General features: G+C 59.2%; 49 protein-coding genes and 2 rRNA genes (2 of these 51 only partly in view). 22 read left to right on the plus strand and 29 right to left on the minus strand.

The features are described 5' to 3' along the window. The 3 genes from JOE56_RS04845 to JOE56_RS04855 form a co-directional block, all read right to left on the minus strand. Positions 1-588 carry the 5' portion of an ATP-grasp fold amidoligase family protein gene (locus tag JOE56_RS04845; RefSeq protein WP_204515077.1) on the minus strand. 246 nt of this gene lie to the left of the window's left edge, so 588 of the gene's 834 nt are visible here — the first part of the coding sequence; the start codon lies at positions 586-588; its stop codon lies beyond the left edge, outside the window. 67 nt (positions 589-655) lie between these two features. Beyond that, on the minus strand, positions 656-1618 hold the full coding sequence (locus JOE56_RS04850) for a glycosyltransferase family 4 protein (protein ID WP_204515078.1): 963 nt from the start codon (positions 1616-1618) through the stop codon (positions 656-658). Continuing rightward, positions 1615-3480, minus strand: a complete 1866-nt coding sequence (locus JOE56_RS04855; protein ID WP_204515079.1) for a glycosyltransferase — start codon at positions 3478-3480, stop codon at positions 1615-1617. The genes JOE56_RS04850 and JOE56_RS04855 overlap by 4 nt, the downstream gene beginning before the upstream one ends. Positions 3481-3795: 315 nt before the next feature. On the opposite strand from JOE56_RS04855, the gene JOE56_RS04860 reads away from it, so the two are divergent. Continuing rightward, positions 3796-4455, plus strand: a complete 660-nt coding sequence (locus tag JOE56_RS04860) for an NUDIX hydrolase (protein ID WP_204515080.1) — start codon at positions 3796-3798, stop codon at positions 4453-4455. 81 nt (positions 4456-4536) lie between these two features. Here the strand turns inward: JOE56_RS04860 and JOE56_RS04865 are convergent, their stop codons facing one another. Further along, positions 4537-5862, minus strand: a complete 1326-nt coding sequence (locus tag JOE56_RS04865) for a molybdopterin molybdotransferase MoeA (RefSeq protein ID WP_204515081.1) — start codon at positions 5860-5862, stop codon at positions 4537-4539. A 33-nt stretch (positions 5863-5895) separates the two neighbouring features. On the opposite strand from JOE56_RS04865, the gene JOE56_RS04870 reads away from it, so the two are divergent. Continuing rightward, the gene (locus JOE56_RS04870) at positions 5896-6819 is read left to right on the plus strand and encodes a formate dehydrogenase accessory sulfurtransferase FdhD (RefSeq protein WP_204515082.1); all 924 of its coding nucleotides are present in this window, start codon (positions 5896-5898) and stop codon (positions 6817-6819) included. A gap of 188 nt (positions 6820-7007) precedes the next feature. Here JOE56_RS04870 and JOE56_RS04875 read toward each other — a convergent pair whose 3' ends face one another. Continuing rightward, positions 7008-7262: a helix-turn-helix domain-containing protein gene (locus JOE56_RS04875; protein WP_239530371.1), complete on the minus strand. Its 255-nt coding sequence runs from the start codon at positions 7260-7262 to the stop codon at positions 7008-7010. A gap of 18 nt (positions 7263-7280) precedes the next feature. Between JOE56_RS04875 and JOE56_RS04880 the strand changes: the two genes are divergently transcribed. Further along, a complete protein-coding gene (locus tag JOE56_RS04880) occupies positions 7281-7526 on the plus strand; it encodes a UDP binding domain-containing protein (protein WP_204515083.1) in 246 nt (81 codons plus the stop codon). A 41-nt stretch (positions 7527-7567) separates the two neighbouring features. Here the strand turns inward: JOE56_RS04880 and JOE56_RS04885 are convergent, their stop codons facing one another. From JOE56_RS04885 to JOE56_RS04915, 7 genes are all read right to left on the minus strand, one after another. Next, the gene (locus JOE56_RS04885) at positions 7568-8473 is read right to left on the minus strand and encodes an ATP-grasp fold amidoligase family protein (protein WP_204515084.1); all 906 of its coding nucleotides are present in this window, start codon (positions 8471-8473) and stop codon (positions 7568-7570) included. A gap of 899 nt (positions 8474-9372) precedes the next feature. After that, positions 9373-10176 (minus strand): enoyl-CoA hydratase-related protein, encoded by an 804-nt coding sequence (locus JOE56_RS04890; protein ID WP_204515085.1) that lies wholly within the window; start codon positions 10174-10176, stop codon positions 9373-9375. Between the two features lie 65 nt (positions 10177-10241). Continuing rightward, positions 10242-11471 carry an alpha-hydroxy acid oxidase gene (locus JOE56_RS04895; RefSeq protein ID WP_204515086.1) on the minus strand — a complete coding sequence of 410 codons (1230 nt, stop codon included), beginning with the start codon at positions 11469-11471 and terminating at the stop codon, positions 10242-10244. After that, positions 11458-12306, minus strand: a complete 849-nt coding sequence (locus tag JOE56_RS04900) for a ribonuclease FAU-1 family protein (protein ID WP_239530372.1) — start codon at positions 12304-12306, stop codon at positions 11458-11460. The genes JOE56_RS04895 and JOE56_RS04900 overlap by 14 nt, the downstream gene beginning before the upstream one ends. Then, positions 12290-13294: a DUF4097 family beta strand repeat-containing protein gene (locus tag JOE56_RS04905; RefSeq protein WP_204515087.1), complete on the minus strand. Its 1005-nt coding sequence runs from the start codon at positions 13292-13294 to the stop codon at positions 12290-12292. Before JOE56_RS04905 ends, JOE56_RS04900 begins: the two co-directional genes overlap by 17 nt. A gap of 1 nt (position 13295) precedes the next feature. Continuing rightward, positions 13296-13940: a response regulator transcription factor gene (locus tag JOE56_RS04910; protein WP_005883494.1), complete on the minus strand. Its 645-nt coding sequence runs from the start codon at positions 13938-13940 to the stop codon at positions 13296-13298. After that, positions 13931-15172, minus strand: a complete 1242-nt coding sequence (locus JOE56_RS04915) for a sensor histidine kinase (protein WP_204515088.1) — start codon at positions 15170-15172, stop codon at positions 13931-13933. The genes JOE56_RS04910 and JOE56_RS04915 overlap by 10 nt, the downstream gene beginning before the upstream one ends. A 147-nt stretch (positions 15173-15319) precedes the next feature. On the opposite strand from JOE56_RS04915, the gene JOE56_RS04920 reads away from it, so the two are divergent. Next, positions 15320-15925: a hypothetical protein gene (locus JOE56_RS04920; RefSeq protein ID WP_239530373.1), complete on the plus strand. Its 606-nt coding sequence runs from the start codon at positions 15320-15322 to the stop codon at positions 15923-15925. Between the two features lie 116 nt (positions 15926-16041). Here the strand turns inward: JOE56_RS04920 and JOE56_RS04925 are convergent, their stop codons facing one another. Continuing rightward, entirely contained in the window at positions 16042-16803 is a 762-nt protein-coding gene (locus tag JOE56_RS04925; RefSeq protein ID WP_204515089.1) for an SDR family NAD(P)-dependent oxidoreductase, read from the minus strand. Positions 16804-16993: 190 nt separating this feature from the next. Here JOE56_RS04925 and JOE56_RS04930 point away from each other — a divergent pair, with 190 nt between their 5' ends. From JOE56_RS04930 to pgm, 4 genes are all read left to right on the plus strand, one after another. Continuing rightward, the gene (locus JOE56_RS04930; RefSeq protein ID WP_204515090.1) at positions 16994-17701 is read left to right on the plus strand and encodes a TetR/AcrR family transcriptional regulator; all 708 of its coding nucleotides are present in this window, start codon (positions 16994-16996) and stop codon (positions 17699-17701) included. A 22-nt stretch (positions 17702-17723) separates the two neighbouring features. After that, a complete protein-coding gene (locus JOE56_RS04935; RefSeq protein ID WP_204515091.1) occupies positions 17724-19232 on the plus strand; it encodes an acetyl-CoA hydrolase/transferase family protein in 1509 nt (502 codons plus the stop codon). A 42-nt stretch (positions 19233-19274) separates the two neighbouring features. Beyond that, positions 19275-19601: a rhodanese-like domain-containing protein gene (locus JOE56_RS04940; RefSeq protein ID WP_102238882.1), complete on the plus strand. Its 327-nt coding sequence runs from the start codon at positions 19275-19277 to the stop codon at positions 19599-19601. An 87-nt stretch (positions 19602-19688) separates the two neighbouring features. Beyond that, the gene (gene pgm, locus JOE56_RS04945) at positions 19689-21329 is read left to right on the plus strand and encodes a phosphoglucomutase (alpha-D-glucose-1,6-bisphosphate-dependent) (protein WP_204515092.1); all 1641 of its coding nucleotides are present in this window, start codon (positions 19689-19691) and stop codon (positions 21327-21329) included. Positions 21330-21342: 13 nt separating this feature from the next. Here the strand turns inward: pgm and JOE56_RS04950 are convergent, their stop codons facing one another. After that, on the minus strand, positions 21343-24078 hold the full coding sequence (locus tag JOE56_RS04950) for a cation-translocating P-type ATPase (RefSeq protein ID WP_204515093.1): 2736 nt from the start codon (positions 24076-24078) through the stop codon (positions 21343-21345). A 136-nt stretch (positions 24079-24214) separates the two neighbouring features. Here JOE56_RS04950 and JOE56_RS04955 point away from each other — a divergent pair, with 136 nt between their 5' ends. Both JOE56_RS04955 and JOE56_RS04960 read left to right on the plus strand, forming a co-directional pair. Beyond that, on the plus strand, positions 24215-25435 hold the full coding sequence (locus JOE56_RS04955) for an MFS transporter (protein WP_204515094.1): 1221 nt from the start codon (positions 24215-24217) through the stop codon (positions 25433-25435). Positions 25436-25699: 264 nt separating this feature from the next. After that, the gene (locus JOE56_RS04960) at positions 25700-26356 is read left to right on the plus strand and encodes a copper resistance CopC family protein (RefSeq protein WP_204515095.1); all 657 of its coding nucleotides are present in this window, start codon (positions 25700-25702) and stop codon (positions 26354-26356) included. On the opposite strand, the gene JOE56_RS04965 is transcribed toward JOE56_RS04960, so the two are convergent. Beyond that, positions 26313-27377: a glycerate kinase gene (locus tag JOE56_RS04965; protein WP_204515096.1), complete on the minus strand. Its 1065-nt coding sequence runs from the start codon at positions 27375-27377 to the stop codon at positions 26313-26315. The two genes, JOE56_RS04960 and JOE56_RS04965, sit on opposite strands and share 44 nt — an antisense overlap. Positions 27378-27420: 43 nt before the next feature. Between JOE56_RS04965 and JOE56_RS04970 the strand changes: the two genes are divergently transcribed. The 3 genes from JOE56_RS04970 to JOE56_RS04980 all read left to right on the plus strand — a co-directional run bounded on the left by JOE56_RS04970 (position 27421) and on the right by JOE56_RS04980 (position 30792). Continuing rightward, positions 27421-29373 carry a M13 family metallopeptidase gene (locus tag JOE56_RS04970; RefSeq protein ID WP_204515097.1) on the plus strand — a complete coding sequence of 651 codons (1953 nt, stop codon included), beginning with the start codon at positions 27421-27423 and terminating at the stop codon, positions 29371-29373. Positions 29374-29380: 7 nt separating this feature from the next. Continuing rightward, positions 29381-30076, plus strand: a complete 696-nt coding sequence (locus JOE56_RS04975; RefSeq protein ID WP_204515098.1) for a methyltransferase domain-containing protein — start codon at positions 29381-29383, stop codon at positions 30074-30076. 95 nt (positions 30077-30171) lie between these two features. Next, on the plus strand, positions 30172-30792 hold the full coding sequence (locus JOE56_RS04980; protein WP_204515099.1) for a PepSY domain-containing protein: 621 nt from the start codon (positions 30172-30174) through the stop codon (positions 30790-30792). 62 nt (positions 30793-30854) lie between these two features. On the opposite strand, the gene JOE56_RS04985 is transcribed toward JOE56_RS04980, so the two are convergent. Further along, complete coding sequence (locus JOE56_RS04985; protein WP_204515100.1) at positions 30855-32405, minus strand: DUF1684 domain-containing protein; 1551 nt, start codon at positions 32403-32405, stop codon at positions 30855-30857. Positions 32406-32469: 64 nt separating this feature from the next. Further along, positions 32470-33717 (minus strand): MFS transporter, encoded by a 1248-nt coding sequence (locus tag JOE56_RS04990; protein WP_204515101.1) that lies wholly within the window; start codon positions 33715-33717, stop codon positions 32470-32472. Positions 33718-33736: 19 nt separating this feature from the next. Here JOE56_RS04990 and JOE56_RS04995 point away from each other — a divergent pair, with 19 nt between their 5' ends. After that, entirely contained in the window at positions 33737-35116 is a 1380-nt protein-coding gene (locus JOE56_RS04995) for a M18 family aminopeptidase (protein ID WP_204515102.1), read from the plus strand. Here the strand turns inward: JOE56_RS04995 and JOE56_RS05000 are convergent. Both JOE56_RS05000 and JOE56_RS05005 read right to left on the minus strand, forming a co-directional pair. Then, positions 35113-37188: a thioredoxin domain-containing protein gene (locus JOE56_RS05000; protein WP_204515103.1), complete on the minus strand. Its 2076-nt coding sequence runs from the start codon at positions 37186-37188 to the stop codon at positions 35113-35115. The genes JOE56_RS04995 and JOE56_RS05000 overlap by 4 nt on opposite strands. Positions 37189-37234: 46 nt before the next feature. Beyond that, positions 37235-38587 carry an MFS transporter gene (locus tag JOE56_RS05005; RefSeq protein ID WP_204515104.1) on the minus strand — a complete coding sequence of 451 codons (1353 nt, stop codon included), beginning with the start codon at positions 38585-38587 and terminating at the stop codon, positions 37235-37237. Between the two features lie 75 nt (positions 38588-38662). On the opposite strand from JOE56_RS05005, the gene JOE56_RS05010 reads away from it, so the two are divergent. The 3 genes from JOE56_RS05010 (at position 38663) to JOE56_RS05020 (ending at position 43218) form a co-directional block, all read left to right on the plus strand. Further along, positions 38663-39250 (plus strand): dienelactone hydrolase family protein, encoded by a 588-nt coding sequence (locus JOE56_RS05010; RefSeq protein WP_204515105.1) that lies wholly within the window; start codon positions 38663-38665, stop codon positions 39248-39250. Positions 39251-39427: 177 nt separating this feature from the next. After that, a complete protein-coding gene (locus JOE56_RS05015; protein WP_204515106.1) occupies positions 39428-40465 on the plus strand; it encodes a 3-oxoacyl-ACP synthase III in 1038 nt (345 codons plus the stop codon). Between the two features lie 23 nt (positions 40466-40488). After that, entirely contained in the window at positions 40489-43218 is a 2730-nt protein-coding gene (locus tag JOE56_RS05020; RefSeq protein WP_204515107.1) for an alpha/beta fold hydrolase, read from the plus strand. Positions 43219-43349: 131 nt separating this feature from the next. Here JOE56_RS05020 and JOE56_RS05025 read toward each other — a convergent pair whose 3' ends face one another. Genes JOE56_RS05025 through JOE56_RS05045 form a run of 5 tightly spaced genes read right to left on the minus strand, consistent with a single transcriptional unit; the run spans position 43350 to position 47145 of the window. Next, positions 43350-44153, minus strand: coding sequence for a 3-oxoacyl-ACP reductase (locus JOE56_RS05025; protein ID WP_204515108.1), 804 nt, complete (start codon positions 44151-44153; stop codon positions 43350-43352). 30 nt (positions 44154-44183) lie between these two features. Continuing rightward, positions 44184-44699: a hypothetical protein gene (locus tag JOE56_RS05030; RefSeq protein WP_204515109.1), complete on the minus strand. Its 516-nt coding sequence runs from the start codon at positions 44697-44699 to the stop codon at positions 44184-44186. Next, positions 44696-45547 (minus strand): multinuclear nonheme iron-dependent oxidase, encoded by an 852-nt coding sequence (locus JOE56_RS05035; RefSeq protein ID WP_204515110.1) that lies wholly within the window; start codon positions 45545-45547, stop codon positions 44696-44698. The genes JOE56_RS05030 and JOE56_RS05035 overlap by 4 nt, the downstream gene beginning before the upstream one ends. Continuing rightward, positions 45544-46209, minus strand: coding sequence for a hypothetical protein (locus JOE56_RS05040; RefSeq protein ID WP_204515111.1), 666 nt, complete (start codon positions 46207-46209; stop codon positions 45544-45546). The genes JOE56_RS05035 and JOE56_RS05040 overlap by 4 nt, the downstream gene beginning before the upstream one ends. Positions 46210-46263: 54 nt before the next feature. Further along, the gene (locus JOE56_RS05045; protein ID WP_204515112.1) at positions 46264-47145 is read right to left on the minus strand and encodes a DUF2207 domain-containing protein; all 882 of its coding nucleotides are present in this window, start codon (positions 47143-47145) and stop codon (positions 46264-46266) included. Positions 47146-47281: 136 nt separating this feature from the next. On the opposite strand from JOE56_RS05045, the gene JOE56_RS05050 reads away from it, so the two are divergent. From JOE56_RS05050 to JOE56_RS05060, 3 genes are all read left to right on the plus strand, one after another. Next, positions 47282-48250 carry an NAD-dependent epimerase/dehydratase family protein gene (locus JOE56_RS05050; RefSeq protein WP_204515113.1) on the plus strand — a complete coding sequence of 323 codons (969 nt, stop codon included), beginning with the start codon at positions 47282-47284 and terminating at the stop codon, positions 48248-48250. Between the two features lie 279 nt (positions 48251-48529). Then, positions 48530-49273, plus strand: coding sequence for a hypothetical protein (locus JOE56_RS05055; protein ID WP_204515114.1), 744 nt, complete (start codon positions 48530-48532; stop codon positions 49271-49273). A gap of 101 nt (positions 49274-49374) precedes the next feature. Further along, positions 49375-49743, plus strand: coding sequence for an ArsR/SmtB family transcription factor (locus JOE56_RS05060; RefSeq protein WP_239530374.1), 369 nt, complete (start codon positions 49375-49377; stop codon positions 49741-49743). Between the two features lie 22 nt (positions 49744-49765). On the opposite strand, the gene JOE56_RS05065 is transcribed toward JOE56_RS05060, so the two are convergent. The 3 genes from JOE56_RS05065 to aceA form a co-directional block, all read right to left on the minus strand. After that, positions 49766-50986, minus strand: a complete 1221-nt coding sequence (locus JOE56_RS05065; RefSeq protein WP_204515116.1) for a pyridoxal phosphate-dependent aminotransferase — start codon at positions 50984-50986, stop codon at positions 49766-49768. A 25-nt stretch (positions 50987-51011) separates the two neighbouring features. Further along, a complete protein-coding gene (locus JOE56_RS05070) occupies positions 51012-52667 on the minus strand; it encodes a malate synthase (protein WP_204515117.1) in 1656 nt (551 codons plus the stop codon). 96 nt (positions 52668-52763) lie between these two features. After that, on the minus strand, positions 52764-54041 hold the full coding sequence (gene aceA / locus JOE56_RS05075) for an isocitrate lyase (RefSeq protein ID WP_204515118.1): 1278 nt from the start codon (positions 54039-54041) through the stop codon (positions 52764-52766). Positions 54042-54221: 180 nt separating this feature from the next. On the opposite strand from aceA, the gene JOE56_RS05080 reads away from it, so the two are divergent. Beyond that, positions 54222-55718 carry a helix-turn-helix transcriptional regulator gene (locus JOE56_RS05080; RefSeq protein WP_204515119.1) on the plus strand — a complete coding sequence of 499 codons (1497 nt, stop codon included), beginning with the start codon at positions 54222-54224 and terminating at the stop codon, positions 55716-55718. A gap of 130 nt (positions 55719-55848) precedes the next feature. Further along, positions 55849-56544, plus strand: coding sequence for a hypothetical protein (locus JOE56_RS05085; protein ID WP_204515120.1), 696 nt, complete (start codon positions 55849-55851; stop codon positions 56542-56544). A 65-nt stretch (positions 56545-56609) separates the two neighbouring features. Here JOE56_RS05085 and rrf read toward each other — a convergent pair. Further along, positions 56610-56726: ribosomal RNA gene (rrf, locus tag JOE56_RS05090) — 5S ribosomal RNA — on the minus strand. A gap of 132 nt (positions 56727-56858) precedes the next feature. Continuing rightward, positions 56859-57671: ribosomal RNA gene (locus JOE56_RS05095) — 23S ribosomal RNA — on the minus strand; it runs 2276 nt beyond the window's last position.

Below are 57671 nucleotides of genomic sequence, written 5' to 3' on the forward strand. Positions count from 1 at the left end.
CTTCAAAGCTTCCCAGTTTTTCGGCACTATCGCCTCAACGACTGTATCTAGATGCTTTGCCACCTCAGCAACCGAATACCGCTCATTTGTATCAACAAATGGGAGAAAGTTTCCGTCGAAATACATGAGTTCGCGCGTAGTTGGCGTAATATGTCGCTCAATCACGATCATTCCAATTACACCGCTGAAACAGTAGCACTTAACATCGGGAATCGGAGCTGAGCCGTCATGGTCTCGCAACAGTTGCTCAGCATGAAAGTTTCCCTGTGATGTATCTTCAAAATATTTGAGCGCAATGCCACGCTCTTCCTCGAGGACGCTTTCCCTGTTGAATTCTTCATTTTTCTGGAGATCGTAGAGCGCATTTCCACGTTTTTCCAAAAGTCGGACGCCTTGGGAGGTACTTGCGAAATCGGGTTTTAACACGAATTCACTTGGTAACTGGTCAAAATCTAGATCAGACAACTGTCCGTAGAAATACTGCTGTGGTACACGAACACCGACAAACCGAGCGAACTTTTTAACCTCGTGCTTCTCGCCAAGGAAAATTGGGACGCCCTTTTCAAGTTTCGAAAGCCGACGTTTCATTAGCAAGTGATAATTCAACTCGGACCCCACGGTTTCTGAGCAAGTGGCCAGGAGTTCAACGAACAGTCTATGCTTCGCGACCCGTGAGCACTTCTGCCATTGCTTCCACATTTCCGGGTTGAACCGTTGTCATGCGTGTGTGAAAGTCACTGTGTTCGTGGATTACCGGCAGGTCAAACGCGACCACATCTAGACCGCAACTAGGCGCTTCAACGAGCGCATACCCAAACGATTCAACCAGGCTTGTGGAAATAAAACTACCTCCACTTCGAGCCGCCCCACGATAGAAACTTGCCAGCTCCGCGGCAGATAGATTCATTCGCAAGTGAACTCGATGTTCGACGCGTAGGCTTGCTGCTTCTGCAAAAAACTCCGACGCAGGACCGGGCTGAGTTTCCAAGCTGATCACCACAAACGCATGGAATCGTTCTGGAAGTTGTGCAAGTAACCGCAATAGGTACTTCGATCCCTTACCGCGATCAAAACGACCTACCCAGATAAGTGGGGTAATCTCATCGCTGAACGTGTTGTAAGGCGCGTCCAACGCATCGTTGAAGAAGTAGGTGTCTACGCGGTTGGGGACCACTTCAAGCCTCCGCCGAAATCGAGGCTTGAGCATTGGCAACACGTGAAACGCGCTGTAATGGGATGGAACCCTGAACACGTCTACGCGAGATTGGTCGAGAACGTCAAGCTCTTTCTTGACGACCGAAAACGCCCCGGAGTGGATCTCATAGACCAGCTCCGTGTTGTCTGGAACCTCTAGCGTGTTAGCAAGTTGCGGGTTTGATAGGACCGAAACACGATCATAGTCGCGGTTTGCCAGAACGTGGTTAGTGTACTCAGCGAGTCGTGAACCAACTACTCTGCAGCTGAGGTTAGCGAACTCCTCAAAGGTCGCAACACCCCCCTTGTTCAATTCGAAAATAGCGTCATAATGGGCTTCCGGATTTGCTCGCGCACGACCACGAATGACCGAAGAAACACCACCACGCGAGCAGTTCTTGTACACAATCAGATTGTTACTCATGAGGAAAATCCCATCATCTCAACGTAGAGTTGCGCACGCGCACTCCACGTGTTTTCGGTTGCAAATTGGTCGATCCTGCTCAGTTCTTCGTCAGTCATAGGTTGGTGCAACGCTTCGTCAACAGCACTCACCAGTTCTTGAGGATTTCGGTAAACCCACGTAGACGGAGATGAGTCTACTGATCCCATTGGCGACGAAACCGTACGGAGACCCCATGCCAGGTATTCAAAAAGCTTGTTGGGATCAACGCCTACAGACAGAGGGCTCTGGATGAATGGAATAAGACCCACTCTCCACGATCGTGCGTACGATTCAATCTCCTCATGAGTTTTCGGACCAAGAATCGACACGTTACTTGGAACTTGCCCCAGTGCCGGAGCACCATGTCCGATGATCTCAAAACGCGCCTCGGGAAGTGCGCGAGCGAGGTGGAGTACAGCTTCCCAATCGAACCACGATGGAGTTAGATGTCCCACATAGCCAACCGCAAGGTCCTTGTGCTTCCATACCTCGCTGGTGCGAAGTGACTTTGCACGTTCGACTACTTCTTCCCGCACTGCATTGGGAATTACACGGACATCGACGTCACGTTTAACGGTCAGACTACGAACTTTCTGTTGGAGGGCAGGACTCACGGTGATTACACGCTCTGCGCGTTCGATCATGCGCCTTTCCAAAGTCGATGTGTACCACTTTGAGTAGCCGACACGGTTGAATTCTTCCATGTCGTCACGCACGATATATAGCGTCTGCCATCCATGTGCAGTTGCTGCATCGACTGCACCGTTAGCTGAAAGCGACGGGAACGACGAGCACACGTACACTGTATTTTTTCCTTGCCTTCTACGCGCCACCATCGCAACAGCGTCATCAAAGTGTTCCCGGTTTGCTTGACAGACATTGGGTAATGGCCGTTCCGACATTTCACCGATCGAGCTAAACGGGAAGAAGAGAACATGGTGTCCAAGCTTGTTCAGTTCACGCACGAGGTTGTTAGGACGAAGAGCTCGAGTATCGTCTCCCACCGGCGGAGCAGTCGTGTCCACAATCCACAACGGATCATCCGCCTTTATCGAATCTAAGAACTCTTCAAGGTGCCACAATGACTCTGCGGACCGCCTCCACTCCACCTTTGGAGCTCCTACTAAAAGTAGACCTTTATCATTCCATTTATTACCACGAATCAAAATTTCATGCGTTTCTTCACCGAAACTAAACTCTCTTTCAGTGACATCCGGAATGTTTTTATCTGAAGCAGACACATAGAGGTACCCGCCGATTGCCGGAGAAATACCTAGATTCGTAGGCGGCAAAAGTACATTTCCTGATTTGTCTCGCAGTTCAACTGAAACCGGAGTGCGACTCTCAACTCCATCTCCAGCTAAACCGTGAACTTCGACGTTAACAGAAGTGGCACCCTCTGGTGGATTAAGTACAATTTTGTACGCTGGTGGATGAAGCGCGACATCATTGCCACTGGGAGTTGCTAAAACAGATTCAGAACTCGATTCGGAATTAAAGACAACTTGCCCAGAGTAGAACGCATTTGCAACGTTTCTGCGCAGGTTACCTTTAAGCCTGAGTGAAACCACATTATCGGGTACCTGAAATTCAAAGTGGTTATTCCTATATTCAGATGAAGAACCTGCTACATATCGAAAATTTTGATACGCACTCGAGTGCCCAGCGTCAGGTAGCTCGACCGGTTCAGACTCTTCAGTCAGAGCGACCACTTCAAGAACGGCGGCTTTCTCAGTTTCTTTGTCGCACTTGATCTCAACGTCGACATAAACCCGCTCCCCAGGGACGACGTCAAAGCTAACATCGAGTTCTTCAAACGGAGTAGCCACTGCGTTATCCATACCAACCTACTCAAACTATTACCCTGAAGTTCGTCATCACCATGAACTTCACGCTTAAATCATTCACCTAGAACTAAAAACCGTTTGCCCCGGATGAAGATTAAAATTGCATACGTAGTTAATACTTTAACCGAAGTATAGGTAGCCAACGCTCAGGGCTTACCGTCATATTGTCTCATTCGATTGGAAAGAGCTCGCGAATGTAGCAGTTCGTGCATACAGTGCTGTGCGTTACCCAGAGAGAATATATGTTTCCGCTCATGTCGAAGTGGCCACACCAGGTACAGTGAGGGCAGTGCGTCAGAGAGGAGCATCATGGTTGATCACGCACCCGCTGCCCCGGCAAGCGACTTTGACCCGCTGCAGGTTCCTATCCGCAAAGCCGTGAGTGTCCTCATGGTCCGCCACAATCCGCATCTCGAACTCTTCGTCCAACACCGCGTGACCACCATCGACTTCGCCGCCGGCATGGTCGTCTACCCAGGGGGCCGCGTAGACGATGCCGACTACCACTCCCCCATCACCGCCTCGGCCTCACACGCCCAAAAATGGGCCCGCACCTGGGCTACAGACGTACCCACCATCAACGCGCTCCTCACCGCCGCCGTACGCGAAACCCGCGAAGAAACCGGCGCCACCCTCGAGCCCACCGCACTGCACCCCTGGGCCAACTGGACCACCCCACCAGGCCCCAAACGCCGCTTCGACACATACTTCTACGTCGCCGACGCCCACAACCTCGCCGCCCAACACCAAACCACAGAAGCCACCAACTCCGAATGGGCACCCGCCCACACACTGCTCGCCGACTACAACGCCCACCGCCTCGACATGATGCGCCCCACCCTGCACCTGCTCAACGAAATCATCGAACTGGATACCGTCGACGCGATCCTCGACGCGGCCGCCCACCGCAACATCGACCCCGTACGACCCACCACCGCCGACGCAAAAGACCTGGGCAAGGCCAGGTAGTCGCTGGGGCGGTGCCTGGTGAGAGCGTCGCTTTCAGGTCAGGTCACGGCGGTCGTAGCGCTGTTACCTGTTCAGGGCACCTCACACGGGCAACGGCAGGCACGCCACCGCGTCCCCGGCTCCCGCACCTTCCGGAGGGATGACCACCAACCCGCGCGCCTGCGCCAGTCCGCGCAACATGTTTGAGCCCCGCTTGTCACACAGCTCCCAGCGCTGCAGGTTTGCTCCCGAGGTGTCCCTCGGTTGTGTGCTTTGCTGCCCACCTTCTCCCGCCGAGGTGTCCCCCGGCTTGGCTGGCATCACCCGCCACGCCGATCCGGCACCAGACCTGCCCTGACCGGGGTCGAAATCGTGGGCCAGGCTCACGGCCCCGGGCTGTTCGATGCCACGGCCCAGGGCACCCCGGAGCACATGGGCGAGCACCAGCCGCAACGCCACCATCGCCGCCAACGGGTTACCCGGCAGGCCCACATGCACCACCCCCGAATGTTCCATGAGAAACGTGGGGTGGCCCGGGCGCATGTTGAGTTCGGGGAACAGGACACGGCCCGTCTCACCCGTGACCCGCCTCAGCGCAGCACGCCTGACCTCATCGACCCGCGAATGCCCAGTTCCACCCGTGGACACCACAACGTCACACTGACCCACCAGCTTCTCCAACGCGGCCTCAGTTTCCGCCTCACCGTCGCCGATCCGCTCACTGGCAACCACCTCGGCACCCAACATGCGCACATACGCGGGCAACTGCGGGCCAAACGCATCACGCACGAACCCGGGCTGAGGCAGGCCGGAGGCGACAACCTCGGTACCAGTCAACAACAACCCCACCCGCGGCCGGGCACACACCGGCAATGTGTCATGCCCCGCCACCGCTGCGAACGCCACCTGAGCGGGCGTAAGCAGCTCCCCAGCACGGGCGACCAGTTCCCCGGAGAGGGCTTCGCGACCGGCGCGACGGATGTTTCGGCCGGGTTCCAGATCTCGTTGCGGCGCCCCTGGCGCCAAGGAAATCCGCCCAGCGCCAGCAGTTCCAGCGCCACTAGCCTCACCAGCATCAACCTGCACCCACTCTTGCCGCACCACCGAGGTGGCTTCCGAAGGTACCAGCGACCCCGTCGCTACCGGCCACGCATTCTCCCCCACGATCCACGGCCCCGGGCCGCGCACCGCAAACCCATCCATGGCCGAGGAGTCATAATGTGGCACATCCCTCACCACCCGCACGTCCTGGGCAAGCACTTCACCAACGCACTCGGCCAACGGGCGCGTGACCTGCGGGGCGGGCAGACGCGTGCCACTTTCGTACGCGATTGCCATGGCGTCCAGTGGGTTCGGCGCCTGGGCGGGGTCTGCTCCCAGCCCCGAGGCTCCCACCTGCCCGCTTTGTGATGTACCGTTTTCGACCATAGGGCCAGCGTATCCTCCACCCGAAAGGTCACCATGCGTCGTTCCGTCCGCACCCGCGTCCACGTGTTTGGGCCCAACGGCCGTATCCGCACCAAAACCGACAAAGTTGCCGGCGAAGAACCCCTCGAAATCCGGTTGGGCGACCAGGAGTTCACGGTCATGATGCGCACCCCCGGCATGGACACCGAGCTGGTGCTGGGCCTGCTTCTGGGCGAAGGGATCATCCGCACTACCAGTGATGTGGTGGAGATCGATTTCTCCACCGGCTTGGACCCTGACGGCACCCGCAACTACAACGTGGCTAGGGTGCGTCTTTCGGCCGAGGTGTCCGCCGCCCTGGCGCAGAACGGCGGGCTTCCGGTGGGGCAGGAAAGGAATGTTTACACCAGTTCGGCGTGCGGGGTCTGTGGCACGGCTGCCCTGGAAGCAGTGACGAAGGTGTCAAGCTACCAGCTGCCCGCGTCCGAGTCATTCTTTGAGCCTGCCACTGTGTGCGAACTGCCGAACATCATGCGCGACCAGCAACCCCTATTTGCCACAACCGGCGGGATTCACGCGGCCGGGCTGTTTAGGTTTGGGACGGGGGCTGGGGCGACCTCGGGCACTTCTTCAACCGCGGGGGCCGGAACCGGGGCTGACTCAGGCTCTCCAGCTACCTCCCCCACCTTGCTCACGGTTGCCGAGGACGTGGGCCGTCACAACGCCGTTGACAAGGTCCTTGGGTGGGCGATGCGCGAGGATCTACTCCCGTTGAGTTCGTGCGTCTTGCAGGTGTCCTCGCGCGCTTCGTTTGAACTGGTGCAGAAAGCAGCGATGGCGGGGGTGCCTGTTCTTTCGGCGGTGAGCGCACCCAGTTCCGCTGCTGTGGAGTTGGGGAACAGCCTGGGTGTGACCGTGATCGGGTTTAACCGTAAGGGGACGTTTAATGTGTATTCGGCCCCGGAGCGGCTACTCTAGAGCTGACCCGCTCCAGGTTTTAGTTCGGACACGTTTTCTCTACACAAGAGGACAGATTTGGAGTGCTCCCCCATTAGTTGGACTGATGTAAATCAGTTGTCTTCTAGTGAGGAGTATTTCTTTGCGTGCAGATAGTACGTTGACTGCGAGTCAGCGGGAAGAGTTGGTGGCCTTGTTTGAGCAGGGTTTTAGCTACGGTGTTGCGGTGTTCGTCTTGGTCCTGCTAAGAACTTGTACCATCGGTTCGAGTTGCGTGGCAGGCTATGTCTGGTGAGGGGACGTGCGGAGCGTGGTTGGAGTTCTTCAAGTCCGCCGGTGCGGAGGCGTTGCAGAAGGGTCCTGACCCATCGGGTTCTGATACCGAATTGTGTTGATGCGTCTTTAATGCTCATGCGACCGTTGACGATGGCTAGAACGACTGCGCGGTTGCGTGAGTACGTCATTGTCCGAGCGTCTTTGGCGTGAACGATGTACTGAAATCAGACAGTCACCGCATCGCGGTTCTGGGTGAGGCGTTCAAACCCGATTCGGATGATCTGCGCGATTTACCGACGTTCGACATCGCTCTGACCCTCTGGTCACACAACGCCGATGTGTCCATCCACGACCCGAGAGACGGGTTGAGTATCACGGCATCGATCGCGCCGTGTCCGAGCAACGAAAGTTTAGACACTGGAAGCATCTCGAATGAGACAGAATGCTCATGAGAGGCAAGCCATTGGAGGGCACGCTGTTGGTGGTGCAGTACTCAAATAAGAGGTGTCCCGTGAAGCTTCAGGTCTCTTCTAATTGAACGATCTTCCTCATAGGTGCATGCAGCCAAATGCTTCCCATAGATGCGTCTTGCAACCGCATCATAAGTAGCTTCCATGTTTGATTGGGCTCGACTCCACATTGCCCCCATAGCTGCTTGGAAGTCGTCAGACAGCCTCAGTCGATTGTTCTTGGGGAAATACCCTCCAGGAACCAAGGTGATCTCACCGACTACGGGGCCGGATGGCGTGGCATACAGGTCAATCCGCGAGAAGGGGGCTGGCACAACCAAGGAAGTCTTACGTGCCAAGCAAGTCAACGCCTCCAAGGTCTCGCTATCAGGAAGCTGAGGGGGTGGGCTAGGTTTTTCTTGGACCAATGACGACTTGTCAAGTAAGCGAAAGCATTCGTCGTAACGTCCAATGTGTGCCGTCCGATGATTCCGGTCAATAACTACAAATGCTGCAATCTCCCCTCGGAACGCGTACGCTTTAAAGTCGCGAGGAACTTCTAGGCCATCGCAGTCCTGGATTACTTGCTCGACTATCAGCTGATTGGCTTTATTTGAGTTCTTGGAAAAGAGCGAGTCTTGGATCTCTACGATCTCGCTCAACGTGAGTTGCTTATTCGTCAGAGATTCTGTGAATAGGTCTTCGTCTCCGGTCTTGGTCAGGACCATGACTCCGCGAAGTGATGATTCCAAGGTAGGTTTGAGCACAAAGGTTTCGGGGAGGCCAGACAAGTCTATGTCGCGGGGGGAGGCAAAGCGACGCAGAATCTTGCTAGTTGGGATATTGAGTGCCTCTAAGAAGTCATAGCACTTGACTTTGTCGTGTAGATGCCACGGTGTGAACGGTTCCAAGCCTTTTGCTCGAATCCGCATGTAGTCATCCCATATCATGGCTGTCCTCTATCGGTAGGTGTCCCACTCCGCCTGCCTGCGAAGCGCAAAGACCAGGGCTCAGCATAGCCCAGGTTAACAATCACCGTACCCCCCGGCACCCCTTCAGGCAACACAGAGAGATCGAAAGCATAGCTCGAGAGTGCGTAGCTCTCTGCCTCAACTAGGGCGTGCCCAAAGGATTCTTTTAGACTTGTCGAAACGAAAGCGTCGCCACAACGAGCAGCTCCGCAAGACATTGAGGCAACCTTTGACTGAGAGGGATTCATGCGAAAGTGAATCCTGTGCTCTACCCCACCCCGAGTGCGCGTGCCTGAGACATAAAACCGGACACGGGGCCGGGTAGCGTCTCCAGGCCAATGACCATAAAAGCATGAAACTCGTCAGGAAGTTTGACCAGTATCCGAGCAAGGTATTTCGGTCCCTTCCCTTTGTCGAAACAGTCGACCCACATAAGTGGTCTCACTCCTGACGGGAAACGCTCAGTGTGCCCGTTGGGGATGAACTCCGAGTCATTGATCATGTTCGGCGCGCCTTCGACACGGCGGGCATAACGACGTGGCAACATGGACTGAACGTTGAATGCGTTGAACTCTGAAGGAACGCGGGTAGTATCAACCTTTCAAGTTCCAGCTTCGCTAGTCCCTTCTCTGCAACGGCGAAATGGGACGAACTGGTCTCGTATGGGGCGGGTGCGTAAGTTGTACGGCAAACACCTCAGGTGGTTTTCTCTACAGAAGAGAACCGATTCCGCTTTGATGTGTAGATTAACGCGTCGATTTTGAGCTGAAAACGTGAACAAAACGAACAAAAAGGGCGTTTACTCTACACTCCTGTTCGAGAGTTGTAGAGTAAACAGCCGGAATCAGACCCGCACCAAAGCAAGCCCAGGCCCAGCCTTAACCCTTGCCTAGTTCCCGCATCCGTGTGCGGACCGCCTCGGCCAGTTCTTCACCACCAATGAGACTGCGGATCGCACGCTGCTCAGCCGCGAACGCATCACTCAACGACGCGCGCCCGCTCAAGTCCACCAGCATTTTCGCCTGCGCCAACGCTGACCGAGACTTCCCCGCCAACTCACGCCCCAACTCCAGGGCGCGCGCATTCGCATCCTGGGCCAGTTCCTCAACCAGCCCCATCTCGTAGGCCCGCTGCCCAGTGACCACCTCACCAGTGAAAATCATGCGCTTGGCGTTCCCCGCCCCCACCACACGTGGCAGAAGCTGAGTACCGCACATATCCGGCACAATCCCCCAGTTGATCTCCATCATCGACAGCTTGGCATCCGGCTGAGCAACCCGCAGATCCGCACCCAACGCAATCTGCAAACCACCACCGAACGCCACCTTCTGCACCGCCGCAATCACCGGCGCTTCCACCTGCTGCCACACAAAAACAGCCTGCTGTGCCAACGCTTTCGCCGGGCCCACACCCTCACGAGCTTCCGGCAACTCCGCCTGACCCCCAGCCATTTTCTTGAACTCGCTCATGTCCAGGCCAGAACAGAACCCCGCACCCTTACCGGTCAACACCACAGCGGCCACGTCGTCGCGGGCCTCAACGAACCTCCCCGCATCCACCAAATCCGCAAACATCTCATGCGTCAGCGAATTCAAGGTCTCCGGCCGGTTGAACTCCACATGCGCCAACCGGTCCTCAATCGTCAGCGTGACCGTTCCGTATTCGGCTTCGAATGCGTCCATGGTTCCCTCCGTTGTGGTTGCCCCGGCCACTGCCCGAGGTGTCACTTCCTATGTTGTTCTGTCACCTATGACTTCAAGTTACGCGAGTACGTGCGCACCATGTCTGGGTTGAGGTCTGAAATTGACCCGGCCCCCATGAGTTGCATAGTGACGGTCATTTCGTTTTCCAGAATCTCAAAGACCTTGCGCACCCCAGCTTCACCGGCGGCCATGAGACCGTACAGGTACGCCCGTCCAATCAACGTGAAGTCGGCACCCACGGCCAGCGCACCAATAATGTCCTGACCACGCATGATGCCCGAATCCAGGATGATTGGCACATCCTCACCCACCGCTTCACGGACCACCGGAAGCGCCTCTAAGGTGATAGGCGCGCGGTCGAGCTGACGACCACCGTGGTTGGACACCACCAACCCGTCGGCGCCGGCGTCCAAAGACTTCGACGCATCCACCTCGGTCAGAACACCCTTCACGAACAACTTTCCGGGCCACACTGAGCGAATCCACTTCAAGTCCTCAAAACTCAACGTGGGGTCAAACATGGATGAGGTGAGGCTCGCCAGATCAGACACCTCGTTCGACAGCGACGCGTACGTCAGCGGGTCAGTTGTCAAGAAGTTAAACCACCACTCTGGCCTGTACGACGCATCCAACACCGTTCCGGCAGAAAGCTTAGGCGGGATCGTGAGCCCGTGGCGCACATCGCGCAAACGACGCCCCGCCACCGTGGTGTCCACAGTCACCAACAGCGTTTCAAAGCCGTTCTTCCACGCCCGTTCCAGCAGATCTTGGGACGCGTCGCGGTCACGCCACAGGTACAGCTGGAACCACTTGGTTGCGTTGGGCGCACACGACGCCACATCCTCAATGCTGCGCGTACCCATGGTGGACAGGGTGAACGGAACCCCAAAACGGTCAGCCGTGCGCACACCGGCCACTTCGCCTTCCGTGTGCATCATGCGGGTAAACCCGGTAGGGGCGATCCCCACCGGCAAGCGCGATTCCACGCCTGCGATCGTGGTGGATAGGTCCACGTCGGCCGACCCTGCCAAAATCGCTGGGTCAAACTCTAGGTTCCTAAACGCTTCACGATTACCGCGGTACGTGTACTCGTCCTGCGCACCACCGTCCACGTAGTTGAACGGCCCCGCAGGTGTGCGTCGCTTGGCAATCCGACGCAAATCATCAATGTCACCCACACGCGCCAACCTGGATTTTCGACCCCCAAGGTTGAGATCGAACTGCATGAGTGGCAAGAAGTTCTTTAACTGCGGAACGCGTCTAATGGTCACCATGATGCCACTCTACCGAGCCGTCAGGGTCCACACATTCCCGGCCCGGGATATCCCAACTGCCGGGCGCCTGCCAGCCCGACCAGTCCTCGGTAAATGCCCACATGCCTTGTTCCCACTCGCTCAACGCCACAGCGGCGTTGGCGCGAATTGCTGCCGCGACGTCAGCGTCCCACTGGCCGTACTTCACCGCCGCGGCCAGTTCGTCTTCGTCTTTGAGCTGTGGCACCTGGCCTGGGCGAATCACAAGATCAAGCACATGGTCCGAGGTGTATAACTCCCCCACCGCGTTCCCGTCCACCGCGGGCCCCAACCGGTGATGCCCCTCAAGGTTCACGTAGTGCGCGTTCACTGTGCCCGACGCTTCACGGAACACCCACACCGAAAAGGGCATGCCCACCGGAATCAGCCGTAGCACCCCGCGCCCATACCACTGGCCACCCACCGCCACACGATCGACCCTGCGTGGGTTAAACCGCACGTGATCAGGCACGTTGTGCGGGTTCACACTCTCAAACCCCGCCAACCGGGCGTGAACCACCGGCGTGCCCCCGGCCAGCCACACCACTAGTCCACGTTCGTCATGACGCACCACCCGCACCGGCTGCACAACATCCACCCCGTGTACCGCGAAGTCGTGCCGACGGAATCGCCACCGCACCACGTCACCCGGTTGCAGTCGCGGAGCCTGGGCGAGCGGAACGGAGCTGGCCGGGGCTGGCGACGGAAACGGCTCCGTTCCGTATTGGCTAGGCTCAGCTCCGTATTGGACTGAGTTGTTCTGGCTCGGCTCCTGCCCAGAACCTTCCTGCCCAGAACCGTCAGTTGGTGTAGTCAATCGTGATTGCTCCAGTTTTGGTCGATGCTTTGACCGGGATCGCGTTGGGGTCGGAATCGTTTGAGTCTACATTGACAGTCTTCGAACCAGTCTGAGTTTGAGCTTCCACGGCGTACGGGCGCCCGTCCGGCACGTCTTTTGGATCCCGAACCTCGATGTCTACTGCGCCAGTCTTGGCCCCTGCCCGGATGCTTGAAGGCTGCGTGTCTTCGTGCATTTCATACGTCACCGCCCCGCTTGTCGCTTCTAAAGCAACCGCGCCGGTGACCTTCAGTTCATCCACTGTGACACTTCCCGTGCGAGCGCGCCCCGTGAAACTTTCCGCCTCACCTGCCGCGGAAATCATGCCCGACCTGGTGCTCAACTCCACGTTCTTTGCTTTCGCTTCGAAGTGAACCACACCCCGATCGCTCGTCACTTTCACGTCCTGGTAGGTGCCTTCGTCGATGCTCACCTCACCGGATTTCCATTCCGCCTGGATGTTGCGTGCTTTGCCTTCCGGCACACCGATCGTAACCGTTGTGCTTCTGCCTGCCGTCCACTTGCCTGGGGTGTGCGTCACGTTCACCTGGTCGGCTGAGTCAGATGTTTGTGTTTCTACCTTTGGTGGCTCCCCCGAACCAACAGCCTTGTACTTGATGAAACCTTCACCTTTGGTGGGCACGACCTTGACATACACATTCTCCCCGTTCAGTTCCAGCGTATCCGTCGCTGGGTTGAACGGTATGTTCTTTTCCACCACCTCGACCTGCAGAAGCTGCACGGCCGCCGCCGCACCAAAACTCGCCGGCACGGCAACCGCCAGGCACACCACCGCGGCCACGGCAACGCGCCACAGAATTCGGCCCGTTGAACTTAGCGGTGGCGCAGGTTTCGTGTACTTCTTTGGTTTGGGTTGTTGCGGGTGCCCACCCGCCCGAGGTGGTTGCGGGTACGCGTTCTGCCCACCTGGGACTGGGTTTCCAGAGTAATCCGTTGGCATCGTCATGTCAGACTCCTAAAAACTTCAGAACAGCGAGGACGCGGCGGTTTTCATCGCTATCAGCCAGCAGACCAAGCTTGGTAAACATCGAACTGATGTGCTTTTCAACAGCACCACTGCTTAAGAACAACGTGCTCGCAATAGCTGAGTTTGACTTCCCTTCCGCCATCAACTGCAACACTTGGCGTTCACGTTCACTCAGAACCGCCAGCCCGTCCTTCTTCCGGGAGCGGACCATGATCTGGGCAACCACCTCGGGATCCAAAACCGTGCCCCCACCCGCCACGTCTTCAACCGCGGCCAGGAAGTCATCCACATCAGCCACACGATCCTTGAGCAGATACCCAAAGTTGCCCGTGTTCTCAGCGATCAGATCAGACGCGTACCGTTCCTCCACGTACTGGCTGAGCACCAGCACACTCACCTCCGGGTTCTGGCTACGGATCAGCACCGCGGCCCGAATACCCTCATCCGTAAACGTGGGCGGCATCCGCACGTCCACAATCACCAGGTCCGGGTTGAGGTCCGTCACCGACGACAGCAGATCAGTAGCGTCAGACAGGGTGGCGACTACCTCGTGCCCCGCATCCGTGAGCAGACGAACAAGACCTTCACGCAACAAAACCGAATCTTCAGCAATCACTATTCGCATGGCAACTCCACTGTGATAACCGTGGGACCACCCACGGGAGAATGAACATTGAACGTACCCCTGGCCGCCGTCACACGGTGGGCCAACCCAGCCAACCCGGTAGTCGAGCCGGCGGTCGAAAGCTGGGCACCACCTCGGCCGTTGTCACGCACCTCAATCCGCATGCGACCACCCATGTACGTGATACTCACGTGGCCTTCCGTGGCTTGAGCGTGCTTGCCCATGTTGGAAAGCGCCTCGGCGACCACAAAGTACGCGACCGATTCGATGTTTGGTGCCACCCGCGGCACATCGACGTTGACCGTCACAGGCACGGCCGAACGGGCCGCCAAAGCCGAAACTGCCGCATCCAAACCACGGTCGGTGAGCACCGCCGGGTGGATTCCCCGGACCAGTTCGCGTAGCTGAGTGATCGCGGCCTTCGAATCACTGTGCGCTTCCTCCAGCAGGGCGTGCGCGCCCTCCGGGTCACGAGCCACCTTCGCCTTAGCCATGCCCACCTTCATGGACAGGGCCACCAGGGTGGGTTGGACGCCGTCGTGCAGGTCGCGTTCGATACGTAGGCGCTCCGTGGTGGCCGCATCTACCGCGCCCACGCGAGCGCGGTCAACCTCGGTGAGTTCCCGCTTCAAGGTTTCCGCCTGGGGCACCGCTAAGAGCCAGCGGTCAAGAGCGCGGTCGGCGATCGCGGCCACCCACAGACTCACAAACCCCACGATGAACGCCAGGCACCCGAACACAACGAACATTCCACGGGCCGGGCCTCGTGCCGGGGCGTCGAAGGCGATCAGAGTCGCATCTGGGTTAATGGCGCCGATGAACAGGAAAGTGGCGAACGTCGCACACATTGCGACGAGGATGAGTGTGAAGAGCCCCAGCACTTGTTTGGAGAAGTGCAGTGCGGTTTCGCGCCAGAAGTACGCTTCGCCGGCGGCGCGGATATTGGTTTCTGCCCAGCCTCTGAAGCCAGTGCTGTTGGCTCGGCGTCGAGGCGGGAACGGAATTTCCGTGTTGTAGATCGCTTCAGAGCGACGACGCTCCAGGACATTGATACCGCGTTGCACCAGCACCCAAAAGAACAGGACGATGAGTCCCAGTCCACCGGCCAGCGCGGTACTGATGCCGGTTGTGATGACGATGAGTTGAATCCACAGCCAAACGGTCGCGATGATCCCCGAAAACAGGACATTGAGCATGCCCCACGGGTTCGGGATGAGCAGTTCTTTCTTCATGCTTCCAATCTAGGTTTCGCCTACCGTTCAAGAATATGGTGCTGACCGCCAACCGGGGTAGGGAAAACCCCCGAGGCGGTGGTGGGGTTGGGTTTCAGACGGGGGTTTCTAAGGTTGCATGAAACCTTCGCCGTTACAGTGAACGCTATGGATGAGTCACACACACCGTTGCGATCACGCACCAGGACATTCATCCTGTTTTGGATTTCGGCAATCACTGGCGTTGCCATGTACGTGACCCAACACATTCTGGTTGAACGTGGCGACCTCCCACGCTCCCTACCCACAGGCGACTCCGTTGGAGTCGTGACCATGGGGGTAGAAATCGCACTGGGCGTTCTCGCTCTCGCTCTGCTCCCCGCCGCTATTCGCCACGACCCCATGGAACGCGAAAAGTCCTACGTAGGCCCACCCGAAGCACTCGTCGCCTCACTCGTCATCCTGTGCCTGTGGTTCGTTACCCTCCTGGCAGCACCGGCTGGGGCGGTCGTGCTCATTTCACTATCCGCCAGGCTCTCACCCTCGTGGACACTGCCTGCGATCGCAGCCTCGATACTTTCGGTGGTCGTTCACGAACTCACTTACAGCCCACTTGCCCACGACTTCGACTACCGCGTGGCCCTTGGTGCCATCTGCCTAACCCTCATCCTCATTGGCATGGGCACGGCCCGCGGAATCGTTTTACGACGCCAACTCGTCCACAGTTTCCGCACCCGCCACGACGCAGACGAACAGCAGCACGCCCACAAATAACCACCTCGGCGGGGGTGCGAAACACTCACAGACAGCAAAACAAAACCAGCAAAACAAAACCGGCGCGCACCCAACAATGGGCACGCGCCGGCACTACAAAAGAAACTCCCGAAATCTTATTTCGGAGCCATGCGGATTGCGCCATCCAGGCGGATGGTCTCACCGTTGATGTATTCGTGGGTGACAAGCATGTCAGCCAGCTGCGCGTATTCTTCCGGCGTGCCCAGGCGAGCAGGGTGCGGAATCGAAGCAGCCAAGGAATCCTGCGCTGCCTGTGGCAGACCAGCCATCATCGGGGTCTGGAAAATACCAGGCGCAATCGTGTTCACACGGATCTTGCTGGCAGCCAATTCGCGAGCCATCGGCAGAGTCACAGCGTGGACACCACCCTTAGACGCGGAGTACGCGATCTGACCAATCTGACCGTCAAACGCAGCCACCGAAGCTGTGTTGATGATGACACCACGGTCACCGTCGAGCTCTTCGTTCTGCTGCATCGCAACAGTCGCCAAACGCGAAACGTTGATGGTACCGATCAAGTTCACACCAATCACCAGCTTGAGCTGGTCCAGCGGAAGCGCACCCTTCTTGCCCACCAGCTTGCCAGGGGTCGCAACACCTGCACAGTTCACAACAACACGCAGGTCACCCAGGCTGGTGGCCTTGTCAACAGCAGCCTGAACCTGCTCTTCGTTCTGCACGTCCGCAGCCACAAAGTGCGCGTTGTCGCCCAAGCTCGCTGCCGCTTCGGTTCCGACTTCTTCGTTCAAGTCGACCATGACCACTTTTGCGCCGGCTTCCAAGAAGCGCTTGGTCGTTGCAAGTCCAAGACCTGAAGCGCCACCGGTCACCAGTGCTACTGCACCGTCGAGTTTCATACCTTTACCTCCGGTTGTTCGGAGCACACCACCCACAAAAGGGCGCGCGCCACTTGACACGTAAAACCAAAACTCCTGGTTACTTCACCAGGCTATGGCCCAGTCTAGGACGCTCAGTTAACAGAACATAACTTGCGTCACATTTTCTGCATGATTAGGTTGTTGAGAAGCTCACGAAAAGGAGCCCAGCATGACAAAGTCCAACGGCCGGGACCAAATCCTTCAAGCCGCACTGGTGACGTTCGCACACAATGGATTCGACGGAGCATCCATTCGCGACATCGCACAGCGCGCTGACCTCAGCCTTTCGGCCCTGTACTACTACTTCTCGTCCAAGAAGGAAGCACTGTTTGCACTGGTGGAAAAGGCCTACTCCACGTACAACGAACGCACGGCTGAAATCCTCGCCCAAGCCCCCGATGACGTCAACGCCCAAGTCGCGTACGGCGTCCAGCACCTGGTCAGTTACAGGTGTACCAACATCATGTACTCCCGCGTCATTCTGCTAGAAACCGGCCGGCTGTCCGGCCCCCGCTTCGCGCAAGCCCACGAAATGCAGCGCGAATCCAGTTCCGTGTTTGAAAAGATTATTGCCCGAGGTCGTTCCCAGGGAATCTTTCATGTTGACGACCCTGCGCTCGCCACCCGGTCGGTGAACGCGATGTGCAATGCGATACCCCAGTGGTTCTCACCAGGTGGCACATACACTCCCGAACTTCTTGCCCACAAGTACGTGCTGGCAACATTACGTATGCTTGGTTCTGAACAAGCACACAACATCGAACCGTTCTTCGACGGCAGTGTTGACGCTTCGGCCAATCACATCGACCCGACTCCTGACACACCAGGCGACGCTAAAGGTGAGGCCAAAAAGGTAGTCCGTTTACCTCCTTTGTGAGTCATTTGAAAGAATGAGGACCATGTCCCGCATTTTGTGTCCTGAACTAACCCACAAGGTTATGTCTGCTACCGACGCCGCCTCGTTTATCAACCACGGCGACAACGTCGGTATGAGTGGTTTTACCGGCGCCGGTTTCCCTAAAGCGGTCCCGCAAGCGCTCGCCAACCGGATTCGTGACGCGCACAGCGCTGGCGACGAATTTTCGATTGGCATGTTTACTGGTGCTTCCACCTCGGCCGAGGTGGATGGCGCCTTGGCTGAGGTCGATGGGGTGCATCTGCGCACGCCTTTCAACACCGACCCGGACATGCGGAAAGCCATTAACGACGGACGCGTCGAATACATGGATCAGCACTTGAGCCACCTCGCCCAGCAAGTGTGGTTCGGTTTCTACGGCAACCTTGACGTTGCCGTCATCGAAGTCGCAGCGGTGCTCCCTAACGGACTTTTGGTGCCGGGCACCTCGGTAGGAAACAACAAAACTTGGCTCGATCTTGCGGATAAAGTCATCCTGGAAGTCAACGACTGGTTGCCCACCCAGTTCGAAGGCATGCACGACGTGTACTACGGAACGCGCATTCCTCCACACCGCAACCCCATCCAGATCCTTTCGCCAGACCAGCGCATTGGCGACCCGTACCTGCGGGTAGACCCGGACAAGATCGTGGCGATCGTAAAAACGGACGCTCCTGACCGCGACAACACGTTCAGCCCTGTCGACGACGCTTCAGAGGCGATGGCCGGATACCTCATCGACTTCTTGCGCCACGAAGTCAAAGCTGGTCGCATGCCCAAGAACCTTCTGCCGTTGCAGTCGGGTGTGGGCAATGTGGCCAACGCGGTGCTGGCGGGACTGGCTGAATCAGAGTTCGAACACATGACTTCCTACACCGAGGTCATCCAGGACAACCTGCTCGCCCTGCTAGACACGGGCAAGCTCGACAGCATTTCCGCCACATCGTTTAGTCTGTCGCGGGACGTGGCTGAAAAGTTCAACCAAAACATCGACAACTACAAGGGCCGCATCCTGTTGCGCACCCAAGAGATGTCGAACCACCCAGAAATCGTGCGCCGCCTAGGTGTTATCGCGATCAACGGCATGGTTGAAACCGACATTTACGGGCACGTGAACTCCACGCACATCATGGGGTCAAAGATGATGAACGGAATTGGCGGATCGGGTGACTTCGCCCGAAACGCGTTTCTCAACTTCTTTGTGTCACCTTCAACGGCTAAGGGCGGAAAGATTTCGTCAGTGGTGCCCATGGCCAGCCACGTGGACCACACAGAACACGATGTTCACGTGATTGTGACCGAACAGGGAATCGCAGACCTGCGCGGACTGTCGCCTCACAAGCGTGCTCAGCGCATCATCGACAACTGTGCGCACCCGGACTACCGCGATGCCCTGCGTGACTACTACGAACGCGCGTGCAAGAACGCGACCGGACTCCACACGCCACACATCCTGGAAGAGGCTTTGAGCTGGCACGTTTCACTGCGTGATACCGGCACCATGCGGAAGTGAAAATTCAGCCAATCCTCTGAAAACCAGGGATACACTGACGGTATGAGCGAACCAACAGTTACAGTTCCAGAAATCCCAGACGACGCTGTTTTCCTGGACGTCCGCGAGGACTTCGAGTTCGAAGCCGGACACATTGAAGGTGCGCACCACATTCCACTCAGTGAACTTGAACCGCGCTACGGCGATGTGCCCGTCGATGTTGACGTGTACGTCGTCTGCCGTTCAGGTGGGCGCGCCTTGCGTGCCGCCGCTTGGCTCAACCTCAACGGGTTTGACGCTGTGGTTGTCGAAGGCGGAATGGGCGCGTGGAACCTCGACCACGGACGGCCAATTGTGTCGGAAAACGGTCAAGAACCAACAGTAGTTTGACCCCGAGTTTGATCTCCGCCACCTAGTCCCACACTGATAGCCCGCATACCCGCCCACACCTTGTAGCACGACCGGAGTGAGTGAAACATGACCAACCGAGCAGGACAGCCAGCCCAGGAAACAGACCTCGTCGACATTACTAAACTGCTCGATGCGTACCACGACACCGTACCCACGCCCAGCGAGCCAACCCAGCGGGTGGCGTTTGGCACCTCGGGACACAGGGGCAGCAGCCTCACTGGTTCGTTCAACGAAGCTCACATCGTAGCGATCACCAAGGCCATCATCGAATACCGGGCGGGCCAAAACTACACCGGACCCATCTACCTGGGGCGCGACACCCACGCATTGTCAGAACCGGCTCTGCTCACAGTGCTCGAGGTGCTCGCGGGGGCGGGCGTGCCCGTCATGATCGACGACCGTGACGGTTACACCCCAACACCGGTGCTCAGCCACGCGATCATCACCCACAACAAGCGGGTGGGCACCGCGCAGGGACTGGCCGACGGCATCATCATCACCCCGTCCCACAACCCGCCCAGCGACGGTGGGATCAAGTACAACCCACCCCACGGTGGCCCAGCTGGAGCCGACATCACCGCGTGGATCGAAAACCGGGCCAACGAACTGCTGGAAGGCGCGTGGCGGGACATCCCACGCACCCCATTCCAGCGGGCCTTCCACCTGGAGAACACCACAAACTTCAACTACGTCGAAAACTACATTGGCGACCTCGGCGCGGTCATTGACATGGAGGCAATCGCCCAGTCCGGCCTGCGTCTGGCAGCCGACCCACTGGGTGGCGCCAGCGTCGACTTCTGGTCCTCGATTAGCGAAATCCACGACCTCAACCTGGACGTGGTGAACTCGCAGGTGGACCCGGCGTGGAGCTTCATGACCCTGGACTGGGACGAAAAGATCCGCATGGACTGCTCGTCGCCGTACGCCATGGCATCGCTGATTGAGTCAGCGGGTGACTACGACTTGTGCTTTGGGAACGACCCGGATGCCGACCGGCACGGGATCGTCACCCCTGATGGCGGGCTCATGAACCCCAACCACTACATGGCGGTAGCCATTGACTACCTGTTCCAGAACCGTCCCGGTTGGGGCTCCGAGGTGGCAATCGGGAAGACGCTGGTGTCCTCCAGTCTCATTGACCGGGTGGCGACACGCCTGGGTCGGAAGCTGGTCGAGGTGCCCGTTGGGTTCAAGTGGTTCGTAGATGGGCTGGCTGACGGTTCTTTGGGATTCGGCGGGGAAGAGTCCGCGGGTGCGTCGTTCTTGCGGATGGACGGCTCTGCATGGTCCACGGATAAAGACGGAATTCTGCTGTGCCTGCTGGCTGCCGAGATCACGGCCAAGACTGGCGAAACTCCGTCGCAGCGTCACGCCAAGCTGGTCGCAGAACTAGGCGCGAGTTCCTACGCCCGCGTCGACGCGCCGGCTACGCCTGAACAGAAGGCTGTTCTGAAGAAGCTCAGTGCGTCAGATGTCACCGCCACCACGTTGGCAGGCGACCCCATCACGGGCACGTTCACGGAGGCGCCCGGAAACGGTGCCGCGATTGGTGGTTTGAAAGTGACCACGGATAACGCGTGGTTCGCGGCACGGCCGTCCGGGACGGAAGACGTGTACAAGATCTACGCTGAATCGTTCAAGGGTGACGAGCACCTGGCGCAGGTTCAGGAGCAGGCGCGCGAGGTCGTGGGGGCTGTTCTTAAGTAGAGAGGTTGACGGTTTAACCCCGCTGGGCCATCGTCACGACTGCCCGTCGGAGTTCTTCGAGGACCATGAAGACAACCGCACAGCCGATGACCAGCAACCAGTGTTCCCCGTCCAGGGGCACGGTCGAAAACGCGGCGTTCAGAATAGGCACGTAGACGACAAGGACTTGCAGTAGCAACCCGATTGCCAACGCGAGCCACAACCAACGGTTACTCAGCACACCGATAAACATTGACCTGTGCGCGTGCCGAACCGACAGTGCGTTGACCAATTGCAGGATGACGAGCACCGTGAAAGCGACCGTCCGGCCCGTGGCTACGTCGTCGTCACCAGCGATGAGCCCGCCGAGTAGGCAGGCATCCAGAGCGAGCAGCGACAGCACCGCCATGACGAACCCGGTGCTGAGGATCCGCGCCCATTCGGGACCGTCGAGCGCGCGTTGGTCGGGTCTCCGCGGGGGCCTGGTCATCACGTGGTCATCAACGGGGTCCACCCCCAGGGCGAGCGCCGGGGATGAGTCGGTGACAAGGTTCACCCACAGAATCTGGGTGGCAAGCAGCGGAAGGATCACCGAACCGTCGGCTTCAATGAGACCCAGCATGCCCGCGAGCACAACCCCACCGAACACAGTGAGAACCTCACCCATGTTCGATGACAGCAGATAGCGCAACACTTTCTTGAGGTTGGAGTAGATGCCACGCCCCAACTTGACTGCGCTGATGATCGAGGAGAAGTTGTCATCGGCAAGAATCATCGTCGCTGCATCGTGCGAAACCTGTGTGCCAGTGATTCCCATGGCCACACCGATGTCTGCACGTTTGAGCGCTGGCGCGTCGTTAACGCCATCACCGGTCATTGACACGACGTGACCGTGGGCCTGCAAGCTTGTGACAATCCGTAACTTGTGGCTGGGGTCGACGCGCGCAAAGACAGCGGTAGTCTCGACGGCCTCGGCGAACTGCTCGTCATCGAGTTCGTTCAGCTGGGCACCGGTGAGGATCTTCGGATTGTTGATGCCCAGGTCTGTGGCGATCCGTTTGGCCGTGAGCGGGTGGTCGCCGGTGATCATGATGATGCGGATCCCGGCCTGCTGAGCTTGGGCAATCGCGACCTTGGCTTCTGGCCTGGGAGGGTCGATCATCGCCACAAGACCCACTAAGGTCAGCCCCTGTTCCATCTCCTCGTCCAGGCTCTGTTCGGGGTTTTCTTCCCCGCCCGAGGTGGCAGGCACCTTCCGCACGGCCACTGCCAGTGTCCGGTAAGCCTCCCCGGCCAGCGAGGTGACCTCTTCGTCGAGCCGGGCACGCACCTCGGGAGTTACCTCCATGTCCCCGTGTGCGGTGCGCACGTGGGCGCAACGGGCGAGCACCACATCGGGGGCGCCTTTCATGACGAGTTGCATAACGTCTGGGTCGCCACTGCCTTGTGCTATGAGGACGGACATACGTTTGCGCTCGGAGGAAAACGGCAATTCGTCAAGGCGGTGTACACGGGGCACAGTGTGTCCGGCTTCGGAGCACGCGGTGAGGAACGCGACTTCGGTCGGGTCGCCTATTGGGCCTTCGTCCGTGAGGCGGGCGTTCGACGCGATAGCGCCCAGGGCGAGAGTCTCAGTGGCATGGGCATCAGTGCTGTGGTGGCGGCCGTCCGCGGTAATAACGCGGTCGATAGTCATCTGGTTCAGGGTGAGTGTTCCGGTCTTGTCAGTGCACACCACCCCGGCGGAGCCAAGCGATTCCACCGCATCGAGCTTCTTAACGATCGCCTGGTGATCAGCCATCTGGCGCACACCCATTGCGAGGATCGCCGAGACGATCGCCGTGAGACCCTCCGGCACTGCGGCGACAGCTAAGGAGACACCCAACAGGAGGATGCTCACCAGTGAAGCCACCGAGTGATCTGCAGTGACGAGGTAAACCGTGGCCATGACGGCCAGGGCGACCGCAGTGACGACGATGGTGAGCGTTTTACCCACTGCCGCCATTTCCTTTTGCAGGGGTGTTTCGGTTGTTTCGGCCGTCGAAATCATGCCCGCGATCCGACCAATTTCGCTGGTGGCCCCGGTGCCGGTGACAACAGCACGGGCGCTGCCCTGAGTGATAGCCGTGCCTGAGTAGACCATTGGCAACCTGTCAGCCAACGGCGTGTCAGCAGCGACCGCGTCGACGGTCTTGTGGACGGGCACGGATTCGCCGGTCAGAGCGCTTTCGGCGACCATGAGGCCATTGCAGGAAAGTAGCCGAGCGTCGGCCGGTACTGCATCGCCTTCGTCGAGTTGCACGATATCGCCGGGAACGAGGTCGGTGGCGTTGATGACGTGGGTGTTGCCGTCACGGGTGACGGTTGCGCTCAGACTTGTCATTTCTTTGAGCGAGGCGACCGCATCAGCGGCTTTCAGCTCTTGGATCAGCCCAATAAGCGTGTTCAGGACGATAACTGCAGCGATGACGATCGCGTCGATCGGAGCGCCCTGCCGGCCTTCGGCAACCCACGCGACGACCGAGACGATGATCGCGACGAACAGCAGGTACGTCAGTGGTTCGTTCAGTAACAGCAGCACCCGCTTCCAGAGCGGAACGGTTTCTGCTTGAGCGAGTTCGTTATGGCCGTATGTTTTCAGCCGGGCGGCAACCTCGGCGTCGGTGAGCCCACGGTCCGCCGAGGTGTCGAGCGCGTTAACGACTTCACCGGGCTGTTGTGCGTGCGGGTTGGGGATTGCGAGCGTATCGGTAAGCGGCGAAGAGCTCATGCTTCGAGTCTAGACCCGGTCAAGTTTGGTCGACAGCGAAGGCCACTGAGCAGGATTTACGCTTCATGACTTTTGGTGTCATAGACCACCCTCTTCGGGTGTTAATAAACCGTCAACTGAGGCCTAGAATTATCTGGTGCTATCGACTTACCGTGACATTCTGAGCCTGCCTGGGGCCTGGCGTTTTTCGTTCGCCGGGCTCATTGCGCGGTTCCCTATGGCCATTTTGGGCTTGGGAATCGTGCTTTTTGTGCAGGGTGTCACGGGGTCGTACGCGCTGGCTGGAGTCTTATCCGCCGTGTACATGGTGGCGGTCGCGATCGCGACCCCATTCCTGGCCAAACTTGTCGACAAACACGGACAGTCAAGAGTCATGGTGCCAGTGACCTACGTTCACCTTGTGGCCACGGTCGCTCTGATCGTTACTGTGTACGCGGACCTGTGGTGGCTTGTCTACCCGGTCACGGTGGTGACCGGGGCCACTGTGGGTAGCGTGGGGTCGCTGGTACGTGCCAGGTGGTCGCACGTCGCTCCCACACCTCGGCAGTTTTCAACGGCACTGTCATGGGAGTCTGTCGCTGACGAGTTCCTGTTCATTGTGGGCCCGGTATTGGTGACCGTGTTGGCCACTGCGGTGCAGCCGGCGTTGGGGATTATTGGGTCGTCGGTGGCGTTGGCCGTTGGCGCGGCGTTGTACTACAGCCAAAAGGCCACAGAGCCACCAATCATTGAGCGCGATCCCACAGCGCCTAAAGGCAAAGTCATGTCAAACCCCGCGATTTTTGTGGTGGTGATGTCGCAACTGTTCGTGGGGATCAACTTTGGTGCGCTGGACGTTGGAGCGGTCGCGTTTGCTGAAGAGCAGGGCTTGAAATCCTTTGCCGGTGTTGCGCTTGGCGTGCATGCGATTGGTTCGTTGTCGGCTGGGGTCGTGTACGGGGCGATCACGTGGAAGAGCAAGGCGCGGATTCGGTTTGCGATTGCACTGAGCGCGTTGGCGCTAGGCGGTTGGGCGCTCCAGCTTGCGACTTCGCAGTTGCTCTTGTGCATCATCATTTTCTTTGTAGGGCTGACCGTTGCGCCGTCGATCATTGCGGCGTCGACCATCATTGAGCAGTTCGCTCCCCTGTCCCGGCTCACTGAAGCGTTCGCGTGGATCGGGACACTCATGAGCGTGGGGGTCGCAGCCGGGTCAGTGCTAGCTGGAATTGCTGCTGATTCTTACGGCGCAAAGACTGCGCTACTGATCCCAGCGTTGGGCTCATCGGTGGCTTCGCTGGTCGTGATCGTGTGTAACCGGATGCTTGATCCGGGGTATAGGCGTCACCAGCGAGAAGTAGTTGAAACTGGTGAGTAACTTCACGTGACGTTTTATGACTTTTGGGTTTATATTGGAACCACCGCGGCGGTCAGGCTGAAAAGATGCATGGCTGTCGTGGTTTTTAGTTTCTGCCATGGTTTCTGCCCCTAACCGTTGCGCGAAACGGCGCCAAACGAGCGAAACTGCGCAATATAATCCGCCGTTTCGCTCACTTTGCGCCACTCCGCTAGGGCCGTGAGGAGTTTCTCAACTCCATCCCTCATACTGGACATACACTGCCTATTTGATTGGAGACTCGCCATGACTCACAGGTCAGCACTTTCCCTACTGCTCAGTGCAGTTCTGACCTTGGTGATCGGTTCGTTCGGTCTGATGTCCGCATCGCCTGCTCTTGCTCACGACCAGCTGATCGGGTCCAACCCTAAGAACGGAGCCCAGCTGGACAAGCAACCCGAATGGCTCGAACTGGAGTTTTCCGGCAACATTCAAGAAGTCGGCACCGAGATCCAGGTCAATCACAACGGCAAAGACGTATCCGCCGGTGAAATCGCGGTTGAAGGTCGCAAGGTAACCTCAGCACTTCCCGACGACCTCGAACCTGGCGACTACGAAGTCGTATGGCGCGTGGTCAGCGAGGACGGCCACCCCGTCAGCGGAACCGTCAAATTCACTATTAAGGACAGCAACGCGGCCGGTGGAACCACCTCGGAAAACGAGGGCGACAACACCGCAACTGAAGCCCCAGCCCAAGGCACTGGCGACAACAACGCAAACGACGAAAACAAAGACAACGCAAGCGAAGCGAACGCAGACAGCAACGACGCCTCCGCTACTGCTGGCGAAAACAGCAACGGCATGTCACCGATTGCCTACGTGGTAATCGCCCTGGGTGCGATCGCCGTTGTCGCACTGGTCATTGTGATGTTCCGTCGCAAAAGCCGCGGTCTCGAACAGTAGTCGCTAACGCGTAACCCACTTCTTTGAGCACTCGCCCCGGTTCGGCAATACACTGCTGGACCGGGGCGAAGTCTGTCAGTGCGAAAACTTCGGCCACCTCGGCGCCGGCAAACCCGGCCACAGCACCCACGTCCCCGGCACGCAACTTCGCTTGTCCGCACACCACAATCACCGGCACGCTAGCAGACCCAGCGCGCGCAATCACCGTGCCCGGCCCCTTGCCGCCCAGCGTCTGCTCATCGAATTGACCCTCGCCGGTGACCACAACGCTGGCGCGCGCCACCTGCTCGTCAAACCCCACCGCCGAGAGTACAAACTCGGCCCCGGACACTCGGTCAGCCCCCAGGCCCGCCATGAGCGCGAACCCCAGCCCACCCGCGGCTCCCGCGCCCGGCACATCCCGCACGCGCCCGGTCGGGTCCAGCTGGTCTGCCCACCGCGCCAACCGTTCCTCCAACTTGGCCACGGTTGCGGGGTCGGCGCCCTTCTGAGGCCCAAACACCTCGGCGGCCCCGCGGGGCCCAGTCAAAGGGTTGTCCACGTCGCACGCTACGGTGAAGGCCACGCCCGAGGTGTCCACCCCTGACTCTTTCACCGCCCTGAGCGCGCCCCGGCCGCCATCACTTGTGGCCGACCCACCCACGCCAACCACGATCCGCGAACACCCATTTTCAATCGCGTGCGCGATCAACTCACCGGTGCCGTACGTGTGCGCGTCCCACGCAGTTTGTGGCGACGGGTCCACCAGGTGCAGGCCGGACGCCTGGGCCATTTCAATGACGGCTGTTTCATTCAGCGACGCCCACCGCGCGGTCACTGGCTGCCCCAACGGCCCAGTCACTTCCACCTGGTGCGCCTCATATCCGCAGGTCACCAACGCATCCACGGTGCCCTCACCACCGTCGGCAAGAGGCAGTACCGTCACTGGGAAACCGGCATCTTCGCACGGTCCACGCAGGCTCTGCGCCACCTCGAGCGAGCCGATCGTCCCCTTAAACGCATCACTAGCAATGAGGATCATGTGTTCATTATGGTGCACGTCCGCAAGGCGCTAACGTAGAACCATGACTGTTCTTCCAACTGATGATTTCTTCCGTCACGTCAACGGCCAGTGGCTCGACACATATGAAATTCCGCAGGATCGGGCCGGGGACGGTCAGATGCGTCAGTTGCACGACGCCGCCGAGGTCGCAGTCCGTGACATTATTACCGGGCTTGGCAGCTCGGCCGGGGACGGGGCTGACGCACAGGCCGGTTCGGCTGAACCAGCGGGTTCGGCGGCACAGATGGTGTCCGACCTCTACACCAGCTTCATGGACACCCAGACCATTGAAGATCGTGGCCTAGAACCACTCCAGCCATTGTTTGACCTGGTGAAAGGCGCTAAGAACCACCAGGAACTCGCTCACGTTGCCGGTGAACTGTACCTCCACGGGGTCAGCGGTGTGATCGCTGCATACGTGTCCCCAGACGCCATGAAGTCTGACACGTACGCCATGTACATGATGCAAGCCGGCATCACGTTGCCCGACGAGTCGTACTACTCAGACGAACAGTACAGCGAGATCCGCACCAAGTTTGTGGAACACATCGACCGCCTGGCGCAGCTCACCGACTTGGAAAAACACACCGGGTTCAGCAGTTCTGACCTGGCCACTCACGTGTTGGCACTCGAAACCGACATGGCCTCCCACCACTGGGACCGGGTGGCTGTCCGTGACGCCCAAAAAACCTACAACCCGGTCACGCGTGCTGAACTCATTGAGCTCACGGAAGGCTTCGACATCAACGCCTGGCTCGACGCCTTGGGAGTAGACGACAGCGTAGACCACTTCATTGTGAGCCAGCCTTCAGCAATCACCGGCGACACTGACGTGTGGGCACAATCCGACCTTGAAGGGCTCAAGGCCTGGACGATCTACCAGATCCTCAACAGCCGAACAGCGGCGTTGCCCGAAGCCGTTGTGGATGAGAACTTTGACTTCTTCTCCCGCACCCTGTCTGGAACTCCGCAGATCCGGGAACGCTGGAAACGTGGAGTCAGCCTAGTCGAAGGGTACCTGGGTGAGGTCGTAGGCAAGCTCTACGTTGAAAAATACTTCCCGCCAGAATCCAAAGACGCGATTCGTGAACTCGTCGACGCTCTCATCGAGGCATACCGCCAGTCGATCACCAACCTCGACTGGATGGGTGAAGAAACCAAGCAAAAAGCACTCACCAAACTCAGCCAGTTCACTCCCAAGGTGGGCTACCCCGACGTGTGGCGTGAGTACAACTTCGAGGTGAAGGCAGATGACCTCGCCGCCAACGTTGACCGCGCAACCGTCGCTGAAACCAAACGCCACATCGACCGAATCAACCAGCCGATTGACCCGCACGAATGGCTCATGAACCCGCAGACGGTCAACGCGTACTACCACCCCGTGCTCAACGAAATCGTGTTCCCGGCCGCCATTCTGCAACCCCCGTTCTTCGACGCAGATGGCCTGCCCGCCTCGAACTTCGGGGCGATCGGTGCGGTCATCGGTCACGAAATCGGCCACGGTTTTGACGACCAAGGATCTCGTTACGACGGCACCGGAAACCTGGTGAACTGGTGGACTGACGAAGACCGCGAGCGCTTCACTGAGCGTGTGCAGGGCCTTATCGACCAGTACGACGTTTTGGTCCCTGAAGGCCTGGAGCCATCCGATACCGTCAACGGGTCTCTCACGGTAGGCGAAAACATTGGCGACCTGGGCGGTCTGGGAATCGCGTGGAAGGCGCTCAACATCGCTTCCGACGGCAACGTGTCCCAAGACGACGCTCGCGCGTTTTTCACCGCGTGGGCGGTTGCGTGGAAGTCTAAGTTCCGCGCGGAAGAACGCCGTCGCCGGCTCGCGGTTGACCCGCACTCCCCTGAAGAATTCAGGTGCAACCAGGTGCTGAAGAACATGGACGCGTTCCACGAAACCTTTGGCACCAAACCGGGTGACGGCATGTGGCTGGACCCAGCCGAACGCGTCTCCATCTGGTAGGCCTGCCGTGAACGACCTCGGCGGAAACAACGCGCCCACCCCAGACCGCCTGCGGGAAACCCGCGAACACTGGGATGCGCGCTACCGGGAGTCTGACTCAATGTGGTCGGGCAAGGTCAACCACGCGCTGGAACAGGCACTCACGCGGGTGGGTCTGAACCCTGCCCCGCGCCCCAACCTTCGGGCGCTCGACCTGGGGTGCGGCGAAGGTGGCGACGCGTTGTGGCTAGCCAGCCAAGGCTACGCAGTCACTGGTGTTGACATCGCTCCCACGGCCATCGAGCGTGCCCAGTCACACGCACTCAGGCAGGGTGTCACGGCGACTTTTGCCGCCTCGGACGCCGAAACCTGGCTTGCCAACCAGCACGCCGCCGGTACCACATTTGACCTGATCACTGTGTCATTCCTCCACACCAACGTGGTGGAAGAACGCGAAGAACTCCTCCGCGCCGCCCGCACCCTGTTACACCCTGGTGGCGTGTTCCTCACCGTGTCCCACGCGCACATGCCACCCTGGGCGCGAAAAAACTTCACGGAGGCGGAATGGGAGGCTCGCACCCGCGCGCTACCAACGCTTGAGTCTGAGCCTGCACTACTTTCGGGTGAGGTTTTGCTGGCCGAGGTGTGGAACCGGACCGTCGAAGACCCCAGTGGGCAGCCGACAGTGTTGGAGGACCTGGTTGTGGCCGTGCGGTGCCCCTAAAACGCGGGTCGCCGGAACGTCATTGCTGCCGGTCCGTAACTGGTATCACACGCCGCCAACCGGACTTACCGTACCTTTTTCGTTACGGTTGAAATATGAAGAAATTGAACGTGCGCACAGCGTTTCTGGCGGTTCCCGTCGCTGCTGCACTGGCTCTTGCCGGTTGCGGAGGTGGCGACGACCAGGGCGCAAAACAGACCACAGGTGACGAACAGGCTCCTGCCGACCAAGCAACAGAAGAGTCAAACGAATCCGTTGACGACAACGGTGTGACGTCGCTTGGCGACGATGACGACACAAACGAAAAGGGCGGATCGGTTGACGCTGCCAACGCGGCAATCGACACTGCTGAAGGTGAAGTGAAGGACTCGAAGGCGATCGGAATCGAATTCGAGGACGATGGAGCCTGGAAGGTCGACGTGCTTGCGGGCAGCAAGAAGACTGAAGTGAAAGTCTCTGCCGACGGTTCCTCCGTTGAAGGCAAGGACGATGAGGAAAAGGCCGACTCCAAGGACAAGAACGCCGCGTCGGTTGTCCGTCAGACCCTCAAGGAAGCGATCGCGTCAGCGACCCGTCACACCCCAGGAACCGTTGACGAGGCCGAACTTTCATCCGACGGAAACGTTCACTGGGAAGTCAAGGTTTACCCCAAGGGCAAAAGCGAATCCGTGAAGTTCAAGATCCACCACCGTTCCGGCGACATCATCAAGAAGTAGGCCCGGAGCGGTCAGCAACGGCCGGGCGGTTGACTGCTGGCGGATGCCCAGCGGGTAGCGGGTTAGATCTGCGAATGCACTAAGCGCGCAAACCGCTCAACCAGGTCTTGCCACGTGGCAAGTGTGGACCACTGGAGTCCCGGCGCCTGTCCTTCAGCGTCCTGGCCACCAGGTGCCTGGCTTTCAAGCGTTGCCGAGGTCGAAAGTTCAGTACGTTCTGTGCCTTCGGCTTCGGCTTTTTTGCGTGTCTGTTGCCTACGCAAAAGGGGTTCGATTTCGCGAATAGGAATGTAGGACGTGCCGCCCTCGTCATAGCGAACCACCCGCGAAAACAGACGGTCGCGGGCCACGACATCGTTGACGGTCACGTCGTAGACCGGACCGGCCGAAACCTGTTGCTCGCTATCCACCGAGGCAACCGAAAAGTCCGCGGACTCCAAAGAAGCCTGCCACGGGTGTTCCTCAGCCCTCTCTTGCGAACTGAGCAAGGTGGCAACGTTCCCAATTGCCACAACGGGAACAGACGCACTCGTAGCGTCACTGAGAAGTTCCAGAACCTGCTCGTTGACCTCTGTAACCTCAGGGGTGTCATACCCCACCACTACAAGACCCGCGTATCCAGTCAGAGGTGGTAGAAGCTCTCCGTTAGTGGAGTCGGCAATCGTCACGTCTACACCTAGGTTGCGGAGGTGTTCAAGCGACTTCTCATAGAAGATTTCGCCACCCGTGCGCACCAAGAGCACAGGGGTGTTCACACCCGATTCGCTCAACGTCTGCGCAGGCTTCCGCTCTCCGGCCTCCACGCTCAAAGGCAAGGTGTTCTGAGCAACGGGGGCCGGGCACGCCACATACGGGGTAAACGCCATAGGCCACACAATTGTGCGGTTAAAGTCCAGGATCACCCCACCGGACTGGTCAGGGACCCCCAAGTTCAACCGTCGCCACTCCGGCGTTGTAACTCCGTTGGAATAGTCGTAAAAGTTGATGTAGAGGCCGTTACTCATCGACCCAGAAGCTAACAACGTGTGCGTGTTCCCACCCAGCTCAAACGTCACCGTGCCTGGGAAGGTTTCCGTGCGGTCCAAACCAGGCGTGGCGGTCCCGATACGGTGCGCTTGTGGCTGGTCAAACGCCTCGAACGTTCCTTGCACTGTCCACGAGCGGTCCAACGGGAATGTGGGAACATCGATGAACCGCGACAGCAGAGGTGCTTTGGAGTCACGCTTACGCAACGCCACGTACCCCTCACGATTGAGAAGTTCAACAACCACATCGCCACTCAACAACCAATTGAAACCGGTGTTCAGGGACACCCGCGCACTAAACGTGTCTTGTTTGGAGTGCGTTGCTGAAACCAACGACGAATCGGGAGCGTCAGTGACCTCCAAAGACGCAACCGTTGGGCCCACAGTATGCCCGGGATCTACTTTGAAATGCATCCACGTGCCGTCAAACGTGAACTCACCGGGAAGATCAAACCAGCGACCTGATTGTCCCGGCTGTACCCACTGGATTGCCGTAATGCTCAAAGCACCAAAACGGGTAGCCAAATCAGCCACGCGCGCGTCATGCCACGCGTGCCATTCGGACTTTAGCTGAGCGTTTAAACCCACGGCACCTCACTCGTGTTGAAGCAACTACGTCTACCCTACCTGGAGCACAAGCGAGAACGCACCGTTACCTGGTGAACCGGCGTCGCACAGCCATGTACGCAAACGCGAGCGCCAACAGACCCCCAGTAGCCACGGCAACCGCAACGTACCCCACGAGGTGGCCAGAACCATCAACCAGATTACCCACCACTGCACTCGCAGTAGCCTGCCCCACCGTAACCGCGGTTGCCATCATCGACATCACTGCAGTAGTGCGGCCAGTTGGCGCCACCTCGGCGGCAATGGAATACAACGTCACCAACGCCGGCCCAATTCCAGTGCCCAACACCAACAACGCAACCACCAAACCGGGCATTCCAGGAGCCAGGTTCAGAATCGCAGCACCGGCCACCGCAATCATCCCCGCGACCATCCACCGCGAAACCAAGGTGACACTGTCAGGAAGGGCTACCACCGAGAACGCAAAGAGCGCCGAGGTCACGCCCATGACTCCATAGAGAAGACCGGTGGCATCGGCCCGGCCCAGCGTTTCCATGAAGCTGGTGAGGCTGGTGAGCATGGAACCGAAGAACAGCCCAATCGACAACATTCCCGCCACTGGCACCATCACGCGGGGCGCCAGGAGCGCTGCCATGGGGGCTGTCGTCTGCTGAGTGGGGGTGCCGTCGCCGAGGTCGTCCACCCTGGCCGAGGCTCGTCCCGTTGAGTACACCGAAGATGGATGGAAGGCGATGCCCAGCACGCCCAACGCGGTCAGGATCGCAGCAGCGTCAAGCGGTACCACGACACCTGTCAGGGTGGCGATCACACCCACAACTACTGGCCCCAGAACGAAAACGAGTTCGTCGGTCATGGATTCATACGACAGCACCGCGTTGGTCACGCGGGTAGGGACGTCGTCGTTGAAGTTGTGACGCAGGGCTTGGAGCCAGCGGGAGCGCACCATCGACGTGGCTTGGGGTTGCGTACAACCAATACACAGAGCGGCTACGCAGATGAGCAGGACGTTGGGTTGTGTGTCGCTCATGCGTAGCGCCCAGCCTAGACCCAACAGGCTGGCCGCATTGGTTACAGCGGTGAAAACCAAGACTGGGCGTTGGCCGTGCTTGTCGGCCAGAATGCCATAAATGGGCCCAGACACGGCGGTTCCTACACCAACCAAGGCGGCTGCAATGCCTGCAATCCCGTAACTGTGAGTTACCACTGACACGGATGTCATCACTGCCACCACCGACATGGCGAACGGCAGTTTCGCTAAAAGAGCGAGGGGTAAAAAGGTCCACCCCATGATGCGAACAAGCTGAGCAATCACGGTTCACTAGGCTATACGTATGACTCACTCAACTGAAACACTCGCACACGATTACGCACGCGACCTCATGAGCGTGGTGAAAGCGTCACCGTCGTCGTATCACGCCGCCGCTCATGTCCGGAATCGCTTGGCTGGCCAGGGATTTGAGGTACTTGACGAAGCACAGGCGTGGGATTTGGTTCCGGGAGGGCGCTATGTGATTGTCCGCGATGGCGCTGTCATGGCGTTTGTTCTTCCAAAAACTGTTGGTGGAAATGTTGCGAAAAACACAGGCGGTTTAGGGGCTGAGGGTGGCTCTGGTGCGTCTGATGGCGGGGCTGGCAGTGGTTCTGGTGACGCGCCAGTTTTTCGTGTGATTGGTGCGCACACGGACTCGCCGGCATTCAAGCTGGCTCCAAAGTCTGATTTCACCAATGCCGGTGCCGCACAGGTTGGCGTGGAGATCTACGGCGGGCCGCTGCTGAATTCGTGGTTAGACCGTGAACTGGTGTTCGCGGGTCGTCTTGCTTTGCGTGATGGCACTACTGTTTTGGCGTCGACGGGGCCGGTGGGACGTATTCCGCAGCTAGCGATCCACTTGGATCGCGGAGTGAACGACGGTCTCAAGCTGGATAAGCAGCGCCACACTCAACCTGTGGTGGGCCTAGAACCGGTTGAGCTGGAGAAGCTGTTGGCACAGTCCGCTGGCGTCGATCAGGAAGACGTCTTGGGCCACGATATCTACACATGCGCGGCCCAGGAGCCTGCTCTGTTTGGTGCGCACAACGAATTCCTTGCGTCCCCACGTCTGGACAACCTGGTCAGTGTTCACGCGGGAATGTGTGCGATCGAAAAGCTCACCGACCCCACCGACATTGTGGTGCTTGCGGCCTTCGACCATGAGGAAGTGGGGTCCGGGACACGGTCCGGCGCGTGTGGCCCCATGCTTGCTCAGGTCACCGAACGCATTGTGTATGGCATGGCTTCTGCCTGGGGATACCAGGGGGAGGAGCACGACACGTACATGCGCAGTCTTGCCGGGTCTGTGTGCGTCAGCTCTGACACTGGCCACGCTGTTCACCCCAACTACCCAGAGCACCACGACCCACGCATCACCCCGCTTCTGGGGCGCGGACCACTCTTGAAACTCAATGCGCAACAGCGCTACGCCTCGGACGCGGTGGGTGCTGCGGTGTGGGCCAAGGCGTGCGAGGACGCCGGTGTTGCCTACCAGGACTTCGTGTCAAACAACAACATGCCGTGCGGATCCACAATTGGGCCACTCACTGCCACTCGTTTGGGTATGACCACGGTGGATGTGGGAGCAGCCCTGTGGAGTATGCATTCGGCTCGCGAAATGATCGCCGTCAGCGATGTTGCCGACATGGTTGCAGTTCTTTCTGCTTTTGTGCGCGGCTAGTTCCCATTTTGGGCGCTGAGGTCGTCCAACTGTTGACGCAACGTGTGGGCCTCCGTGGCCGGTTGGAGGCAACGGGTGCCCACACACACCACGGCACCGTCTGCCCCAGCGTCATCACTGGTATCTACAACAGGCTGAGAAGGATGCGCATACGCAACGCGAGCCAACCTAGGATCTGACGTGCTCACCCGTGGCACGTTCATACGCATCGCCACATACGCCTGCCACCCGGCGGCCCTGGGTGTGCTTTGCATGAATGGACGGCCTGCCGTTAGCAGCTCTCGCGCCACACGATCGGCCTCTGCCCCAGACTCCGGTGACAGGACAGACACAAGGAGGGCCACCTCGGCGAACGCAGTGCGACCACACGGAACCACCGAATCAGCCGGGTTCGCGCCCGAGGTGGGCACCAGCGCGTCCGGTGCGTGATCGTGAACGTGACCGTCACGCACGAACAACCCGCGTGCGGTGTCGAACAACTCCTCGATCAGAGGCAGCAAACGGGCACGGGTCAGCTCATGCGCCCCAAGCCCCACCACCTGATGTAGCTCCAGCAGGGCGCGGATCAGTGCCGCATAGTCAGCGAGTCCGGCAACACTGGGCCCCGGTTTCCCGTCGGTGGTGGACCGTAGCAACCGCTCGCCGGCCCGGTTGTTGTCCAGCACGCTCTGCACCGTGGCAGCACCGGCGTCCACCAGTTCAGACTCACCCAGCACCAGCCCCGCACGCACCAGCGCGACCGCGGCCCTGCAGGCGTCCTCCGTGATCAGCTTATTGTCACGTTTAGGCGGTGTGCGCGTCTCCTGCAACGCCCGCAGATGCTCAATCACGGGCTGCACGGAATTGTCGCCACCACGACTCCTGGCTTCAACATCGACTCCCCGCCCGGGCGCAATCAAGGCACACCGCGACTCCCCCGCCTCAGCACCACTGTGCGGAAACTCCACCAAGGCAAAATAATCACTCGCGTCTGCCATCTGGGCCAGCGCCTGCTCCACCTGCGAGCGCGTAAACGTGTAGAAAGCACCTTCCACACTCTCCGGCCCCAGAGGCGAATCCGCATCCAACGCCGTCGCCAACCCGCCCCCGGGCATGCGCATATCGGCGAGGAGGAAGCGGGCGGTGGCAACGACCTCGGCGCGGGCCACTTCCGCGTGTGCACTGTGCGGGTCACGCGCGTGCTCCCACACCCACCACGACGTCACCGCCGACAAGTACGCGGCATTGTCACTGAGCATCTTTTCAAAATGGGGCACGTGCCACTGCGCGTCTGTACTGTACCGGGCAATCCCGCCCCGCAACTGGTCACGCATGCCACCAGTGGCGATGTGGTGCAGCGTGGTACGCACCATGGTCAGCGCGTTGTCGTCGAAGTCGGCTCGTTGCATGAGCGCCTGCAGGACCATCGACGGTGGGAACTTAGGTGCCCCGCCGAATCCGCCAGATACCGGATCGAAACGATCGGCCAGTTGTTCGCTCCAGGCAGTGAGTTCGTCTGCCGGGATGGTTGGCTGGTCGGCGGTGAGGTTGGCAAGTTCCCCTTCCGGCACCGAGGCGGCCGTGGAGTCCGCGGTCGCCTCCAGCTGGGTGCGTAGCCGGTGGGTGATGGCACTGATCTGTTCTTGCTGGTCATGCCACGTGTTTGTGACCGCTTGGAGGACTTGGATGAAGGTGGGGAGGCCGCGGCCGGTGTGCGACGGGAAGTAGGTGCCGGCGAAGAACGGAACGCCTTGGTGGTCGGTGAACGCGTTGAGCGGCCATCCGCCCTGCCCGCGCAAGGCTTGGAGCGCGTTCATGTAGAACTCGTCCACATGTGGCAGTTCTTCACGGTCGATTTTGATGGCCACAAAGTTGTCGTTGAGCACTTTCGCCACTGCCACATCAGAAAAGGATTCGCGCGCCATCACATGGCACCAGTGGCACGTGGAGTAGCCGATCGACACCAACACCGGCACATTGCGGGCGCGGGCCTGCTCAAAGGCTTCCGGGCCCCACATGTGCCAGTTCACGGGTTGATGGGCGTGGGACTGCAGATAGGGGCTGGTGGACGTGTGTAGGGCGTTCGCATCCATACCCGTAGCCTACTTACCTGGCCCGAGGGTCACACCCGTTTCGCTTCTACGCCCAGTTGGTCACGCGCGCGTTGTCGTTGTTTCCAGCGCCACGTGACAAGACGATCGCGATGACTGCCACGGCTGAACATGCCGCCAGAAACAGGGCTGCCGCCCACACGGCTCCGTCGAGTGCGTTGATGAGCGCCAACACGATCATGGGCGAGAAACCGGCCACAATAGCACCGTTGGCCTCGCGTGCCAGAGCCATTCCAGAAAAGCGGTGTTCGGGCGGGAACAGGTTGGCCATGAACGCGCCCTGGGAACCGGAAGTTCCTGCGATCACCACCCCGAATCCAAGCCCCACCGCTAGGGTTGCGCTGGCCACCGTGCCCATCTGCAAGAGTTTGAGAAACGGATAGGCGTAAATGAGTCCCAAGGCCGAGGCGGTCGCCAGGACCGTGCCCGCCCCGAACTTATCCGAGGCCCACCCGGCAAATGGCGTGGTCACAACGGCGACAAGGGTCCCCACGGTGACGGCCACAAGGGCATCCGAACGGCTCATACCCACGTATGGGCTAGTCAGGTAAAACACACTAAACGACGCAATCAGGTAGACGAGTGCGCTGTGACCGAACATGCCAAAGAACCCAAGCAGAACGCCCTTGAGGTCCGTGCGCAAGAGTTCTTTGATTGGCACTTTGTTTTCGGCCTGCTGCTTTTCAGCAATCTCCTGTGACGCTACGTACTCAGGGGTTTCTTCCAGTTGCGCGCGAATGTAAAGCGCCACGAAGAACAGCAGTGCCGATGCCAAGAACGGCAAACGCCATCCCCACGAAATGAACGTGTCCTCCGGAAGGTGCGACGCCCAAAGGAACGCACCGGTCGCTAGGACGATACCCAGTGGTGGCATGGACAAAATGAAACCGGTAAACCAGCCCCTGCGTTTTGGCGAGGTGTATTCGGCCACCACGGTGATCGCACCCGTGAGTTCGGCTCCGGCACCAAACCCTTGGATGAACCGGAACAGTACCAGCAGGATAGGAGCAAACACACCAATTGCGTGAGCGGTGGGCAACAACCCGATTCCCACGGTTGCCACCGCCATGAGAATGATGGTGAGCAACATGGCGGGCTTCCGGCCATAACGGTCACCGATGTGCCCGATCACCACACCTCCGAGCGGACGCGCCAAGAAGCCAACCGCGAACGTCGCGAAGGTGCTCAACCCTGCTGCCGCACTCAAGTGTCCGGGGAAGAACAGTGGAGCAATCACCAGACCCGCAGCCGCGCCGTAAAGAGCGTAGTCATACCACTCGATCAACGTTCCCGCGATCGACGCGACCAACGCTTTGACCGCTCCCGGTGACATTCCACCTTTACCTTCTGTCACCTCGGCGGGCGCTACAGGCTGTTTCATTCCACCCTCTTCACACATAGAAATAGTTCTGCAGAATCTTATACGTAGCGTTTTCTAAGAAGTTAAGCTGGTCACATGTCGACCATTATTCTGTTCCACTCAGCCTTGGGGCTCGACCAGGGTATGCACCGCATGGCAGATGTCCTCAAAGATGCCGGGCACACCGTCCACGTTCCAGATTTCTACGACGGAAACGTGTTCACTGAAACCTCTGACGGCCTGGCCTACCGTGACGACGTCACGTTCCCTGAGCTGGCCAAGCGTGCGTCTGTTGCAGTGAATGAGATCGTCGCTGGTTCACCTGCTGGGCAAGGTTTCATTTTCGGTGGCTTCTCACTGGGGGCCGCGATGGCGCAGAGCTTTGGAAAGCGTCACCCGCAGGCCACCGGCGCACTGTTGTTCCACGCGGGCGGAACACCCAAACCCACCAGCTGGCAGGCTTCAGCGACCCTGCAGATTCACCACACGGTAGGCGACCCGTTCTACGACGAAGGTCAACCCGAACTGTTAGTGAAGTGCGCGGCAGAAGCAGGTGCTCACGCCAGCCACTTCATGTACCCGGGCACGGCGCACATGTTCGCCGACCCCACAAAAGACGAATACGACGAAGAACTCGCCACCGTCATGTGGGAACGAGTCCTAGCGTTCGTCAACACACACTGACCGTACGCGTCACCAAATGTGGGATTGCCCACCCCCGCTTAGCCATTTTGACGTTGAGCATTAGGATTGACTGGATAGGGAAAACAGGGCACGCGCAGTGACATGCACAGTTACCCGCGCAGTTCCACCGCCCTGTTAACCGCAAACCTACTCGACGCAAGAATTGAACGGACGCTTTTGAACGGCAGAACACCCGGCAATACGACCTTCCGGCACAACAACGTAGCGCTTTTGGGGATAGCGGAAACAACTGCCCCCAACCCGGTTTCCTCCGAATCATTCGACGAGCACCTGGCCTCAACTCTCAAGCGTTTGCACCTCCCGCAAGGGTTGCTTCAGCGTGTCGCCGGAGTGGATTACCGTCGCAACTGGGACAACCCGCACGACTTCATTTCAGGAGCCGTCGACGCAGGTAAAAAAGCCCTCGAACGCGCTCAGGTCGACGCAGACCAGATCGGCGTCATGATCAACACGTCCGTGACCCGTGAAACCCTCGAACCATCCGTCGCGGTGTCCATTCACCACGGAATCGGGCTACCCACCTCGGCCATGAACTTCGACATCGCCAACGCGTGCTTAGGGTTCGTCAACGGGATGACCGTGGTGGCCACCATGATCGACTCTGGCCAAATCGACTACGGCCTGGTTGTCGCAGGTGAAGACGCCTCCCGCGTCCAACAAGCCACCCTGAAGCGCCTATCCCAAGACGACATCACACGCGAAGAATACCTCAACGAATTCGCGTCGCTCACCCTGGGATCCGGTGCAGCAGCCGCCGTGCTGGGCCATGCCGACCGCCACCCCGAAGGCCACCAGGTTCTGGGAGGGGTGACCCGCGCAGGCACGTGGAACCACGAACTGTGCGTAGGCGACCACAACGGCATGTTCACCGACGCCACCGGCCTACTGTCCAACGGCATGGAACTGGTCATCAACGCGTGGAACGAAGCCCACGAAGACGGCTGGGACTGGAACGACATGACCATGTACGTCACCCACCAGGTGTCCAAGATCCACACCAACGAGATGGCCAAGACCGCTAGCTTGGACCTCGACCGCATGCCCATCACCTTCCCTGAACTCGGCAATGTGGGGCCGGCGTCACTGCCCATCACACTGGCCCGCAAAGCTGACGAGCTCGAATCGGGCGACCGTATCCTGGCCATGGGCGTTGGGTCCGGTCTCAACACCGCAATGACTGAAATCGTCTGGTAAAACAAACCGTCGAAAGGCAGGACGTGTCCCACCCTTCACAGGCGGCGTTCGGAGCCGCACCGGCAACCACCCCACCCGACCTGGCCGAATGGGACCCACAGTGGTCACGCGTCGTAACGGTGCCCACCTTCGAAGGCGAACGTTCGTTCCATGTCCTCGACACCCTGCCCGCGTTGCGTGAGCGCGGCCTCGAGCCCACCGGCACGATCGTCGCCCTGCACGGAAACCCCACGTGGTCGTACCTGTGGCGTCGCCTGGCCCGGGCCACTGTGGACGCTGCCGGTACACCCGGAACTCGCACCTGGCGCGTCATCGCCCCAGATCAGCTGGAAATGGGGTACTCGGAGCGCATCGAGCATTCCAACCTGCCCACGCCCCTCGGTGACGACCCCACTCAGCGCCGCATCGCGCAACGTGTCGCAGACTTTGACGCTGTCATCTCAGAGTTAACCGCCGAGGTGTCCGCCACCTCGGGCGCGGACCACCCCTTGGTGACGCTGGGACACGACTGGGGCGGGGTCCTGTCACTGACCTGGGCGGCCCGCCACCAAGACCGCGTCGCCGCCGTTATGACCCTCAACACCGCGGTGTGGCACGACGACAACGAAAACATTCCCGCGGCCCTGCGCGCAGCACTCACCGGCCCTGTTTTGCCTTACTCCACCGTGCGCACGGATGCCTTCCTTCGCGCCACCTTGGCGCTGTCGAACTCCATGCCGGCCGAGGTCGCAAACGCCTACCGCTCTCCGTACCAGACGGCGGCCGAACGCCACGGAATCGGGCAGTTCGTCGCGGACATTCCAGCCACCTCGGACCACCCGTCACACGGTGAGCTACAGGAACTCGCCCGCGACATCGCCACGATTGAGGCCCCGGCGTTGATCCTGTGGGGCCCCAAGGACCCGGTCTTCCAAGAGCGGTACCTGCGCGATCTGCGTAAGCGACTCCCCCAGGCTGATATTCACCGGTTTGAGCGCACCAGCCACTTGTTCGCTGAAGATGTGGACTACGCTTCGACGGTTCTGCAGTGGCTTGGGGCCACGCTTCCGGCTGATGGGCAAGCAACGCAGGACGTGCAGGCTGTGCAGGCTACACAGGACGTGCACGACGTACCCATGATCTTTGACGCCTTGGACGCCCGTCACACTGACCCATCCGTGGCCAGCGTAGACATGAGCAAGGACCAGGCGATCAGCTGGGCGCAGCTGAGCCACGTGGTTGACGCGATCGCGTTGAGCCTTCAGGAGAAGGGGCTCAAGCGCGGCGACCGCGTGAGCCTCCTGATCCCACCCGGCAACAACCTCACCGCCGCCGCGTACGCCGTGCTCAAGGCCGGAGGTGTCGTGGTTGTTGCCGACGCCGGCCTGGGTGCCGCTGGCATGACCCGCGCGGTGAAGGCTTCGGATCCGCAGTGGATTATTGGTGAGGTTCCCGGCCTGACCCTGGCCCGAGGTGCCGGCTGGCCCGGCCGTCGCGTTTCCGTGACCCCGCTCAACGCGCTCACGCGCCGCCTGTTGGGTGTCGAGACGTCGATGACTGAAATGTCGCGCCGCTGGGTCAAGTCCCACGAAAAGGTCGAAACGCCACACCTGGACGACGACGCGGCCGTGCTGTTTACCTCCGGGTCTACCGGCCCGGCCAAGGGTGTGCGGTACACGCACCGAGCACTGGGCGCCTTGGCTACGGTTCTCAAGCGTCATTTCGACGTCAAACCCGGTACCGGCCTGGTAGCCGGGTTCCCGCCGTTTGCGCTGTTGGGGCCGGGAATTGGCGCCAGTTCCGTGACTCCGAATATGTCGGTCACCAAGCCGCGCACGCTCACGGCGCGCGCCCTGGCCGAGGCGGTTGCCGCCGGATCTTGCACCATGGTTTTCGCGTCCCCGGCTGCATACACCAATGTTGCGGCAACCGCTGATGAGCTCACTGACGAACAACGCGAAGCGTGCGCCGGTGTCGAGGTGGCACTGTCTGCTGGCGCGCCCGTTCCGCTTGAGCTCATGCGGAAGATCAAGACCGTCTTCCCCAACGCGTCCGTTCACTCGCCGTACGGCATGACGGAAGGTCTGTTGCTAGCCGACATCACTGCCGACGGCGTGGCAGAAGCGAAGGAGGCAGCTAGTGATCACGGCGTGTGCGTGGGGCGCCCGATCGAGGGCGTGCGTTTTGCGATCGCCCCAATTCTTTCCGACGGTTCCCCGTCCGATGAGCTGGTTGAACTCTCTTCGTCCGAGGCTTCTGAAGCTGTGGGGGTTTTGGGTGAGTTCGTGGTGTCAGCCGACCACATCAAGTCTGGCTACGACCGCCTGTGGCTCACCGATGTCGAATCAAAACGCGACACGGCAGGCGGCCACACATGGCACCGCAGCAACGACATTGGTCACGTGGACGCTAAGGGGCGCATCTGGGTTGAAGGGCGCACGCAACACATTGTGACTACACCTTATGGCCCAGTGGCTCCCGGAGGTGTTGAAGCGGTTGTGGACACGGTTCCTGGAGTTTCGCGCAGTGCCGTGGTGGGTGTTGGGCCGCACGGTAACCAAGCACTCGTCGTTGTTTTGGAGCGCACAGGAGACATGAAACCCGGTTTGGCGGGCCTCGACATTACCGAACAGATCCGGGAAACCGTACTCGAGAAGTGCGACCTGGACGTGGCGGCTGTTCTTGTGGCCAAGGACTTCGTCACCGACATCCGCCACAACTCCAAGATCAACCGCGAACGGCTACACGAATGGGCCGAAGCCCAGCTGGGGTGAAACCCAACCGGGGTTGTGACTAGCCTCGGTGAAGACCAACTGCGGTGATGTAGCCAAGTCCAAACGGCGCAAAGCGAGCGAAACTACGCATTATATTGCGTAGTTTCGCTCGCTTTGCGCCGTTTCAGGCGTCAGTCGAACACCAGACCGTTGTCGACCACCAAGTTCTGACCAGTCACAGCGCGCGAAGCTGGGGACGCGAAGAACGTGGCTGCCGCCGCGAACTCTTCGGGAGTGGTGACATGCCCCAAAGGGGTGGTGGAAGCGATAGCGTCAAACACCTCGGGCGGGGTGGCCGAAGACGCGTCCGTGGTACGCAACAGACCGCCGGACACCATGTTCACCCGGACTCCCAGAGGCCCCAGGTCCTTTGCGAAAGTCCTGGTCACGGACAAAAGCGCGGCCTTTGAAGCGGTGTAGTCGTGATACGGAACAACCGGGTTCTGGAACAGGTTAGTGCCAATGTTGATCACGCGCCCGGACCCCAGTTCACGGAACCCAGGCAAGGCCGACTGGATCGTGTTCACCGCGCCACCCACGGAACCGCGGAACTGCGCGGAAAAGTGTTCATAGTCGATTTCATCGGCGTGGGGGCGTTCGTCCCCGTTAAAGGAAAAGTCCACCAACGCGTTGTTCACCACGGTGGACACTGGGGCGTTCCACTCGTCTTGCACATACTTAAACATGGCAAGAACCGCGCGGAAGTCGGTGACATCGGCCTGAACGGCGAGCGCCCGGCCGCCCTGTCCCTCAATCGATTTAACAAGTTCACCTGCAGCATCTTCGCTGGTGCGGTAGTTGATGACGACACTGGCACCTTCGGAAACGAACGTCTTCGTCAGAGCCGCGCCCAGACCTCGGGCACCCCCAGTGATCAGGACAATCTGGTCGCTGATGGGCAAAGCGTTTGTCGAATGGGCATGTGCGTTAGCCATAGTGACTCCTCCAATGCGTAGTTGGCACCATCATCGCATTCCGCGACCAAAAATCCATGCCCACTGACCCCAACCGAACGCCACGAGTCCATCTTGTGACACGACGAACGGACCCATGCGGGGTTTCACATCAGGCTGGCCTTTTGACTGGTTGCCGGGCCCGCTTGTGACCCGTCGATAACGGATGCGGGCGCCCACGAAATCCGCCCGCGCCTCGGGTGGTAGCTGCTGCGCGTCAGCCAGGCAGAATAGGAGGCTCGCGCCGTCTGTGTCGTGGTCGGCAGGTGGGTGTGTGGTGTGCCAGTCCTGTGCCGTTTCCCATGCAGGTTCGCCTTGCGAACGAGCGCGCTTCAGGCCCACGGCAAGGCCACGGTAGTGCCCACCTAAGGTGCTCAAACGTTTGGAAAACAGGCTGCTTCGGGCCGCGTCAAGTTTTTTCTGGTCCAGGCCCATCGTGTTGTCCGCACCACCCACCATGATGGCCACGAACTGAGCTTGGTCCTGTGCCAGCTTTTCGCGAATCGCGGTGAGGTCGCGGGCCATCACGGCGTGATCCTGTCTAGGCCTGCGATGTCGGAGAGCGCGTTGAGTTCAGCGAACATTTCGTCTTCAGGTGGGAACGCTGAGTCACGTTCCAACATGAGCGGAACCGGACCGGTTCGCTCCACCACTTCATGGGCCAACGTCATGACTTGCTGTACAACAGGGCTAGCGTGAGTGTCGTGGTACATATCGCCTCGCCACGAGCCGCCCGCGATGTGACAGTACGCGATTCGCTCTAAAGGCATGGCCAGAACATCGGTGAGCGGGTCGCGCCCGTGATTAGTGGCGTTTGCCCACACGTTCGCAATATCGAGCACGAGCCCGGCCCCTGTTGCATCTAAGAGCGCTGTCACGAACTCGCCTTCGGGCATCTGCGGGTCCGGCCATTCCACCAGGGTGGCGATCGGCTCGAGTGCGAGCGGGCGTTGCAACACATCTTGTGCGCGGTTCACGTTGTCGACCATGACAGCCAGCTGGTCACTGGTGAGCGGGACTGGCAACAAGTGCCCAGCTTCCAGCACCCGGGCGTGCGGCGACGAAAACCCGTCTAGTTCCTGGGCGCGAACCAGTGCAATGTGTTCACTGATCACTGGGGAGTCGCACGCTTCTGCAACCGCGTTGAGCATGTTCAAGGTATCCGCGTCCGGGGGTTCAGCCGAACCCAGAGACAGTGACACCCCGTGAGTGACCACCGGGACATCCGAATCCACAAGAACCTGCAAGTATTCGTCCAGGTCGTGCGGATTGTGGTTCTCGGCTAGAACCTCAACAAAAGCAGGCGTCAATTTGGCCTGCGACTGACGCATTTCCCAACGCCACCCCACACCTAAGCCAGCGGGGAGACTACTCACGAACGACCTCGGGACGATACATCCAAGGAGCGAATGTCATTGGTCAGCCGCTTGTAGTTGCGCGAACGGAACTTCTTGGTGGGGTTGGAAACCTTTTCGCGGAAAGCCCAGGCCAGAATCCCTACGACCACCAGCACCTCGATCAAAAGACCCCACACCGGGTCGTGGGCGAACACCAGCATGACCAGGCGCGCGGTTCCCAACAAAAACAGAGCCAACCCGGCGGCCTGCGCAACCAACAGGGCCGGGTGCTTGGGGCTGATGAGCATGCCAGTTTCGCGCATGCCACGGCGAAGATCCTGCACAAGGGCGCGCGAATAGTCGTCGCGTGCAAGTTGTTCGTACACGTGCTCAGGGACTTCTTGCTTGTCGGTGATCTCCAGGGCGCGTTGAATGAGCGGCTGTTGCATGAGCCCGCCAAAGATTTTCACGTCACCGTTGCGTGCGAAGTATTCGGCTCGAGCGGGAGGGCACACCAACGTGGACACGGTGGCGTATACGCCTGAGCGGCGGTCCTTGGAGTATGCCAGTTCCAAAATGTTGGGTGTGCGTGCGTATTCGCGGCTCACCATCACGCGAGCGCCCCACACAATGAAGAACAGCAGCACCACCGAGGCACCATAGAACCACAGGAAAGCTCCACCTGTGATGTGGTCGAACATGAATCTCCTCCTCTGTGGCTACCAAACCCATGCACACGGTAGCCACACACCAGACTAGTCGCCACCTCCACAACCACCGCAGCCACCACCGCCACCGCACGAGCTACACGAGCTGCACGAGGATCCTGAACCGCACGAGGAGCTGCCAGCACCGTCCGCGAGCGCTGCCGCCGTTGGCAACGCCCACAACGAGGCAAACGATGGGTCCAGTTGCCACGCGGCTGAGGCTCCACCCACCGCCAGGGCCAGGGGGAAGCCCAGGGCGAACGCTTGCGACTGAGGTTCAAGTCCCCTCATTTGCGCCATGGTGTCCTTAAGCGTTACGGCGCGTGTTCGCTTCATGGCCTGCGTTGGGCCCGCGTACACATAAAATCCGATCAAGAAAATGAGGCCAAAGGTCATGGCCACAAGGAAGCCTATGGGCTTGTCGTTAAACATGCCCACGGCGCAACGGAAAAGTCCGAATAGAAACACTGCAAGCGTGAACCAGCCGGCCAGTTTACGCAGGAACGTCTTGTTGTCTGACAGAAGGCGGTTGCGCTTCATGTCAGCAATGAGGTCTTTTTCAAGTTCTTTGAACCCGAGGTCGTTCTCCGCGCGCTTGGAAATGGGCAGGTGCTGAAGATCAGTTGCCTCCATGAGTTGGCGCACCCGTCCCACAATGGGGTGCGAGCTGATGTTGCGGTACAGCTCTGGGTTACCGTGACGTTCCAGGTGTTCCAGACGCTGTGGCGGGTCGAGTAGGGACACGACGGTGGTGACCAGGCCTATGCGGCCACCTGATGCGTAGGCCAGTTCGAGCACGTTAGGGGTTTTGCGTAGCGGCCCGGCTGATGTCATTCGCGCGACGATGAGCAGGACAACGCATATCGCAATGAGCACCGCGTAAAAGGCCAGGAACACGGGTCCCGGCACATCGGTCATAAACAGGTTCATGGTTCAAATGTACGGGCTGAATGTGCGCTGTGTGTGGCGAGCAGGTTACATCTGTACGTAGATTTGCAATGGATGTGGGGTCTACCAGGGCACCCACCCCACAAACCCCACCCACCCAACCGGCTACGCTTGAGATATGCGAATTTGTGTCACTGGCGCTTCTGGACTGTTGGGATCTGGTGTTGCTCGCGCGCTCATTGAGCAGGGCCACCACGTGACCACTTTGCAGCGCAGGCCGTCCGGGGTTGACGGGGCGCAGGATGTGCTGGGATCTGTCACGGACCCTGCGTGTGTGGAAGGTGCGCTCGCCGGCGCCGAGGCGGTCATCCACCTGGCAGCGAAAGTCTCCATGGCGGGTGACTCGGCGCAGTTTGACCGCGTGAACATCGATGGAACACGCACGGTGGTTGAAGCCGCCCAGGCTGCGGGTGTGAAGCGTTTCGTCCACATTTCATCGCCTTCGGTGGCACACTCAGGGTCGTCAATTATTGGGGATGGAGCCCAACCCGCAAACCCGCAAACAGCCCGCGGGGACTACGCACGCACAAAAGCACAGGGCGAAATCATTGCACTGAACGCAGACTCCGATTCGTTCCCCGTGATTGTGCTACGCCCCCACCTCATGTGGGGCCCTGGTGATACGCAACTGACCGAACGCGTCATCGAACGCGCCAAACAGGGCCGCATCCCCATCTTGGGTTCGGGCACTCCCCTGATCGACACGCTGTATTCGACGAACGCTATAGACGCGATCCTCGCAGCCCTTGAGGTGGTGCCCCACACGCACGGGGAGGCACTCGTGGTGACTAACGGGCAACCTCGGCCGGTTGGCGAACTTCTCAACAGGATTGCCGTGGCTGGCGGAGCTGACCCCATCCGCATGCACGTCCCAGCCGGCGCCGCGAAAGTGGCAGGTTCTGCGATTGAGACCGTGTGGAACCTCACCGAGCACGACGACGAACCACCTCTCACGCACTTCCTTGCCGAGCAGTTGTCGACCGCGCACTGGTTTGACCAGCGCCGCACCCGTGAGGCGCTGAATTGGACGCCCGCTGTGAGCATCGAGCAGGGTCTGAAGATCCTGGCTCAGCACTACGGAAAGTAAATCGCCGCCGAGGTGGTTGCGGGGTGGCCGAGCAACGCACGACTGGAACGACACCCACCTGGGATTGCAAGCATGACACGCGATAAGCGTTCATTTTGAAACTTTTTTTAACTTTTTTCTACGCGCTTTGATGTGCTCATGACCTGCGGAATCACATCGGTGTAAGCATTATTTATAACGTTTCGGCTACGCTCGCGTGTATCATTTGACGCAAATGTCTACTACGATCCTTTTTGGCGACACAAGCTAAATGCTCCCACTTCCCACTTTTAGGAACATATGCTTAAGACAAAATTGCCACTTGCAATCGCTGTAGGCGTTGTATCAGTAGGCCTCTTTTCAGCTCCCGCGTCGGCGATGCCGTCACTGACGGGTAATGTGACCGACAACAATTCCAGCTCGACGAGCGATGATGTTGCGCAACCCGAACAGTCGCAGTCACCGGCTCCTGTTGACTCGGCACCGGAAGAACCAGAGCAGACTCAGCCAGTCCAGAACGAGTCGAAGCCACAGGCAGAGCCGGTTCAGAACGAGCCAAAACCAGAACCAAAGTCGGAGCCCAAGCGACAGCTTCCTCCACAGCCGTCGTATCTAGACGCAGACCAGATTGAAAACGCCCGCATCATTATTGGCGTGGGACGCGCGTTCAACGTATCTGACCGGGGAATTCAGATCGCGTTGATGACAGCGTTCCAGGAATCCGACATGTACAACCTGGATCACGGCGACAAGGACTCGAAGGGGCTGTTCCAGCAACGCCCCAAGTACAACTGGGGAACCGAAGACGAAGTCCAAACGCGCACGTTTGCCGCTCAGTCCTTCTACGGTGTGAACCCCAAGGTGGAAAACGCGGGACTTCTGGACATTCCAGGCTGGGAAAAGATGAGCCTGAACGATGCCGCGCAGGCTGTGCAGCGCTCGGGATACCCGGACCGTTACGGCAAGTGGGAGAACTTGGCATGGCGAACGCTCAAGGCCAATGACGACGCGCCCAAGATCCACCACGCAGGACCGGTTGAATAGTCCACGCCACGTGGCATGACGCGCGTGTCTCCCAGGCGCCTACTAGGGGAAGGGAGCCAGGGAGACAACGTCGTTTGTTCCACGCGGGTAAGATACTCAATATGTCAGAAACTACAGCCGTCGATGTCAGCAAGATTCACCCTGAGGGTGACTGCGACATTCCAACAGAATTTTCGTCGCAAAAAAACATCAGCCTTACCGCTGAACTGTTTAAAGCTCTTGCTACACCGTCGCGCTTGAAAATTCTGCTCACTTTATCCCATGGATCGGCCAGCGTCAGCAAAATCGTAATCGCAACCGAGCTGTCACAGCCACTGGTGTCACAGCACCTCAAAGTGCTCCGTGGGATTCATCTGGTGTCCGTGCAACGCGATGGTCGAGAAGCGATCTACTCGCTCATGGACGACCACGTCGCGCACATCATTCTTGACGCCATGGCCCACGTCAACGAACTCGAGAACGCCAACTAGCCAAGCAAACCCAACCCGCGCCTTACTTTTCCAGATAAGCCGCTTGGAACTTAGCGATGCGACGCAGGGCCTCAGCAACCGCCTCGGGCCCGGCAGCCAAGGAAATACGCACCCACTTGTCACCGTTCACGTTGTCGAAGTCAAGACCGGGCGACACCGCGACACCTTCCGTTTCCAGCAACGCCGAACACCACTGGGTGGCGGTTTCATACGGCCCCAGAACGTCCTCTACCAGGCCATACATATAGAACGCGCCGTCAGCAGGTGCCAGGTCACGCCAGCCCAGCGACGGGGCAGCGTCCAGAACGTTTTGACGCGCGCGAGCAAACCCGGCGAGGGCCTCCTCGCCTTCCGCGTAGGCAGATTCGGTGAAGGCTTCCACGGCGGCGTGCTGAGCTGGAACCGGGGCGCACAGCGCGTAGTTTCCAGCAAGGCCCGAAACCGTGTCCACAAGGTTTTCGGGCAGAACGGCCCAGCCTAAACGCCAACCGGTCATGCCCCAGTACTTAGAGAATGAGCTAATGACAATTGCGTCGTCGTTGAACTGCAGGGCGCAGTCACCGATCGAGTCCGTGAAGGTGATGCCGTGGTAGATTTCGTCGCTGATGATGCGAACGTCGTGGCTGTAGCACCATTTGGAGAGCTGTTCGAACTGCTCACCAGGGATCATGGTGCCGGTGGGGTTCGCCGGTGAGGCGAGCATGATACCCGCGAGCGCACCTTCACTGTGTGCCTGGTCCAGCAATTCAACCGTGGGTTGGAAGCGTTCGTCGGGGCCACAGTCCAGTTCGACGACCTCGATACCCAGGCCGGCCAAAATGTTCTTGTACGCCGCGTAGCCGGGACGGGCCAGAGCCACGCGGTCACCTGGGTCAAAGCACGCGAGGAAGGACAGGAGGAACGCACCGGAGGATCCCGTGGTGACGAAGAACCGGTCGGCTGGGATGTCCAGTCCGTACCAGCGTTTGTAGTGGCCGGACAGTGCTTCGCGCAGAGGCAGGATACCGGCGGCTGGCGAGTAGCCCAGGGACGTGCCATCGGTCATGATGTCTGCAGCACGGGTGCGAACTGCTTTAGGTGCGCCCTGCAGCGGTTCACCCACGCACAGGGAAATGATGTCGCGACCCTGATCTTCGAGTTCTGCTACACGTTGCAGAATGTTCATGACAGAGAACGGGCGCACCACCTTCGCCCGGTCTGAAATGCGTGTCAGGGTGCTGGGTAAAGGTTGGTTGCTACTCATGTTCACATGGTGTCACACCAACCCGTTAAGCAGCGCGCGAAACACCGGGCGCACTGCCACGCGAAGGGCTCAGCACCGACGCCCCACGGAAGACCATGTGGTCACGGTAGGCCACTGGGTAGAACGGCTCGGGTGCGCTTTCGCTCCGCAACGCGCTGTGAACAAAGTCTTCAGCCTCGTCGAAATGGTCAGCGTTGGTGCGCGGAAGCACGGCCAACTCTTCTACCAGGAATCGTGTCACCAGCGCCTGGCTAAGCATCCGCCCATCTTCCAAAGTCACACCCTGGCGCGTCCACTGCCACAGTTGCAACCGCGCAAGCTCAGCCGTCGACACATCTTCGACGTACCCGTTGTAACCGACACTACCCACGCCTCGCAGCCACGCATCGATGTAGTGCAGGCACACCCGCAAGTTCCACCGCACACCTTCCTCACTGATCACCCCGGAAGGCACCGTGAGCAACTGTTCGGTGAGATCCACACGGTCGGTGGCGACGACCTCGGCCACAGGAACCGCAGCACGGTCAGCCCGCGCCTTACCGTACGCCGCACGCACCACATCAATGAGCGACCGGTGCGCGATCCACGTGCCGTCGAAGCCAGCGGACACCTCGGCCAGCTTGTCCTCATACACGCGCTCACGCTCATGTGGCTCTGCAACCGGCAAGTGCGCAGACTCAACCACAGCGGTACTCAGCCCGCCCAACGCCTGGGCGCCGCGCCGGTGACACGTGCTCACCAGCAGGTCCGTAAACGCGCGGATGAACGGCGAATCCGACCGAATCTCGTCCCGCTGCGGAACCGTGAACCCTTCGCGCAGGCCAAAGTGCGTAACCAGCGAACCCACGTAATCCCAACGCCCGGCGGCCAGGCCAACCACGTGGTCACGCAGTTCGTACAAGATTTCGTCCATCTGGAACGCCGCCGTCACCGACTCGATCAGCACCGTCGCCCGAATCGTCCCCCGCGCGAACCCCAGAGTCTCCTGCGCGTGCTCAAACAGACTGTTCCACAACCGCGCCTCATGCCTGTTTTCGACCTTGGGGAGGTAGAAGTACGGCCCGTGGTTGCGCTTGAGCAACGGCCGGCTGTTGTGGAACACAAACAGCCCAAAATCCACCAGGGTCGCACTGGCTGGGTGCGCGCGCCCGGTCGCGTCCGTCCAGGTCAGGTGGTCTTCTGTGAGGTTCCACCCCCGAGGTCGCAGCACCATCGTGGGCGGGTGCGGGTTGCGTGCTTTGAAGGTTTTTCCCGACCGCGACTGGAACGCGAAGTCACCACGCGCTGCCCGCATGAGGCATTCGTGGGCGGTGACCACGTTCGACCAGGTGGGCGCCATGCCGTCTTCTAAGTCAGCCATCCACACGTCGGCGTCGGAGTTACAGGATTTGGCGGCCTCCCGGGGTTCCACCGGGGTCGCCAGCTCCACAACGCGGCGTTTGAGTCCCGGCGCTCCCGAGGTGCCAACCACCTTCCAGTCTCCGTTGCGGATATCGCTGGTGGCAGGGTCAAAAGTGGGGAGGTCACCGTTCTCGAAACCACCTCGGCTGGCGTTGCGAGCGGCGAGAAGTTCGCGTCGGCGCGCGTAGAACAATCGGTGGAGTTCGTCGAGGAAGTCGCACGCGGCGGGAGTGAAGATGTTGTCGATGCCGGTGATGTGTGGCCCGTTGACGGTGAACATGGTGCCTCCTTGTAGTTCGAGGCGCCCAGTAGTGGCTCAGGCTACCGGGCGCCTCGAAGTGTGGGGTGCTCTGTTTTTAGAGCGGTGTAGAGCGGTTTAGAACTGCGCTGCTTCAGTTGAGTCCTTCAGCGCGGTGGTCGAGGACTGTGGGTTGACTGCCGTGCTGACCAGGTCGAAGTAGCCGGTTCCAACTTCGCGCTGGTGCTTGGTGGCGGTGTAGCCACGCTCTTCGCTACCGAACTCGCGTTCCTGCAGTTCGACGTATGCCTTCATCTGTTCACGTGCGTAACCGTGTGCCAGGTCGAACATGGAGTAGTTGAGTGCGTGGAATCCGGCCAGGGTGATGAACTGGAACTTGTATCCCATGGCTCCGAGTTCGCGCTGGAACTTCGCAATCGTGTCGTCGTCCAGGTGCTTCTTCCAGTTAAACGACGGCGAGCAGTTGTAAGCCAGCATCTGGTCTGGGTACTCAGCTTTGATCGCTTCCGCGAACTGGCGAGCCACGTCCAGGTCTGGCGTGGAAGTTTCCATCCACAGTAGGTCGCTGTACGGTGCGAATGCCAGACCGCGGTCGATGCATGGCTGCAGCCCGTTGTTGACCTTGAAGTAGCCTTCCGCGGTGCGTTCCCCTGTGAGGTACTTCTGGTCGCGTTCGTCCACGTCCGAGGTGATCAGGGTTGCCGCTTCCGCGTCAGTTCGCGCGATGATGAGGGTGGGGACGTTTTCAACGTCGGCTGCCAGGCGAGCTGCGTTGAGGGTGCGGATGTGCTGTGCAGTGGGCACCAGCACCTTTCCGCCCAGGTGGCCACACTTCTTTTCGGATCCCAGCTGGTCTTCGAAGTGGACACCTGCGGCACCGGCGTTGATCATTCCGCGCATGAGTTCGTACACGTTGAGCGCGCCACCGAATCCGGCTTCTGCGTCAGCGACGATGGGTGCCAGCCAGTCTTCGACCGAGGTGGTGCCTTCCGAGGTCTCAATCTGGTCGGCGCGCATGAGTGCGTTGTTGATGCGGCGCACGACTGCTGGCACCGAGTTGGCTGGGTAGATGGACTGGTCTGGGTAGGTCTGGGATGCGAGGTTGGCGTCTGCCGCGACCTGCCAACCAGACAGGTAGATCGCCTTGAGGCCGGCCTTGACCTGCTGGACTGCCTGGTTACCTGTGAGGGCACCCAGCGCGTTAACGAAGTCTTCCGAGTGGACCAGGTTCCACAGGCGCTCGGCACCGTGACGAGCAAGCGTGTGCTCTTCGATCAGCGATCCGCGCAGTTTAACCACGTCATCTGCCGTGTAGTCACGGGCGACACCGGACCAGCGTGGGTTGGTTGCCCAGTCGCTGCGGATTGCATCGGCGTTGTGGAGTTCGTTAGTCATCGCTTCTCGCTTTCATATGAGTGTTCTTGCATTGGGTGGTGCAAGCTTTTTTGTTGCTGTGAAACCAGTATTCGGTGTGCGCAAGGGGGCCGGAAGGTTTTTCTCGAGTAAAAAATGACCGTTTTTCTGTTTTGCGTGAGTATGTCGCTTTTGTGGCACGAGTCACATTAAGATAAGCGCATGGGAGAACACATGCCAGGCGCACGCAGTTTCGGCGCCGACACAGGTGCGAGCGAACACACCGCCGAAGGAACCGCTGACGCACTCAGCATTGGTCGCAAGATCCGCCACTTTCGCACCGAACATGGGATGACCCTGGAACAGCTGGGCGAACGAGTGGACCGGGCCGCTTCACAAATATCGGCGTTTGAATCAGGCAAGCGAGAACCCTCTATTACGCTCCTGACGGCACTTGCCAAGGCGCTTGACACCTCGGTGGCCGAACTCCTTGACCCCACCCCCGTGTCACAACGGCAAGCCTTAGAGCTGGAAGCCGAGCGCGCACAGCGCTCACCCCTCTACTCCTCGCTGAACTTGCCCACGGTGCGCGTGAAGTCACTGCCCAACGACGCGCTCGAGGCGATCGTGGGCCTCCAGCGGAGTCTGCACGACATGACGAAGAAGCGCGCTGCCACGCCTGAAGAGGCTCGGCGCACTAACCGGCTGTTGCGTGAAAAGATGCGGTCGCGTGGCAACTACTTTGGGGAGTTGGAAGAGCGGGCGCGGCAAGTGTTGGCCCACATCGACTATCACGGCGGGCCGTTGAGCCGCCGGGACGCGGCTCATGTTGCTGAGCGGCTGGGCTTTAGTCTGCACTATGTGTCGGATTTACCCAGGTCAGTGCGGTCGTTGTCCGACACGCTCAATAAGCGGTTGTACATGTCGAATGACGATGCTGCAGGGACGGATCCGAGGTCTAATTTGTTGACGGCGTTGGCCTCAGCGATCTTGGAGCAGAAACCGCCTTCTGACTATCAAGACTTCCTCACCCAGCGTGTGGAAGCCAATTATGTCGCTGCGGCGCTTCTGATCCCAGAAAAGTCAGCCGTTCCGTTCCTGCAGGAAGCTAAGAAAAATCGTCGGATTTCTATTGAGGAGCTGCGCGACTACTTTGGCGTGAGCTATGAAACCGCTGCCCACCGGTTCACCAATCTGGCCACTGAGCACTTGGATTTGCCCGTTCACTTCATGAAGGTACACATCGACGGGACGATTCATAAGGCGTACTCGAATGACGGTTTGCCGTTCCCCACGGACCCGCTTGGGGCGGTTGAGGGGCAGTATGCGTGTAAACGGTTCAGTTCTCGCACGGTGTTTACTGTTGCCGACAGGTTCAGCCCGTATTTTCAGTACACCGACACTCCGGATGGCACGTACTGGTGTACTGCCCGCGTCATGCCTGGAGCAGGCGATTTTGCGATTAGCGTGGGGGTTCCGTTCGCGCACGTCAAGTGGTTTGAAGGTCGCGATACGGAGGTTCGTTCAAAGTCGTGGTGTCCTGACCCCAGTTGCTGTCGAAGGCCACCTGAGTGGTTAGAGGAAAAGTGGGCGGATGCGTCATGGCCATCAGCTCGCACACACTCGTCACTTCTTGCGGCTGTGCCACCCGGGGTGTTTCCCGGAGTTGATTCCACCGAGGTGTTTGAGTTTCTTGAGAAGCATTCTCCCAGTTCATGACCTGCCCGTAACCACATGTGATGGTCTAGCAACATGTGTATCCGGGTGACTACTGTCCCACGCCCACATCCGTGATGCTGACGCCTAGCGTAGTAATCAATAAACGTCATCACATGAAAGGACAGTACAGATGATGAAGAAGCTACACATTCGTACGGCCGTAGTTACCGCTGCAGTTGCAACGTCACTTTCACTCACCGGCTGTGGTCTTCTAAGCGAACAAATCCAGCCACAGGGAGGCCAGGGCACCGAACAGCAGCCTCAGGGTGACGGAGCTGCACCTGACCAAGGTTCGGCTCCGGATCAGGGAACAGCGCCGGATCAGGGAACAGCACCTCAGAGCAACAACGGAACTGATCAGAGCAACTCGGGCTCCAGTAGCAGTGGCAGTTCGAGCAACAGTGGCACCAGCAACCAGGGCAGTGGATCTTCCGGCAGCAGCTCTTCTGGCGGAACTTCATCGGGTAACAGCTCGTCGAGTGGAAGTTCTTCAAGCTCTGGAACAAGCGACAGCCAAGACACCTCGAACAAGGCCTCAGATACTCGCGTCAAGGTCGATAAAGACGGTACCGGTGTCATTCCTAAAGCCGCAATTGAAGCTGATATCTACGACCTTATGAAAAACAAGTACAACATGAAGCAGCTAACAGCGGTGAAGTGTCGAAATGACGTGAAGGTTTACAAGGGCCGGGGTTCGCAGAGCTGTGAGCTTGAAACACCAGACCGACCATACTTTGGAACCGTCATTGTTAAAGGAATTAAGGACGGCATGATCCAGTACCAGATCAAGTTCCCAAGCCTGCCCGACAACGTCAAGGTGAACTAAGCTTGGGTGAATTGTTTAAGGGCCTGACCGGTGTAGTGGTCAGGCCCTTAATGATAAGAGTGGTTTTGCGGCGGTGTCTTACTCTCCCACACACTCTCGTGTGCAGTACCATCAGCGCTGTCAGGCTTAGCTTCCGGGTTCGGAATGGGGCCGGGCGTTTCCCTGACGCTATAACCACCGCAAAAAATTGTGGGGGCACACAGTGTGTGTGCACGGTGTTGTTTTGCGTGTTCGTGTGGACGCGAGTAGTGATGAAGTTCGTTCGTGTTATAACCAGTTTGTTGTTTGTGTTACCTGGTCTACTCACACGTAGTGTGTGTGAGTGATCGGTGTATTAGTACCAGTCAGCTACACACATTACTGTGCTTCCACGTCTGGCCTATCAACCCTATAGTCTGTAGGGCACCTCATGGAAATCTCATCTTGAAGCAGGCTTCCCGCTTAGATGCTTTCAGCGGTTATCCTTCCCGAACGTAGCCAACCAGCCATGCACCTGGCGGTACAACTGGCACACCAGAGGTTCGTCCGTCCCGGTCCTCTCGTACTAAGGACAGCCCTTCTCAAATTTCCTACGCACGCAGCGGATAGGGACCGAACTGTCTCACGACGTTCTAAACCCAGCTCGCGTACCGCTTTAATGGGCGAACAGCCCAACCCTTGGGACCGACTCCAGCCCCAGGATGCGACGAGCCGACATCGAGGTGCCAAACCATGCCGTCGATATGGACTCTTGGGCAAGATCAGCCTGTTATCCCCGAGGTACCTTTTATCCGTTGAGCGACCGCGATTCCACAATCCACGGCCGGGTCACTAGTCCCAGCTTTCGCTCCTGCTCGACACGTCCGTCTCACAGTCAAGCTCCCTTGTGCACTTACACTCAAAACCTGATTGCCAACCAGGCTGAGGGAACCTTTGGGCGCCTCCGTTACTCTTTGGGAGGCAACCGCCCCAGTTAAACTACCCATCAGGCACTGTCCCTGAACCCGATCAGGGTCCGAAGTTAAGGAATCCAGAATGGCCAGAGTGGTATTTCACCAATGACTCCACACACACTAGCGTGCATGCTTCCTAGTCTCCCACCTATCCTACACAAGCCACACCGAACACCAATACCAAACTGTAGTAAA

It is taken from the genome of Brevibacterium paucivorans (assembly GCF_016907735.1).
Classification (GTDB): domain Bacteria; phylum Actinomycetota; class Actinomycetes; order Actinomycetales; family Brevibacteriaceae; genus Brevibacterium; species Brevibacterium paucivorans.

Excerpts from the sequence above, each read along its gene's own strand:
- JOE56_RS04850 (WP_204515078.1), bottom strand. The coding sequence starts at position 1,618 with ATGAGTAACAATCTGATTGTGTACAAGAACTGCTCGCGTGGTGGTGTT.
- JOE56_RS05050 (WP_204515113.1), top strand. The coding sequence starts at position 47,282 with ATGCGAATTTGTGTCACTGGCGCTTCTGGACTGTTGGGATCTGGTGTT.
- aceA (WP_204515118.1), bottom strand. The coding sequence starts at position 54,041 with ATGACTAACGAACTCCACAACGCCGATGCAATCCGCAGCGACTGGGCA.
- JOE56_RS04940 (WP_102238882.1), top strand. The coding sequence starts at position 19,275 with ATGAGCGAACCAACAGTTACAGTTCCAGAAATCCCAGACGACGCTGTT.
- JOE56_RS05000 (WP_204515103.1), bottom strand. The coding sequence starts at position 37,188 with ATGGATGCGAACGCCCTACACACGTCCACCAGCCCCTATCTGCAGTCC.
- JOE56_RS05045 (WP_204515112.1), bottom strand. The coding sequence starts at position 47,145 with ATGAACCTGTTTATGACCGATGTGCCGGGACCCGTGTTCCTGGCCTTT.
- JOE56_RS05025 (WP_204515108.1), bottom strand. The coding sequence starts at position 44,153 with ATGGCTAACGCACATGCCCATTCGACAAACGCTTTGCCCATCAGCGAC.
- JOE56_RS04930 (WP_204515090.1), top strand. The coding sequence starts at position 16,994 with ATGACAAAGTCCAACGGCCGGGACCAAATCCTTCAAGCCGCACTGGTG.
- JOE56_RS04925 (WP_204515089.1), bottom strand. The coding sequence starts at position 16,803 with ATGAAACTCGACGGTGCAGTAGCACTGGTGACCGGTGGCGCTTCAGGT.
- JOE56_RS04980 (WP_204515099.1), top strand. The coding sequence starts at position 30,172 with ATGAAGAAATTGAACGTGCGCACAGCGTTTCTGGCGGTTCCCGTCGCT.
- JOE56_RS05065 (WP_204515116.1), bottom strand. The coding sequence starts at position 50,986 with ATGAGTAGCAACCAACCTTTACCCAGCACCCTGACACGCATTTCAGAC.
- JOE56_RS04960 (WP_204515095.1), top strand. The coding sequence starts at position 25,700 with ATGACTCACAGGTCAGCACTTTCCCTACTGCTCAGTGCAGTTCTGACC.
- JOE56_RS05040 (WP_204515111.1), bottom strand. The coding sequence starts at position 46,209 with ATGTTCGACCACATCACAGGTGGAGCTTTCCTGTGGTTCTATGGTGCC.
- JOE56_RS05055 (WP_204515114.1), top strand. The coding sequence starts at position 48,530 with ATGCTTAAGACAAAATTGCCACTTGCAATCGCTGTAGGCGTTGTATCA.
- JOE56_RS05060 (WP_239530374.1), top strand. The coding sequence starts at position 49,375 with ATGTCAGAAACTACAGCCGTCGATGTCAGCAAGATTCACCCTGAGGGT.
- JOE56_RS04965 (WP_204515096.1), bottom strand. The coding sequence starts at position 27,377 with ATGATCCTCATTGCTAGTGATGCGTTTAAGGGGACGATCGGCTCGCTC.
- JOE56_RS04905 (WP_204515087.1), bottom strand. The coding sequence starts at position 13,294 with ATGACGATGCCAACGGATTACTCTGGAAACCCAGTCCCAGGTGGGCAG.
- JOE56_RS04855 (WP_204515079.1), bottom strand. The coding sequence starts at position 3,480 with ATGGATAACGCAGTGGCTACTCCGTTTGAAGAACTCGATGTTAGCTTT.
- JOE56_RS04860 (WP_204515080.1), top strand. The coding sequence starts at position 3,796 with ATGGTTGATCACGCACCCGCTGCCCCGGCAAGCGACTTTGACCCGCTG.
- JOE56_RS04870 (WP_204515082.1), top strand. The coding sequence starts at position 5,896 with ATGCGTCGTTCCGTCCGCACCCGCGTCCACGTGTTTGGGCCCAACGGC.
- JOE56_RS05010 (WP_204515105.1), top strand. The coding sequence starts at position 38,663 with ATGTCGACCATTATTCTGTTCCACTCAGCCTTGGGGCTCGACCAGGGT.
- JOE56_RS05085 (WP_204515120.1), top strand. The coding sequence starts at position 55,849 with ATGATGAAGAAGCTACACATTCGTACGGCCGTAGTTACCGCTGCAGTT.
- JOE56_RS04995 (WP_204515102.1), top strand. The coding sequence starts at position 33,737 with ATGACTCACTCAACTGAAACACTCGCACACGATTACGCACGCGACCTC.
- JOE56_RS05070 (WP_204515117.1), bottom strand. The coding sequence starts at position 52,667 with ATGTTCACCGTCAACGGGCCACACATCACCGGCATCGACAACATCTTC.
- JOE56_RS04915 (WP_204515088.1), bottom strand. The coding sequence starts at position 15,172 with ATGAAGAAAGAACTGCTCATCCCGAACCCGTGGGGCATGCTCAATGTC.
- JOE56_RS04885 (WP_204515084.1), bottom strand. The coding sequence starts at position 8,473 with ATGATATGGGATGACTACATGCGGATTCGAGCAAAAGGCTTGGAACCG.
- JOE56_RS04865 (WP_204515081.1), bottom strand. The coding sequence starts at position 5,862 with ATGGTCGAAAACGGTACATCACAAAGCGGGCAGGTGGGAGCCTCGGGG.
- pgm (WP_204515092.1), top strand. The coding sequence starts at position 19,689 with ATGACCAACCGAGCAGGACAGCCAGCCCAGGAAACAGACCTCGTCGAC.
- JOE56_RS04920 (WP_239530373.1), top strand. The coding sequence starts at position 15,320 with ATGGATGAGTCACACACACCGTTGCGATCACGCACCAGGACATTCATC.
- JOE56_RS04935 (WP_204515091.1), top strand. The coding sequence starts at position 17,724 with ATGTCCCGCATTTTGTGTCCTGAACTAACCCACAAGGTTATGTCTGCT.
- JOE56_RS05005 (WP_204515104.1), bottom strand. The coding sequence starts at position 38,587 with ATGAAACAGCCTGTAGCGCCCGCCGAGGTGACAGAAGGTAAAGGTGGA.
- JOE56_RS04970 (WP_204515097.1), top strand. The coding sequence starts at position 27,421 with ATGACTGTTCTTCCAACTGATGATTTCTTCCGTCACGTCAACGGCCAG.
- JOE56_RS04950 (WP_204515093.1), bottom strand. The coding sequence starts at position 24,078 with ATGAGCTCTTCGCCGCTTACCGATACGCTCGCAATCCCCAACCCGCAC.
- JOE56_RS04890 (WP_204515085.1), bottom strand. The coding sequence starts at position 10,176 with ATGGACGCATTCGAAGCCGAATACGGAACGGTCACGCTGACGATTGAG.
- JOE56_RS04895 (WP_204515086.1), bottom strand. The coding sequence starts at position 11,471 with ATGGTGACCATTAGACGCGTTCCGCAGTTAAAGAACTTCTTGCCACTC.
- JOE56_RS04910 (WP_005883494.1), bottom strand. The coding sequence starts at position 13,940 with ATGCGAATAGTGATTGCTGAAGATTCGGTTTTGTTGCGTGAAGGTCTT.
- JOE56_RS05080 (WP_204515119.1), top strand. The coding sequence starts at position 54,222 with ATGGGAGAACACATGCCAGGCGCACGCAGTTTCGGCGCCGACACAGGT.
- JOE56_RS04875 (WP_239530371.1), bottom strand. The coding sequence starts at position 7,262 with ATGACGTACTCACGCAACCGCGCAGTCGTTCTAGCCATCGTCAACGGT.